The following is a 57,671-nucleotide window of genomic DNA, read 5'->3' on the forward strand; positions in this document are numbered from 1 at the left end:
CGGCCCCCCTCTCCCCGCTTTCCGCGGGGGGGGGGGCGGGGCCCGGGGCCCGCCCCCCACCGCCGGGTGCTCACTCCCGCGGGCCTGCCGTCGTGCAGGCCCGCACCAGTTCCGCCAGGGCCGCGAGCCAGTCCGCGGCGAAGGTCCGCACCCAGCTCTCCGCCAGGGCCTCGCGCGGCCAGACCATTCCGGTGTCGAGCACCGGCCCGTCCGGCCCGTCGGCCGCCGAGACCGTGATGTCGAGGAGATAGCCCACCGGCATGTCCAGGTCCCGCCCGCCGCTGAAGCCCCGCGTCTCGGGCGCCGTCGACCAGTCCCCCGCGCCGGCCGCTTCCGTGGCTGCCTCCGCGTCGATCGCCTCCGTGACCGCTTCCGTGGCCGCCGCTTCCGTGCCGGTCGCGGCGGCCTCGGCGGGAGCCGAAGAGGCGAACCGACCCAGGTAGTTGAACTGCACCTGCGGACTGCCCGCCGCCGCCAGCTCCGGCCCGGTGCGCGGGTTGAGATGGCGCAGCATGCCGTAACCGATGCCGTTGTCGGGGACGGCGGCGAGGTTCTCGGCGGCGCGGGCGACAAGGGCGGGCAGCGCCCCGGGATCGGCCGGGTCGATGTCCCGGCCGTCGAGCAGGACCGGGTAGACGGAGGTGAACCAGCCCGCCGTACGGGAGAGGTCCGCGCCCGGCACCACGTCCAGTTCCCGGCCGTGGCCCTCCATCGCCACCACCGTGCTCGCCGACCGGCCCTCCTCGCGGCACCGGCGGGCGAAGGCGTGGGTGAGCGCGCCGAGCAGGACCGCGTTGACGCTCGCCCCGGTGCGGGCGACCACCGCGGAGAGCAGCGGCCCGGTGACCTCGGGTGGGAGCTGCACGCGCAGGTGCTCCAGGGTGCGCACGGTGTCGGTCGCCGGATCCAGCGGGCGCAGGCCCAGTTCCCCGCGGTCGGCGGCCAAGGTCCGCCTCCAGTGCGGCAGTTCGGCCTCGCGGGCGGGATCGGTCGCGGCGCGGGCCAGTTCGGCCGCCCAGGTGGCGAACGAGGTGGGCACCGGGGCGAGTTCGGGCACCTGCCCGGCGTGCGCCTGCTCCCAGGCCGCCTTCAGATCCGGTTGCAGGATCCGCCAGGTGTAGCCGTCGACCACCAGGTGGTGCAGGAGCAGCAGCAGCCGCCCCGGCCGCCCGGGGCCCGCGTCGAACCAGACCGCGCGGACCATGTGGCCGCCGTCCGGGTCGAGTTCGCGGGTACGGGCGAGCAGGGTCTCGCCCATGACGCGGGCCAGTTCGCGCCCGGCGGGTACGGCGGTGACGTCCACCCGGGTGAGCAGCGAATCGGCGCGTACGGTGCCGGGTTCGGGGATCCGGAAGCTCCAGGGACCCCGCTCGGTACGGTCCAGGCGGGCGCGCAGTAGATGGTGACGGTCCATCAGGGCCTGGAGGGCGGCGGTCAGTTCGCCCTCGTCGAGGGCGGCGGGTACCTGGAGCACGGTGGCCTGGGAGTACTCGCCGATCGGGCCGCCCAGCTCGCGCAGCCACTCCACGATGGGGGTGACCGGTGCGCGTCCGGCGCGTCCGGCGGGGTCGTCGGCGCGCGCGGGGGCGTCCCGCTTCAGCTCGGCGGCGAGCGCGGCGGCGGTGCGCAGGGTGAACACCTGGCGCGGTGAGACCTGCCAGCCCGCCTGCCGCAGCCGTCCGACCAGCTGCATGGAGACGATGCTGTCCCCGCCCAGGGCGAAGAAGTCCGCGTCCGCGCCGATCCCGGGCAGGCCGAGCGCCTGGGCCATGGCCTCGGCGAGGGCGCGTTCCGCCTCGCTCTCGGGCCGTCGGCCCCCGGCGGCCTCGCCGAAGTCGGGGGCGGGCAGCCGCTCGCGGTCCAGCTTGCCGTTGGCGGTGACCGGCAGCGCGTCGAGCAGCACCACCGCGGCGGGCACCAGGTGTTCCGGCAGCCGGTCCGCGGCCAGTGCCCGCAGCTCCGCCGGGGTGGGCGCCTCGGCCCCGGGCCCCGGGACCGCGTAGCCGACCAGGCGGCGTACGCCGTTGTCCTCGCGGGCGACCACCACGGCCTGCGTGAGGCGGGGGTGGGCGGCGAGGACGCTCTCGATCTCGCCCAGCTCCACCCGGAAGCCGCGGATCTTGACCTGGTCGTCGGCGCGGCCCAGGAACTCCACCGCGCCCTCGGCGGTCCAGCGGGCCAGGTCGCCGGTGCGGTACAGCCGGGCGCCGGGCGGGCCGAAGGGGTCGGCGACGAAGCGTTCCGCGGTCAGCGCGGCCCGGCGCAGATAGCCGCGGGCCAGGCCCGCGCCCGCCACGTACATCTCCCCCGCGACCCCGGGCGGCACCGGACGCAGCCCGGCGTCCAGGAGGTGGACGCGGGCGTTGTCGACGGGGCGGCCGATCACCTGGCGCTCGCTGCCGGCGACGAAGGCCTGCAGTGAGTCGACGGTGCACTCGGTGGGCCCGTAGAGGTTGACCACCTCGGTGCCGGGCAGGGCCCGCAGCCGGGTCCACTGCGCGTCGGGCACCGCCTCGCCGCCGACGCCGAGCAGCGGCACCGGGCAGCGGCCGCCCTCGGTCAGGCCCGCCTGTTCGAGCTGGGCGAGCACCGAGGGCGCCAGCTCCACGAAGTCGATCGCCCGCTCGCGGAGATAGCCCGCGAGGGCCCCGGCGTCGCGCTGGAGGTCCTCGGGCAGGACGTGTACGCAGTGGCCGTCGAGGAGCCACAACTGCGGCTGCCAGGAGGCGTCGAAGGAGAACGACCAGGCGTGCCCGACCTGGAGGTGCGCGCGTCCGGTGCGGGCGGCGAGCGGCGCGTAGAGCGTTCTGCGGTGGCTGTGGAAGAGGTTGACCACTCCGGCGTGGCTGACCACCACGCCCTTGGGGGTGCCGGTGGAGCCCGAGGTGTAGATCACGTACGCCGGGTGGTCCGCGCGCAGCGGGCGCCGCCGCGTCCGGTCCCCGGGGTCGGTGTCCGGGCGGGCGGCGAGGCGCGCGGTCAGGTCCGGATCGTCGAGGACCAGGACCTGGCCCGGGTAGTGGCGCGGTACCCGCGCGCGCAGCGCGGCGGTGGTGAGCAGGAGGCCGGGGGCCGCGTCCGCGAGCATGAACGCCAGGCGTTCGTCCGGGTAGTCGGCGTCCAGCGGCAGATACGCGGCGCCCGCCTTGAGGACGCCGAAGACGGCGGCGAGGGTGTCCGCCGCGCGCGGCAGCATCAGCGCCACCAGGTCCTCGGGCCCGGCGCCCCGGTCGATCAGCTCGTGGCCCAACCGGGCGGAGCGGGCGGCCAGTTCGGCGAAGGTCCAGGTGACGGGGCCGCAGACGAGGGCGGCCCGGTGCGGGTCGCGGGCGGTCTGCGCGGCGAGCAGCCCGGGCAGGGTGCCCTCCTGGTGCGGGCCGGTCACCGTGCCCTGGTGGTGCAGGAGCCGGGCGGCCTCGGCGGGTTCGACGGCCTCGATCCGGTGGGCCGGGGCCCCGGGATCGGCCGCGAGCCGGCGCAGCACATGGACCAGGCGGGCCAGCAGGGCGCGGGCGGTGTCCTCGGTGAAGAGGTCCGGCCGGTACTCCAGGGTCAGGCGCCCGGCGCCGGGGACCACCGCCAGGGTCAGCGGGTAGTGGGTGGCGTCCGTGCTGTCGCCGCCGGTGACGGCGAGCGCCCCGGACTTCTCGGCGCGGCGCAGTCCCTCGGCGTCGACGGGGTAGTTCTCGAACACCAGGAGGGTGTCGAAGAGTTCACCGCGCCCGGCGATCCGCTGGATCTGCGCGAGGCCCAGGTGTTGGTGGGCGCTGAGCCGTGACTGCTCGTCCTGGAGCCGGGCCAGGGCCCGGCGGACGCTCTCGTGGCGGTCCTGGCGCACCCGTACCGGAAGGGTGTTGATGAACAGGCCGGTCATGGTCTCGGCGCCGTCCAGTTCCGGCGGGCGGCCCGAGACGGTCGCCCCGAAGACGACGTCCTCCCGGCCGGTGTGGCGGGCGAGCAGCACTCCCCAGGCGTACTGCAGGACGGTGTTGAGGGTGACGTCCGCCGAGCGGGCCAGCGCGTCGAGGTCCGCCCGCAGCTCCTCGTCGAGGACGGTGGGCAGGTGCCGGGCCAGGGCGGTGCCGCCGGTGGCCGGGGGTGCCATCAGGGTCGGTTCGCCGATGCCGTCCAGGGCCTGCCGCCAGGCCTGTTGCGAGGCGCCCTCCTCCTGTGCGGCGAGCCAGGACAGGAAGTCGCGGAAGGGGCGGCGCGGCGCCGGGGCCGGGGCGCCGGTGGTGCGGGCGGCGTAGAGCTGGAAGAGCTCCTGGACCAGGAGCGGTACCGACCAGCCGTCCAGGACGGCGTGGTGGTTGGTGACCGCGAGGGCCGCGCCGCCCTCCCCCAGGCGCAGCAGCCGCAGCCGCAGCAGCGGCGGGGCGTCGAGGGCGAAGCGGCGGGTGCGGTCCTCGGCCACCAGGGAGGCGAGGAGCTCCTCGCGTTCCCCGGCGGGCAGCCCGGACAGGTCGCTCTCGCTGAAGTCGGGGGCCACCGCCGCCGCGTCGAGGACGACCTGGACGACGGGTCCGCCGGGCACCGCGGTGAAGGCGGTCCGCAGATTCTCGTGCCGCTGGAGGAGGTCGGCGGCGGCCCCGCGCAGGGCCCCGGCGTCGATCCCGCCGTCCAGGCGGAGCACCAACTGCATGGTGTAGACGTCGAGTTCCTCGTCCGCGTAGGCGCTCAGGAAGTACAGGCCCTCCTGCAGCGGTGTCAGCGGCCACACCTCGCGCAGCGCGGGGAGCCGCTCCTGGAGGAGGTCGATCTGCGGCTGGGTCAGCGGGACGAGCGGGAAGTCGCTCGGGGTGTGCACGGGCCCGGCGCGGTGGGCGGCGAAGGCGGTGAGCGCCTCGGACCAGAGCGCGGCCAGGCGCCGGGCGTCCTCCTCCGCCAGCAGCCCGGCGGCGTAGGACCAGCGCGCGGTGAGCACCGGGCCGTCCTCGCCGTCCACGGTGGAGGCGATCACTTCGAGCGGGAAGAGCACCGGGGCGTCGCCGCGGCGGGCGGGCAGCTGCTCGGGGGCGGGCTGCCAGTCCCCCTCGCCGTCCTCGCCAAGGGTGCGGCCGCCGTCGAAGCGGCCGAGGTAGTTGAAGACCACCTCGGGGTCGTGGGCGCCCTCGGGCCGCCCGCCCGCCTGGCGCAGCAGGCCGTGGCCGATACCGGCGTCGGGGGTGGCGCGCAGGTGCTCCTTGGCGGCCATCATGATCCGCTGTGCGGCGAGCGGGTCGGTGAGCGCCTGCTCGGGGCTGATCCCGGCGGTGTCCAGGACCACCGGGTACCAGCTGGTGAACCAGCCGACGGTGGCGGAGAGGTCGCCACCCGGGAGCAGGGCCTGTTCGCGGCCGTGGCCCTCGACGGCGATGACATCGGGCGCCTGCCGCTCACCGCTTTCGGCCCGCCAGGCGGCGAAGGCCACCGCGAGGGCGGCGAGCAGGATCTCGTGGACGCCGCCGTGGACTTGGGCGGGCACCTCGGTGAGCAGCGCCCGGGTGGTGGCGGTGTCCAGGGTGAGCGCCAGATGGCGCACGGTGTCCTGGGTGTCGGTGGCCGCGTCGAAGGGGCGTGCGCCGAGCAGCGGGCGGGGGCGTTCGTCGCGCGCCCGCCACTCGGCCGCCTCGGGGCTCTCGGCGCGGGCGCGGGCGGCGTCGGCCAGGTGCAGGGCCCACTGCCGGTACGAGGTGCCCTCCGGGGCCCGGTCGAGTTCCGCCTCGGTGCCCTCGACGGCGGCCCGGTGGGCGGCGGCCAGTTGCGGCAGCAGGATGCGCCAGGAGACGCCGTCGACGGCGAGGTGGTGCACCGCGAGCAGCAGCCGCCCGGGACGCCTCGGCCCGCGCTCGCACCACAGGGCGCGCACCATCCGCCCCGCGGCGGGGTCGAGTCCCTTGATCGTACTGTCGGCCAACTCACCGAGGACAGCGGGCAGTTCGCTCTCCTCGCAGGCGGACAGGTCCGCGTGCTCCAGGAGGGCGGCGGCCTCGGTGTCGAGGTCGGCGGGGCCGGCCTCGGGGATCTCCAGGGCGCTGTCGGCGCCGGTGCCGGTCAGCCGGGCCCGCAGCACGGGGTGGCGGGCGAGGAGGTGGCGCAGGGCCGCGGTCAGGGTCTCGGCGCTCGCCTCGGCGGGGGTGGTCAGGAACTGGTACTGGTGCATCTCGCCCAGCGGGCCGCGCTCCAGGGCCCAGCGCATCAGCGGGGTCAGCGGGGCGCGTCCGGTGGCGGGCACCGGCGCCGGGACCAGGGCGGCGGCGCTGCCCGCGGCCCGGGCCAGCGCGGCGGGCGTCTTGTGCTCGAAGACCTCGCGCGGGGTGAGCAGCAGGCCCAGCTTGCGAGCCCTGGCCACCAGTTGGATGGAGAGGATGCTGTCGCCGCCCAGGGCGAAGAAGCTGTCGCCCGCCCCGGCTCCGGGCACCCCGAGGAGTTCGGCGAACAGTTCGGTGAGCAGCGCCTCGCGCATGCCGCGCGGGGCGGTGCCGCCCGCGGCGGCGGCCAGGTCGGGGGCGGGCAGCGCGGCCCGGTCCAGCTTGCCGCTGGCGGTCAGCGGCAGCGCCGCCAGGGTGACCAGGGCGGTGGGCACCATGTGCGCGGGCAGCTGCCCGGCCAGGTGCTCCCGTATCCGTTCGTGATCGGCACCGGCGGCGGCCGGGACCAGGTAGCCGACCAGATGGCGCACCCCCGGCTGGTCCTCGCGGACCACCACCGCGCAGGCGGCGATCTGCGGATGCGCGGCGAGGGCCGCCTCGATCTCGCCGGTCTCCACGCGCATGCCGCGCAGCTTGATCTGCCCGTCCGCGCGCCCGGCGAAGACCAGCGCCCCGTCGGGGCGGCGGCGCACCAGGTCGCCGGTGCGGTACATCCGCGTCCCGGGCTCACCGTAGGGGTCGGCGAGGAAGCGCTCGGCGGTCAGGGCGAGCCGCCGGTGGTAGCCCCGGGCGAGCTGCGCGCCCGTCAGGTACAGCTCGCCGGTGACGTTGTCGGGCACCGGCCGCAGCCAGGGGTCGAGGACCAGGGTGCCGGTGTTCCACACCGGGCGGCCGATGGGCACCCCGGCGGTGGCGGCCCCGGGCTCCGCGGTGTGCGCGGTGACGTCCACGGCGGCCTCGGTGGGCCCGTAGAGGTTGTGCAGGCGCACCCCCGGCAGGGCGGCGAGGAGGGTGTCGGCGAGCGCGCCGGGCAGTTCCTCGCCGCTGGCGAAGACGGTACGCAGGCTCGTGCAGCCGGTGGCGGGCCCGTCGGCGAAGGCGGCCAGCATCGAGGGGACGAAGTGGACGGTGCTGACCCGGTGGCGGCGGATCGCGGCGGCCACCTGGAGCGGGTCGTGGTGGGCCCGGTCGGCGAGGACCACCAGCGGCACCCCGGCGAGGAAGGGCCAGAAGAACTCCCACACCGACACGTCGAAGGTGGCCGGGGTCTTCTGCAGCACCCGGTCGTCCTCGGCGAGGGGGTGGGCGGCGTCCATCCACAGCAGCCGGTTGAGCAGGGCGGCGTGGCTGACGTCGACGCCCTTGGGGGTGCCGGTGGAGCCCGAGGTGTACAGGACGTACGCGGGGTCGGTGCCGCGCTGGGCGGGGTGCGGGCCCACCGGCCGGGCCGCGGCCAGTTCGGCGATGGTCGACTCGGCGTCCAGGACGAGGAGTTCGCAGTTCTCGGGCAGCGGCAGCGTGCTCGCCTGGGCGGCGGTGGTCAGCAGCAGGCGGGGGGCGCTGTCGGTGAGCAGCTGCCGCAGGCGGGCGGCCGGGTGGGCGGGGTCGACGGGGACGTAGGCGCCGCCCGCGCGGTGCACCGCGTGCAGGGCGGTGACCAGTTCCACCGAGCGCGGCAGGGCGACGGCGACCCGCACCCCGGGGCCGGTGCCGCGGGCGCGGAGCAGGGCGGCCAGGCGTCCGGTGTCCGCGGTGAACCGGGCCCGGTCCAGGGCCTGTTCGTCGTCGAGGAGGGCGGTGCGGTGCGGGTCCTCGGCCAGGCGCCCGGCGAGGAGCGCGGGCAGCGTGGTGGCGGGCAGGGTGTGCGCCTCGCCGGTGCCGAGGGCGCGGATCCGGTCCTGCTCCCGGTCGGTGAGCAGCGGCACCCGGTCCACCGGCACCTCCGGGGTCTCGGCCAGGCGGGCGAGCAACTGGGCGTAGCGGTCGGCCAGTTGCCGGGCGCTGTCCGGGTCGAAGAGAGCGGTGCGGTAGGTGAGCATGCCCGCCAGGCCGTCGGTGCCCGGGGCTTCGGCCAGGGTGAAGGAGAGGTCGAACTTGGCCACGCCCGGGTCGGCGCCGAGCGCGGACACCTCGACGCCGGGCAGGGTGAGGGCCTGCCCGGTGGCGTTCTGGAAGGCGAGGAGCACCTGGAAGAGGGGATGGCGGCCGAGGTCGCGTTCCGGGGAGAGGACCTCCACCAGGCGCTCGAAGGGCACATCGGCGTGGTCGAAGGCGGCCAGGTCGGTCGCGCGGACCCGGGCCAGGAGCTCCCGGAAGGTGGGGCGGCCGCTCACATCGGTGCGCAGGACCAGGGTGTTGACGAAGAAGCCGACCAGGTCGTCGAGGGCGGCGTCGGTACGCCCGGCGACCGGGGTGCCGATCGGCAGGTCGGTGCCCGCGCCGTGCCCGGCGAGGAGGACCCCGAGGGCGGCCTGCGCGGCCATGAAGACACTGGTGCCGCTGTCCGCGCACAGGGTCCGCAGCCGGCGGTGCGCGGCGGGCGGCACGCTGAACTCCACGGTGGCGCCCGCCGGGTCCTCGTGGGCGGGCCGGGGCCGGTCGGCGGGCAGGGCCAGTTCGGCGGGCGCGCCGTCCAGGGCGGTGCGCCAGTAGGCGACCTGGCGGGCGGCGAGGCTCTCCGGGTCGTCCTCCTCGCCGAGGACCTCGCGCTGCCAGAGGGCGTAGTCGCCGTAGGAGACGGGCAGTTCGGGCCAGTCGGGGGCACGGCCCTCGGCGCGGGCGGCGTAGGCGGTGCGCAGGTCGGCGGTGAGCGGCCGCATGGACCACTCGTCGCCCGCGATGTGGTGCAGCATCACCGTCAGGACGTGGTCGGCGCCGGTGCGCAGGAGCCGTACCCGCAGCGGGATCTCGCGGGTGAGGTCGACGGCGGCGGTCGCCTCGGCGCGCAGGGCCTGGGGCAGGCGCTCCGCGGGCAGCGTCACCGCCTCCAGGTCCAGGGCGCGTTCGGCGGTGCCGGTGTCCAGGACGTGCTGGTAGGGGGCGCCGTCCTCGTCGGGGAAGACGGTGCGCAGGCTCTCGTGGCGGGCCAACAGATCGCGCACGGCGGCGCGCAGCGCGGCCACGTCGAGGCCGGGCCCCAGACGCAGGGCGAAGAAGAGGTTGTACGTGGCGCTCGGGCCCTCCAGGCGGTGCAGGAACCACAGGCGGCGCTGAGCGAAGGAGAGCGGCAGCCGCTCGCCCTCGGCCGGGGCGCGCCGGGTGGGTGCCGGGCGGCTGGTGGTGTGGCCGAGGACGGCGGCGGCCAGCGCGGCCGGGGTGGGGTGCTCGAAGATGTCGCGCAGCGCGAGGTCGGTGCCGAGGCGGGAGCGGACGGTGTTGGCCAGGCGCATGGCGAGCAGGGAGTGGCCGCCGAGGGCGAAGAAGTCGTCGTCGGCGCCGACGGCGGGCAGGCCGAGCAGGTCGGCGAAGAGGCCGGCCATCACCTCCTCGCGGGAGTCGCGCGGGGCGCGGGCGGTGCCGGTGGCGTCGGGGGCGGGCAGGGCGGCCCGGTCGGTCTTGCCGTTGGCGGTCAGCGGCAGCGCGTCGAGGGGGACGATCACCGAGGGGATCAGGTACTCGGGCAGCCGCTCGGCCAGGTGCTCGCGCAGCCCTTCGGTGCCGCCGGTGACGTAGGCGACCAGGCGGACGCTGCCGCCCGGCTCGCCCTGCCCGGTGACCACCGCGTCGCCGGTGCCGGGGTGGGCGCGCAGCACGGCCTCGATCTCGCCGGGTTCGACGCGGTGGCCGCGGACCTTGAGCTGGTGGTCGGTGCGGCCGAGGACCCGCAGGGTGCCGTCCGGCTGCCACCGGGCGAGGTCGCCGGTGCGGTACAGGCGGGCGCCGGGCTCCCCGTAGGGGGCGGCGACGAAGCGGGCGGCGGTCAGGGCGGGCCGGTCGAGGTAGCCGCGGGCCACTCCGGCGCCGCCGATGTACAGCTCGCCGGGGATGCCCGCGCCGACCGGGCGCAGCCAGGGGTCGAGGAGGTGCAGGCTCGTGTTGCGCAGGGCGCGGCCGACGTGCGGGACGCTGTCCTGCCGGGTGAGGTCGGCGGCGGTGGACCAGACGGTGGTCTCGGTGGGGCCGTAGAGGTTGACCAGGCGGGCGCCGCGGGCGGCGAGCGTGGCGGCGAGGTCGGCGGGCAGCGGTTCGCCGCCGCTGAGCACGCACAGCCCGTCGATCAGCTCGGGGGCGCTCTCGGCGATGCCCCGCCACAGGGAGGGGGTGGCCTGGAGCGTTCCGGCGCCGCTCTCCGCGGCGAGCCGGGCGAGAAGGAGCGGGTCGCGGGCCTGGTCGCGGTCGGCGAGGACGACGGTGGCGCCGGTGAGCAGCGGGGTGAACAGCTCCAGTACGGCGATGTCGAAGCTGACCGTGGTGACCGCGAGCAGCCGGTCGCCGGGGGTGAGGGCGGTGACCTCGGCCATGGCGTCCAGGAGGTTGGCCAGGTTCCGGTGGGTGACGGTGACGCCCTTGGGCAGACCGGTGGAGCCGGAGGTGTGCAGCACGTAGGCGGCCGCCTGCGGGCCCGGGTCCACCGCCGTGAAGGAGGCGGTCTCCTCCCCCGGTGCCGGGGCGTCGAGGAGCGGGGAGCCGGGTTCGACCACGAGCAGCGGGCGGGCGTCGTCGAGGAGGAAGGCCAGGCGCTCGGCGGGGAAGTGCGGGTCGAGCGGCAGATAGGCGGCGCCGGTCGCGGAGACCGCGAGCAGCGCGGCGAGCAGTTCGGCGCCGCGCGGCAGGGCCACCGCGACGAGGGTCCCGGGCCCGGCGCCGCGGGCGGCCAGGCGGGCGGCCAACAGGCGGGTGCGGGCGGCCAGTTGGGCGTACGTCCAGGTGGTGCCGCCGGTGAGCAGAGCGGGGGCCTCGGGGGTGGCCGCGGCCTGGTCGAGGAAGCGGGTCGCCAGCGGGCGTCCGGTGACGGGGCGGGCGGGGCCGTCGAGGGCGTAGGGCAGCGGGCCCGCGGGGTGCACGGTGTGGACGGGGCGGTCGGGCTCGGTGACCAGCTGGGTCAGGACGGCGGTGAGCTGCCGGGCGATCTCCTCGGTCCGGGCGCGGTCGAGGAGTTCGGGCCGGTGGTCGAGGGCCAGGGCAAGGCTGTCCTTGCCGGGCAGGGCGACCAGGACCAGCGGGTAGTGGGTGGCGTCGTGGCCTTCGGCGCCGCGTACCGCGAGACCGGCGCGGGCCTCGCTGCGGCGCAGCTCCTCGGCGTCGACGGGGAAGTTCTCGAAGAGCATCAGGGTGTCGAAGAGGTCCCGGTGCCCGGCGGCGCGCTGGATCTCGCTCAGCGACTCGTACTGGTGGTCCATCAGGGCGGCCTGCTGGGCGGAGACCTCCGCGACCAGTTCGGCGAGGCGCATGCCGGGGCGGGCGGTCACCCGGGCCGGGACGGTGTTGATGAACAGGCCGATCATCGACTCGGCGCCGTCCAGGTCGGCGGGGCGGCCGGAGACGGTGACCCCGAAGACGACGTCGCCGCGGCCGGTGAGCCAGCCGAGCAGCAGTCCCCAGGCGCTCTGCAGGACGCTGTTGACGGTGACCTGCTGGGCGCGGGCGAACGCGGCGAGCCGCGCGGGCAGTTCACCGGGCAGCTCGACCTCGACGCGCTCGGGGACACCGGCGGGCATCTCGCGGGCGCCGGGCACCAGGTGGGTGGGTCCGTCGAGCCCGGCGAGGGCGGCGGCCCAGGCGGTGCGGGTGGCCGCCCGGTCGCGGGCGGCGAGCCGGCGCAGATGGTCGCGGTAGGGGCGGGCGGGCGCGGCGGGGGTGCCGTGGTAGAGGCCGAGGAGGTCCTGGACAAGCAGCGGGCCCGACCAGCCGTCGAGGAGGATGTGGTGGGAGGTGAGGGCGAGGAGCCGGCGGCTCTCGCCGAGGCGGGCCACGGTCATCCGCATCAGCGGGGGCCGGGCCAGGTCGAAGGGGCGGGCACGGTCGGCGGCGAGCAGGGCGCGGGCCGCGGCCTCGCCGTCGGGGTCCGCGGTGAAGTCGTGGACGGCGAGGGGCATTTCGGTGTCCCGGCCGATCACCGCGAGCGGGGCCTCGCCGCCGGGGCGGGCGTGGAAACCGGCGCGGAGATTGGGGTGGCGGGCGAGGAGCTGCCGGGCGGCCTCGCGCAGCCGGCCGGTGTCCAGGGCGCCGTCGATGTCCAGGACGAGCTGGGTGGTGTAGACGTCGGGGCCCTCGGTCTCGGCGCCCATGGTGGCCAGGAAGTACAGGCCCTCCTGGAGCGGGGACAGGGGCAGTACGTCGTCGAGCGGACCCCGCGCCTCCTCCAGGGCGTCGATCTCGTCCTGGGTGGCGGTGGCCAGGGGGAAGTCGGAGGGGGTGTGGCCGCCGCCCGCCGGGTCGTCCGCGAGGCGGGCGAGGTCGCCGAGGGCGGCGAGCCACCGGCGGGAGAGTTCCTCGACGCTGCCGGTGTCCAGGAGACGTTCGGGGAAGCTGAACGAGGCCTGGAGCACGAGCCCTTCGGGGGTGTCCAGGGCGGAGGCGTTGAGCTGGAGGGTGTGGGAGGCGGGCAGGCGCTCGTCGGCGCCGCCGCCGAGCGAACCGGTGACCGCCGCGCTCCAGGGCGCGCGCTCGCCGGTGCCCTCGGAGCCGGAGCCCGCGGTGAAGCGGCCGAGGTAGTTGTAGCCGATCTCGGGGCTCCCGAGCGCGGCCAGGCGCGGCCCGGTCCCGGGGTTGAGGTGGCGGAGCAGCCCGTGGCCGAGGCCGTCGCCGGTGCGCAGGCGCAGCTGCTCCTTGACCTGCTTCAGGGCTCCGGCGAGCGGGGCGCCCGCGGGCAGGTCGAGGCGTACGGGGTGGACGCTGGTGAACCAGCCGACCGTACGGGAGAGATCGGCGCCCGGGACGGCCTCCTCGGCGCGGCCGTGGCCCTCGATGTCGACGAGCAGCGGGGCGGGGCGGCCGCGCCAGGCCCGCACGGCGAGGGCGAGGGCGGTGAGCAGGACCTCGTCGGGCCCGGCGTGGAAGCGTTCGGGCAGCGGGCCGAGCAGGGCCCTGGCCTCGGGGCCGTCCAGGCGGACGGCGACGGTGCGGACCGTGGCCAGGGTGTCGCGGGCCGGGTCCAGCGGCGCGGCGAGCGGTGCGGGCCGCGGGGCGAGGACGGACTCCCAGTGCGGGAGTTCGGCGAGGCGTCCGGGTGCGGCGGCGGCTTCGGCGAGGCCCGCCGCCCAGGTCCGCAAGGGGGTCGCCACCGGCGGGAGTGCGGCGGGGGTGCCGGTGCGGGCGGCCTCCAGGGCGGTGGCCAGGTCCTCGGTGAGCACCCGCCAGGACACCCCGTCGACGACGGCGTGGTGGACGAGCACCGCGAGCAGGCCGTCCCGGTCGGGGCCCGCGTCCAGCCACACCGCGCGCAGCATGCTCCCCGCGAAGGGGTCGAGGAGCCGGGCGGCCTCGCCGGCGTGGGCGCGCAGGGCGGCGGGCAGCTCGGCCTCGGGGACGCTGACGGCGTCGACCCGGGTGAGCGGGACGGCCGCGGGGCCCTTCGCGGGCGGCGGGATGGTGAGGCCGCCGGTGCTCAGGACCGCGCGCAGGGCGCCGTGGTGGGCGAGGACCTGCGCGAGTCCCTTCTCCAGGTGGGCCGTTCGGGCACCGGCGGGGGTGTGCAGCACGGTGGACTGGTGGTAGTCGGCGATCGGCCCGCCGCGTTCGACGAGCCAGCGCAGGATCGGGGTGAGCGGGGCGGTGCCCTGGTCCTGGCCCGCGGCGGCGGTCGGGGCGGGGGCGCGGCGGGCCACCTGGGCGAGGGCCTCCACGGTGCGGGCCTCGAAGACGTCGCGTGGGCGCAGCAGCAGGCCCTTGCGGCGGGCGGCGCCGACCAGCTGGATGGAGGAGATGCTGTCCCCGCCGAGCGCGAAGAAGCTGTCGTGGGCGCCGACTCCGGGTACCCGCAGCACCTCGGTGAACAGCCCGGCCATCAGCTCCTCGGCCTCGGTGCGCGGCGCGGTGCCGCCGGCGGCGGGGGCCTCGGGCGCGGGCAGCGCCGTACGGTCGATCTTGTTGGCGGCGGTCAGCGGCAGCGCGTCCAGGACGACCAGCGCCGAGGGCACCATGTGCTCGGGCAGCCGCTCCCCGGCCCAGGCGCTCACCTCGGCCGGGTCGGGCTCTGCGCCCGGGGCGGCGACGAGGTGGGCGACCAGGCGCTTGACGCCGCGGTCGTCCTCGTGCGCGGTGACCACGGCCTGCGCCAGCCGGGGGTGCGCGGTGAGCACCGCCTCGACCTCGCCGGGCTCGATGCGGAAGCCGCGGATCTTCAGCTGGTGGTCGGTGCGGCCCGCGTACTCCAGTTCCCCGGTCTCGTTCCAGCGGGCCAGGTCGCCGGTGCGGTACATCCGGGTGCCCGCGGGGCCGAAGGGGCAGGCCACGAAGCGGTCCGCGGTGGTGGCGGGCCGCCCGAGGTAGCCGCGGGCGAGTCCGGTGCCGGCGAGGTAGAGCTCGCCCAGGACACCGGGGGCCACCGGGCGCAGCATCCGGTCCAGGACGTAGGCGCGCTTGTTGACGTCCGGCGGGCCGATCGGGACGGCGCCGCCGGTCCAGTCGCGCGGTACCGGCCAGGTCGCGGAGTTCACCACGGCCTCGGTGGGCCCGTAGGCGTTGTGCATCCGGTGGCGGGCGGCCCAGGCGCGCACGGTCTCCGGCGGCAGGGCCTCGGTGCCGACGATCAGCGCCATCCGCGCGGGCAGTTCGGCGTCCAGGGGCAGCGAGGCGACGACGCTGGGCGGGATGACCGCGAGGCTCAGGTCCGCCTCGCGCAGGAAGTCGGTGAGCGGCTGCCCGGCGCGGCGCTCCTCGGGGACGACGACCAGAGTGGCCCCGGCGAACAGGGAGTTGGCCAGCTCGCAGAAGGTGACGTCGAAGCTGGGCGAGGCGAACTGGGTCACCCGGTCCCCCGGCCCCGTACGGAAGCAGGCCCGGGCCCAGGCGACGAGGTCGGCCAGCGGCCGGTGGGGGATGATCACGCCCTTGGGCTCGCCGGTGGAGCCGGAGGTGAAGATGACGTACGCGCTGTTGTCCAGGCGCAGCGGGGCGCGGCGGTCGGCGTCGGTGGGGCGGTGTGCCGGGGTCCCCTCGGGCGGGGTGGGGGTGGTGACGGTGGCGGTGCCGGACCAGGCGCGGGCCGCCTCGGGGTCGCGGGCCACCACGACGCGGGCGTTCAGGGCGGCCGTCAGGCGGGCCAGACGCTCGGTCGGGTAGTCGGGGTCGAGAGGGGCGAAGACGCCGCCGGCCTTGGCGACGGCGAGCATGGCGATCTCCAGGTCAGCGCCGCGTTCCAGGGCCACGGCGACCGCGTCCTCGGGGCCGACGCCCAGCCGGATCAGGTGGTGGGCGAGGGCGTTGGCGCGGGTGTCGAGCGCGGCGTAGCCGAGGGTCTCGGCGCCGTCGACGACGGCGGGCAGGTCCGGGTGGGCGGCGGCCTGCTGCTCGAAGAGCGCGCCCAGGGTGGCCGGTCGGACCTCGGTGGTGTCGGAGTTGAAGGTGGTGAGGACCTGGGTGCGTTCGGCGGGGGTGAGCAGGTCGAGGCGGGCGAGCGGCTGCCCGGGGTCGCGGACCAGGGCGGCGGCCGCGGTGCGCAGATGTGCGGCGAGGCGGGCGGCCTCGCCCGTGGTGAGGGCGTCCTGGCGGTAGCGCAGCTTCAGCGCCAGTCCGCCGGGGGTGGGGGCGGCGACGAGGGTGAGCGGGTAGTGGGTGGCGTCCTGTCCGCTGACGGCGGCCACCCGCAGTCCGCCGAAGTCCGTCCCGCTCTCGCCCTGGCTGTTGCCGCTCTGGTCGACGAGGTAGTTCTCGAAGACGCACAGGGTGTCGAAGAGGGCGCCGTGTCCGGCCAGGCGCTGGATCTCGGAGAGGGCGATGTGGTGGTGGGCGAGGAGCGCGCCCTGCTCGCGGGCCACCCGTGCCACCAGCTCGGCCAGGCTCTCGGCGGGGCTGGTGCGGACCCGGACCGGGAGGGTGTTGATGAACAGGCCCACCATGTGTTCCACGCCGGTCAGTTCGGCGGGGCGGCCGGAGACGGTGGTGCCGCAGACGATGTCCTCGCGGCCGGTGGCCTCGCCGATCACCAGGGCCCACAGGGTCTGCACCACCACGGGCAGGGTGACGTCCAGGCGCCGTGCCAGGGCGGCAAGGTCGGCGCCGAGCCGGTCGTCCAGGGCGACGTCGAGGGTGGCGGGTTCGGCGGCCGGGCCCCCGGACAGGGCGGGCGCGAGGAGGGTCGGCCCCTCCAGGCCGGACAGCGCGGTGCGCCAGGCGGCCTCGTCGGCGTCCTTGTCGCGGGCGGCGGCCCAGGCCAGGTAGTCGCGGTAGGGGCGTACGGCGGGCAGCGAGGTGGTGGCGCCGTCCTCCCGGTAGAGGGTGAAGAGCTCCTGGACCAGGCGGGCGGTGGACCAGCCGTCCAGGAGGAGGTGGTGGTGGCTGAGGAGGAGCCGGTGGCGGTTTCCCCCGGTGCGGATCAGGGTGAAGCGGACCAGTGGCGGGGTGGCCAGGTCGAAGCGGGCCAGGCGGTCGCTCCCGGTGAGCGAGTCCAGGCGCCGGGCCGCCTCCTCCTCGTCCAGCGCGGTCAGGTCGACTTCGTGGAAGGGCAGCTCCACCTCGCGCGGGATCAGCGTGACGGCCTCGCCGTTCTTGCGCTGGCGGAAGGCGGCCCGCAGATTGGGGTGCCGCTCCAGCAGGGCCCCGGCGGCGCGGCGCAGCCGTCCCGTGTCCAGCTTCCCGTCGAGTTCCATGGCCAGCTGCACGGTGTAGACGTCCAGCGCGCCGTCGTCGTAGGACGACAGGAAGTACAGCCCCTGCTGAAGGGGGGACAGCGGGAGTATGTCCTGCAGTCCCGAGGGTGCGCCGGTCGTCACTGGGTCCTCCACTCGTCTTCGAATTCGTCGATCTCGTCCTGGCTCAGGGCCAGCAGGGACAGATCCGACGGGGTATGTCCGCCCGCGGCGCCGCGCGCGGCGGCCACCAGGGCGTCCAGCGCCTCCTGCCAGGTCGCGGCGAGGGCGGCGATCTCCTTCTTCGACACCAGGCGGTCGGCGTGGTGCCAGGTCACGGACAGCTCGGTGCCCGTGGGGCGGCGCAGGGCCGCGATGTTGAGGTCGACGGCGAGGTCGATGCCGAGGGCCGGGTCCTCGCGCCAGAGCGCCGAGGACTCGGGGGCGGGGGTCCAGCTCCCGTCCGTGCCGGAGGCGGTGGTGGCGCTGTCGGTGTCGGCGACCTCGAAGCGGCCCAGGTAGTTGAAGCCGATCCGCGGCTCCTCCAGGGCGGCGAGCCGGGGCCGGGACGCGGCGTCGAGGTGGCGCAGCTGCCCGTAGCCGAGGCCGCCGCCGGGGACCGACCGCAGCTGCTCCTTGACGTGCTTGAGCACCCGCCCGGCCTCGGCCGGGTCGGTGAGGGCCCGTGCCGCGTCCGCGCCGCCGAGGCCCAGGCGCACCGGGTGCACGCTGGTGAACCAGCCCACCGTCCGGGAGGGTTCGCGTCCGTCCAGGACTCCGGCGTCGCGGCCGTGTCCCTCCAGGCGCACCAGCGGCTCGGACAGCGCGTGCCGGCGGGCCGCCGCGAGGGTGAGCGCGGCGAGGAGCACGTCCTGCTCGGTGCAGTGGAAGGCGGCGGTGACCTCGCCGAGGACCGCCTCGGTGAGCGCGGCGGGCACCTGGTCCTCGTACCGGCCGAGGGTGTCGGGGGTGTCCCGGGCGGGGTCGGGTGCGGGCAGCGTTCCGGTCTCCGGCCGGGGGGCCAGGACCTGCTTCCAGTACGGGAGTTCCTCGCGGCGGGCCGCGGCGCCCTCGTGCAGGGCGCGGGCCCAGGTGCGGAAGGACACCTCGACGGGCGGCAGTACGCCGGTCTCCTCGGCGCACAGCTGCGCCAGGTCCGGCAGCAGGACCCGCCAGGACACCGCGTCCACGACCAGGTGGTGGGCGAGCAGCAGCAGCCGCCCGCCGCGGCCGGGGCCGCGGTCGAAGTGGACGGCGCGCAGCATCCGGCCCGCCGCCGGGTCGAGTTCGGCCACCGCCTCCCGCGAGTGCCGGGCGACGGCCTCCTCCAGGGTGGTGCCGTCCGGGGTGACGGTGCGCAGGACGCGGTCCGCGGGGGGCTGCTCGGGTACGTGCAGCAGCCAGCCGCCGTCGGGGCCGGTGCCGAGGCGGGCGCCGAGCACCGGGTGGTGGGCGCGTACCCGGTCCAGGGCGCGTTCCAGGCGGGCGGCGCTCAGTCCCGGGGGCAGGGTGACCAGGACGGACTGGCTGAAGTGCCGCCAGTCGCCGCCGCGTTCGCGCAGCGCGTGCATGACCGGGGTGGGCGGCACCTCGCCGCTGCCCGGGTCGTGGACGGCCTTGTCCTCCTGCGCGGGCCGGGCCACCTCGGCGAGGGCGGCGGGGGTGCGGTGCTCGAAGACCTGCCGGGGGGTGAGGACCAGGCCGCGCCTGCGGGCGGCGCTGACCAGCTGGATGGAGGAGATGCTGTCCCCGCCGAGCGCGAAGAAGCTGTCGTGGGCGCCGACGCTCTCCCGTCCGAGGAGGGCGGCGACCAGCTCGCAGAGCACCGTCTCGCTCTCCCCCACCGGCTCGGCTCCCGCGCCGTCGCCGGGGGCGGCGGGCTCGGGCAGGGCGGCGCGGTCCAGCTTGCCGCCCGCGGTGAGCGGGAACGCGGGCAGGACGAGGACGTCCGCGGGCACCATCGAGGCGGGCAGCAGCCCGGCGGCGTACCGGACCAGCTCGGGGCCGTCGACGCTGTCCGCGCCGGTGGTGGTGGCATAGCCGATGAGGCGGCCGCCGCGCTCGGGGTCGCGTACCAGGACGGCGGCGTCGCGCACCCCGGGGTGGGAGAGCAGGGCCGCGCGCACCTCGCCCGGTTCGACGCGCACCCCGGCCAGCTTGACCTGGTCGTCGGCGCGGCCGGTGAACTCCAGCTCCCCGTCCCGGTTCCAGCGCGCGAGGTCGCCGGTGCGGTACAGGCGCCCGCCCGGGGGGCCGAAGGGGTCGGCGACGAAGCGGGCGGCGGTGGCGGCGCTCTGCTGCCGGTAGCCGAGGGCGAGTTGGACGCCCGCCAGGTACAGCTCGCCGACCACGCCGGGCGGCAGCGGACGCAGCGCCGGGTCCAGTACGTAGGCGCGGGTTCCGGCGCCGGGGCGGCCGAGCGGCACCATGGGCCGCTCGCCGGGGCGGGCCGGGCGGGCGGTGACATCGACGGCGGCCTCGGCGGGCCCGTACTGGTTGACGAGTCGGCCGGGCAGGTGGGCGCAGTCGGCGGCCAGGCGGTCGCTGAGGGCCTCGCCGCCGCTGAAGATCCAGCGCAGGCCGGTGCAGCGGGCGGCCTCGGGCTCGGCGGCGAACAGGGCCAGCATCGAGGGGACGAAGTGGACGGCGGCCACCTCGTGGCGGCGGATCAGGGCGGCCAGACGCGCCGGGTCGAGGTGGCTGTCGCCGCCCGCCACCACCAGGGCGGCGCCTTCCAGGAGCGGGCCGAACAGCTCCCACACCGAGACGTCGAAGCCGGGGGCGGCCTTCAGGAGCATCCGCCCGCCGGGGCCGAGGGGGAAGCGGCGGCGGGTCCAGGCGAGCCGGTTGGCCAGCGCCCCGTGGCCGACGACCACGGCCTTGGGCTCGCCGGTGGAGCCGGAGGTGTGGATGACGTAGGCCGCCTCGGCGGGGTGGGTGGCGGGTGCGGGCAGGGTGCCGGTGGCGGGCAGGTCCTCGGCCGTCAGGAGCCGCCAGGGTCCTTGTGCGGGCAGCAGGTGGCGGTGGGCGCGGTCGGTGAGGACGGCCTGCGGCGGGTTCGCGGCGAGGATCCGGGCGAGCCGGTGCGGCGGGTGCGCCGGGTCGAGGGGCAGGTAGACGGCCCCGGCGTGGTGCGCCGCGTGCGCGGCCACCACCAGGTCGGCGCCGCGCGGCAGCAGCACCGCGACCGGTCCGCCCCGCTCCACCCCGGCGCCGGTGAGGGCCTCGGCGGCGCCGGTGACCCGGTCCAGGAGTGCGCCGTAGCTGAGCACGGTGTCCCCGTCGATGACCGCGGGCGCCTTCGGGGTACGTGCGGCCTGGGCCGCGAACGCCCGGGGCAGGCACGGCAGTTCGGCGTCGGCGACGGGGGGCTCGGCGGCGTTGAACTCTTCGAGGACGCGGTGGCGTTCGGCCTCGTCGAGCAGGTCCAGGGTGGCCGTCGTCTCGTCCGGGCGCAGGGCGAAGGCGGCGAGGACGCGCAGGAACCGCTCGGTGAGCGCCTGGGCGCCGGTCCGGTCGAAGAGGGCGGTGCGGTAGGTGAGTCCGCCGGACAGGGCGCCGCTCTCGCCGGGGTCCTGCACCAGCGTGAAGGTCAGGTCGAACTTGGCGGTGCGGGTGTGCACCGGCAGCGGGCTGCTGGCGAGCCGGCCGATCACGGGTCCGGACCCGGTGCGGCTCTGGTGGTTCAGCATCACCTGGAACAGGGGGTGCCGGGCGAGGGAGCGCTCCACCTCCAGCTCGTCCACCAGGCGCTCGAAGGGGACGTCGGCGTGGTCGAAGGCTTCCAGATCGCTCTCGGCCACCCGGGCCACCAGGGCGGCGGGTGTGGGGTCGCCGCTCACATCGGTGCGCAGGACCAGGGTGTTGACGAAGAAACCGGTCAGCTCGTGCAGGGCGGCCTCGCCGCGGCCCGCGATCAGGGTGCCCACCGGTACGTCGTCGCCCGCCCCGAGGCGCTGCAGCAGGACCGCGAGGGCGGCGTGGGCGACCAGGAAGGGGGTGGCGCCGGTGCGGGCGGCGAGCGCCGCGAGGCCCCGGCGGACCGGCTCGGGCACCTCGAACTCGACGACGTCGCCCTCGTATCCGGCCGCCGCGGTGCGCGGCCGGTCGAGCGGCAGGGGTGTCTCGGGCGGCAGTCCCGCCAGCCTCTCGCGCCAGTAGGCGAGCTGGCGGGCGAGTTCGCCGCCGGGGTCCTCCTCGCCGAGCAGCTCGCGCTGCCACAGCGTGTAGTCGGCGTACTGCACGGGCAGTTCGGCCCAGCCGGGCGCCGTGCCCGCCAGGCGGGCGGCGTAGGCGGCGGCGAGGTCGTCGAGCAGGGGGCGCACCGACCACTCGTCGCCCGCGATGTGGTGCAGCACGAGGAGCAGCACATCGCCCTGGCCGGTACGGGCGAGCAGGGCGCGCAGCGGCAGGTCCGTACCGAGGTCGAAGGGCCGGGTGGCCTCCCGCTCCAGGACCGCCGTCAGCTCCTCCTCCCCCGCCGCCTCGGCGGTGTCCAGGAGCAGCCGGGCGGTGGCGGTCGCCGGGTCCAGGACGAGCTGATGGGCCAGCCCCTCCAGGTCGGGGTAGCAGGTGCGCAGCACCTCGTGCCGGGTGAGCAGGTCGCCCAGCGCGGCGCGCAGCACCTCGGCGTCCAGGCCGCCGGTCAGGCGCAGCGCGATCGGCACGTTGTACGCGGCCGAGGGCTCGCCCGCCATCCGGTCCAGGAACCACAGCCGCTGCTGGGCCGCGGACAGCGGCAGCGGTACGGGGCGCTCGGCCTCCGGGTAGCGGCGCAGCGGCACTGTGGTGCGCCCGCCGGGGCGCAGCAGGCCCGCGAGCGCGGCGGGGGTGCGGGCCTCGAACAGCTCCCGCACGCTCAACTCGGCGTCCAGGGCGGCGCGTACGGATCCGACCAGGCGCATCGCGAGCAGCGAGTGCCCGCCGAGGGCGAAGAAGTCCTCCCCGGGGCCCACCTGTTCGCGGCCCAGGGCCTGGGCGAAGAGGCGGCACAGCACCTCCTCGCGGAGCCCGCCCGCCGGGGCCGCCGCGGTGGTGGTGGCGGTGGGGGCGGGCAGGGCGGCGCGGTCAGGCTTGCCGTTGGCGGTGAGCGCCAGGTCCTCGACCAGGACCACCTGGGCGGGCACCAGATAGGCGGGCAGTTCGGCGGCGAGCCGCTCGCGCAGGGCCTCGGGGGTGGGCGCGGCGCCGGGGGCGGGGACCGCGTAGCCGATCAGGGCGGGCCCGGCGGGCAGGTCCTCGCGCAGCACGACCGCGGCGCGGGCGACCTCCGCCAGGGCGGCGAGCGCGGCCTCGGCCTCGCCGGGCTCGATGCGGTAGCCGCGCAGCTTGACCTGGTCGTCGGCGCGGCCGAGGAAGTCCAGGGCCCCGTCCTGGCGGGTGCGGACCACGTCGCCGGTGCGGTACATCCGGGTCCCGGGCTCGCCGTAGGGGTCGGCGACGAAGCGTTCGGCGCTCGGCGCGGACCGGCCGAGGTAGCCGCGGGCGAGTCCGGCGCCGGATACGTACAGCTCTCCGGGCACCCCTTGGGCGACGGGCCGCAGGGCGGTGTCCAGGACGCGGACGGCCATGCCGTCCAGGGCGCGGCCGATGGGCAGGGGGCCGCCCGCGGCGAGGGCTTCGCCGTCGGGGCCGTACAGGGGCTGGGCGGTGGCGAAGGTGGTGGTCTCGGTGGGCCCGTAGCCGTTGACGATCCGCAGTCCGGGGGCGGCGTCGAGGGCGGCGCGCACTGCGCCGGGCGGGACGACGGCGCCGCCGGTCCACACCTCGCGCAGATGGGCGAAGGCGCCGGGGGCCTGTGCCGCGAGCAGGTCGAAGAGCCCGGCGGTGAACCAGGCCGCGTCCGCGGTGCCCCGGGCGAGCGACTCCTGCCAGCGGGCGGCGTCCAGCGGCTCGTCGGGCACCAGGACGGCCTCGCCGCCGCGGAGCAGGGGCACCCACAGCTCGTAGGTCGCCGCGTCGAAGGAGTGCGGGGAGTGCACCAGGACCCGCCGGTGGGCCGCGCCGTCGAAGCGGGAGTCGGCGGCCAGGGAGAGCAGGGCGTGCTGGGTGGCGGCGACGCCCTTGGGGCGGCCGGTGGAGCCGGAGGTGTACATCACGTACGCCAGCTGCTCCGGGTGCACGGCCGCCGGGGGCGGCGGTACGGAGCCCGCCCCGGCGACCGGTTCCATGCCGACCGGTTCCGCGCCGACCGGCACGGCGGTGACCTGCGCGGCGGTGACCGGTTCGGCGCCGACCGGCTGCCCGGTCTCCGCGGTGCCGACCGGTTCCCCGGTGTCCACCGTGAGGACGCGGCGGTCGCCGAAGTCCTCGTCCGCGTCGGCGGCGAGGGTCAGCACCAGCGGGGCACCGGCGGTGTCCAGGACCTGGTGGCGGCGGGCGGCGGGCCAGTCGGGGTGCAGCGGCAGATAGGCCGCGCCCACCCAGTTCACCGCGAGCAGCGCGGTGATCAGCTCGGGTGAGCGGGGCAGCGCGACGGCGACCGGGACCTCGGGGCCCGCGCCCGCGGCCCGCAGGCGCCCCGCCAAGTCGGCGGCGCGGTCGGCGAGTTGGCGGTAGCTGAGCAGCGGGTGCCCGGCGAGGGCGCGGACCGCGGTGGCCTCGGGAGTGGCGGCGGCGTGGTGGGCGACCGCCTGCGCGGGGCTCGACAGCCCGCCGGGCAGGGCGCGGGCGGGCCCCGGGACGGCCGGGGTGGTCGCGGGCAGGATGTCCAGCGCGCCCACGGGGGTGTCGAGGTCGGTGGCGAGGGCGTGCAGGGCGGTGGTGAGGGCGTCCAGGAGGCGAGCGGCGGACTCGGTGCCGTAGAGCTCGCCGCGGTGCTTGAGGACCAGGCGCAGCTGTCCGCGCTGGGCGGTGACGGCGAGGGTGAGCGGGTAGTGGGTGGCGTCCCGGCCGCCGACGCCGCGCACCGCGAGGCCCGCGGCGTCCTCGCTGGCGGCGAGGGCCTCCTCGTCGAAGGGGTAGTTCTCGAAGACGGTCATGGTGTCGAAGAGGGTGTCGACCCCGGCGGCGGCCTGGATGTCGGCCAGGCCCAGGTGCTGGTGGTCGAGGAGGGCTGCCTGGCCGCGGTGCAGGTCCAGGACACATCGGCGCAGGGTGCGGCCCGGCGGGGTGTGCACCCGTACCGGCAGGGTGTTGACGAAGAGGCCGAGCATGGACTCGGCGCCCGGCAGGTCGGCGGGGCGGCCGGAGACCGCGGCGCCGAAGACGAGGTCCTCGCGGCCGGTCAGCCGGGACAGCACCAGCGCCCAGGCGCTCTGCACCAGGGTGTTGAGGGTGGTGCCGCTCTCCCGGGCCGCCGCCTCCAGGGCCCGGCCGAGTTCGGGGCCGAGCACCCGGGTGCTCTCCAGTGAGGGCCCGGCCGGTGCGCCGGGGTCGGCGCCGGGGGCGACCAGGGTGGGTCCTTCGAGGCCGGCGAGCTCCTGCCGCCAGGCGGCGCGCGCGGCGGCGCGGTCGCGTCCGGCGAGGTGGGCCAGATGGTCGGCGTACGGGCGGCGGGTGAGCGGGGGCCGTCCGGCGTAGGCGGTGAACAGGTCGGTGAGCAGCAGCGGGGAGGACCAGCCGTCCAGGAGCAGATGATGGCTGGTGAGGAGCAGGCGCCAGGTGTCCTCGCCGGTGCGGGCCAGGGTGAAGCGGAGCAGCGGCGGGGCGTCGAGGGCGAAGCGGCGGGTGCGGTCCTCGTGCGCGAGCGCGGCGAGGTCCGCCTCCCGGCCGCGCAGGTCCTGTTCGCGCCAGTCCGGGGGCGGGCAGTCCGCGGGCAGGAACTGCACCAGGGTGCCGGTGGACAGCTGGCGGAAGCCCGCGTGCAGGATGTCGTGGCGCCGGACGACCTCCTGGGCGGCGGCGCGCAGCCGGGCCGGGTCGAGGGCGCCGGTGAGTTCGAGTTCGAGCTGGACGAGGTAGACGTCCTGGGCGTCCGGCCGGGACAGTGCGTGGAAGGCGAGGCCTTCCTGCAGCGGGCTGAGCGGCAGCACGGTGGCGGGCGCGGGGCGCAGCGCGTCGATCTCGGCGGCCTCGGCGCGGCTCAGGGCGAGCAGCGGGAAGTCGGCGGGGGTGCGTCCGGCGAAGCCGGGTTCGTGCGCGCGCTCGGCGAGTTCGGCCAGTGCGGCGGTGAACCGCTCGGCGAGCGTCTCGATCCGCGCCCGGTCGAGCGCGTCGCCGTCCCAGTTCCAGCGCACCGTCATGACCGGCCCGCCGGGGCCGTCCAGGGTGGAGGCGTGGACTTCGAGGAGGTGCCCGTCGAGGAGGGCGGGCAGGGTGGAGGTGTCCACGGCGTCGGATTCGGGTGCCGGGACCCATGCGCCGCCGGTGCGGGGGGTGAAGCGGCCGAGGTAGTTGAAGGCGATCTGGGCGCCGGTGGCGGCCTGCCCGTACAGGAGTCCGTAGCCGGTGCCGTGCCGGGGCACCGCGCGGGCGGCCTCCTTGGCGTTCTGCACGCTCCCGCCGCCGGGTCCTGCCTCGATCCGCAGCGGGTACTGGGTGGTGAACCAGCCGACGGTACGGGAGAGTTCGGCGCCCTGGACCAGGTCCTCGTGGCGGCCGTGGGACTCCACGTCGACCAGCACGCCGCCGGTGCCGGGTGCCAGGGCGTGGGCCAGGGCGCCGAGCAGGAGTTCGTCGGGGCGGGCGTGGAAGGCGGCCGCGACCCGGGTGAGCAGGTCGCCGGTGAGGGCGGCGGGCAGCTCGGTGCGCAGCTCACCGGCCGGGGCGGATCCCTCGGCGGGGGTGAACGGCGGCTGGGCGGCGGCGAGTTCGCCCTCCCAGTAGGCGCGCTCGTCCTCGTGGCGCTCGCGGGCGGACGCCAGCCCGCGGGCCCAGGCGCCGAAGGAGGTGCCCTCGGCGGGCAGGGCGGCCCCGGCGTGGGCCCGCTCCAGATCCGCCAGGAGGGTGCGCCAGGACACCGCGTCGACGACCAGGTGGTGCACCACGAGCAGCAGCCGTCCGGCGCGCCCCTCGCCGCGCGGGAAGTAGACCACCTCGGCCAGGCGTCCCTGCCGGGGGTCCAGGCTCTCGATCGCGGTACGGGAGTGGGCGGCGATCAGGGCGCGCAGCCGCGCCTCGTCGGCCGCCGTGGAGTCGGCGACGGTGAGCGGGACGGCGGCCTCGGGGTGGTGTTCGAGGAGGAGGGTGCCCTCGGGGGTGCCGGTGGCGCGGGTGCGGAGCGTGCCGTGGGCGGCGAGGAGCGCGTCCAGGGCGTGGCGCAGCCGCTGTTCGCCGCTGTCGGCGGGGACGGTGACCAGGAGGGCCTGGTGGAAGGTGCGCCAGTGCGCGGGCCGGTCGGCGAGCCAGCGCATCAGCGGGGTGAAGGGGACGGGCGCGAGGTCCGGGCCCGCCGCCTCGGGGGTGGTGCCGAGGCGGTCCACGGTCTCGGACAGGGCCTGGGGGGTGCGCAGTTCAAAGATCTGACGGGCACTCAGGTCCCAACCCGCGGCCCGGGCGCGGGCGACGAGCTGGATGGAGGAGATGCTGTCGCCGCCGAGCGCGAAGAAGGAGTCCTCGGCACCGGCCCGCTCCAGCCGCAGCACCTCGGCGAACAGGGCGGCCAGCTCGGCCGCCGGGCCCATTGCGGAATCGCCGCCGGCGGGCGCCTTCGGGGCGGGGGCGGGCAGGGCGGTGCGGTCGACCTTGCCGTTGGGGCTCAGTGGCAGGGCGTCCAGGACCGCGAGGCGGGAGGGCACCAGGTGGTCGGGCAGCCGGGCGGCCAGCGCGTCCAGGAGCGGCTTCTCGTGCAGGGCGGTGCCGGGCTCGGGCACCGGGTAGCCGACCAGCATCGGCCGGCCCGGGGTGTCCTCGCGCAGTACCGCGGCGGCCTGGCGGACCCCGTCCAGGGCGGCCAACGCGGCTTCCACCTCGCCGAGTTCGATCCGGAATCCGCGCAGCTTGACCTGGTCGTCGGCGCGGCCCAGGTACTCCAGGTCGCCGTCGGTGTTCCAGCGGGCGAGGTCCCCCGTGCGGTACATGCGCCTGCCCGCGGGGCCGTAGGGGTCGGCGAGGAAGCGGGTCGCGGACAGGGCGCTGCGGCCCAGGTAGCCGCGGGCCAGTCCGGTGCCGCTGACGTACAACTCGCCCTCGGTGCCGGGCGGAACCGGCTGGAGGCGGGCGTCCAGGAGGCGGAGGCCGGTGCCCTCGACGGCGCGGCCGATGGGCGCGGGGCCGCGCAGCCGGGCGGGGTCGCAGGCCCACAGGGTGGCGTCCACGGTGGTCTCGGTGGGGCCGTAGGAGTTGAACATCCGTACGCCGTGGGCGCGTTCGCGGATCAGCTCGGGCGGGCAGGCCTCCCCGGCGACGATCAGGGTGCTGCCCTCGGCGACCGCCTCGGCGGGCAGGGCGGCGAGCACGGCCGGGGGCACGGTGAGGTGGGTGACGCGGTGCGCGGCCAGGAAGGCGGCGAGGGGGGCGCCGAGGCGCTGCTCGGCGGGGACGATCTCCAGGGCGGCGCCCGCGCAGAGCGCCATCACGATCTCCCACACCGAGGTGTCGAAGCTGAGCGAGGCGAATTGCAGCACCCGCGCACCGGGCCCGGCGGCGAAGGCGCCCTGCACGGTGGCGGCCAGGTCCGGCAGCCCGCCGTGGGTGACCACGACGCCCTTGGGGCGCCCTGTGGAACCTGAGGTGTAGATGACGTACGCCGCCGAGTCGGGGCCGAGGGCCCGCCAGCCGCGGGCCTCCGGCGCCGGGGCCGCGGCGGTGAGCACGGCGGGCTCCAGGGGCAGGCAGTCGATGCCCTCCAGAGCGGTGCCGGGGGCGGTGACGGCGAGGCGGGGCGCGGCGTCGGTGAGCGTATGGGCGATCCGCTCGGCCGGGTAGCCGGGGTCGACCGGCAGATAGACCGCGCCCGCCTTCATGACGGCGAGCATCGCCACGACCGCCTCGACGGTACGGGGCAGGGCCACCGCGATCCGGTCCTCGCGGCGGGCGCCGCGCGCGGTCAGCTCGGCGGCCAACCGGTCGGCCGCCGCGTCGAGTTGACGGTACGTCAGCTCGGTACGGGAGCTGCCGTCCAGGCCGGGCCCGGCCAGTGCGGGCAGCTCGCCGTGGCGGCGCACCTGCTCCCCGAACAGGCCCGGCAGGGTGCCCGCCGCGCCGGGCAGGGCGGCCCTGGGGGTGAACGGGGGCAGCAGGGCGGCGCGTTCGGCCTCGTCCAGGAGGTCGAGGCGGTGCAGCGGGGTGCCGGGGTCCTCGGCGACGGCGCTCAGCAGGCGGACCAGGCGCCGGGCCAGGGCCTGGGCACCGGGCCGGCTGAACAGGTCCTCGGCGTACTCCAGGACGCCTTCCAGGCCCTCGGCGCCCTCGCGCTCCACCAGGGTGAAGGTGAAGTCGAACTTCGCGGAGCCGCCCCGGGCGGGCATCGTCGTGGTGGTCAGCCCGGGCAGCCCGATCTCACCGGCGGCGCGGTTCTCGTAGGCGAGCATCACCTGGAAGAGGGGGTGGCGGGCCAGCGAGCGGGTCGGGGCGAGTTCGTCGACGAGGGTCTCGAAGGGGACGTCGGCGTGGGCGTAGGCGGCCAGGTCGGTGGCGCGCACCCGCTCCAGGAGGGTACGGAAGTCGGGGTCGCCGGAGGTGTCGGTGCGCAGGACGAGGTTGTTGACGAAGAAGCCGACCAGCTCGTCCAGGGCGGCGTCGGTGCGTCCGGCGACGGGGCTGCCGATGACCACGTCGGTGCCCGCGCCGGTCCTGGTGAGCAGGGCGGCCAGCGCGGCGTGGGCGACCATGAACAGCGAGCTGGAGGTGGTGCGCGCCAGCTCCCGCAGCCGGGCGTGCACCTCGGCGGGCACCGTGAAGCGCGCGAAGCCGCCGCGGAAGCTGGGGACGGCCGGGCGCGGGTGGTCCGCGGGCAGCCGGGTCTCCTGCGGCGCATCCGCCAACTGCTCACGCCAGTAGGCCAGTTGCCCGGCGAGCAGACCGCCGTCCGCGGCCTCTCCCCCGTCCGCCGCGCCCTCCGGCGTCTCGGGATTCTCGCCGAGCTGTTCGCGCCGCCACAGGGTGAAGTCGGCGTACTGCACGGGCAGCGGGGGCTGTTGGGGCTCCTCGCCGCGGGCGCGGGCACCGTAGGCGGTGGCGAGGTCGTTCAGGAGGGGGCGGGCGGACCACTGGTCGGCGGCGATGTGGTGCACGACCAGGGCGATGACATGCTGCTCCGCGTCCAGGCGCAACAGGGTCGCGTGCAGCGGCACTTCATGTGCCACGTCGAAGGGCCGGGTGACCGCCTCGGTGAGCAGGGCGTCGAGGTCGCCGCCCGCCGCCTCGACCACCGTCAGCGCCTCGCCGAGCCGGTCGGGGGTGAGGATCTCCTGGCGCGGGGTGCCCTCCTCGGAGGGGAAGACGGTGCGCAGGCTCTCGTGGCGGAGCTGCACATCGCGCAGGGCCAGGCGCAGGGCGGTCACGTCGAGGGGTCCGGTCAGGCGGGCCACGAAGGGGATGTTGTAGTCCGCGCCGGGGCCGTGCAGCTGCTGGAGGAACCACAGGCGGCGCTGGGCGGCCGAGAGCGGGATGCGCGCGGGCCGGGGCCGGGGCACCAGCGGCGCACCGGCCGCGGCGGTGGCACCGGCGGCTCGGCGGGCGAGGGCGGCGACACTCGGCGCCTCGAAGACCTCGCGTACGGAGAGGTCGATACCGAAGGCGGCGCGCAGGCGCGAGGCGAGGCGGGTGGCGAGCAGGGAGTGGCCGCCGAGGGCGAAGAAGTCGTCGTCGGCGCCCGCCTTCTCGCGGCCGAGCAGTTCCGCGAAGAGACCGGCGACGATCTCCTCGTGCCAGGTGGCCGGGGCGCGGTGGGCGCCGCCGGTGATGTCCTCGGGCTCGGGCAGGGCGGCCCGGTCGAGCTTGCCGTTGCCGGTCAGCGGGAAGGCGTCGACCACCACGACGGCGGCGGGCACCAGATAGCCGGGCAGCCGCGTGGCGAGCTGCTCGCGCAGCCGGTCCCCGGGTACGGCGGTGGTGGTGAGCGCCCAGGCGACCAGGCGCACCGCGCCGTCGGGTCCGGGCCGGGCGAGGACGACGGCGTCGGTGACCCCGTCCAGGGCGGCGAGCGCGGCGCGGGCCTCGCCGGGTTCCACGCGGAAGCCGCGGATCTGCACCTGCTCGTCGGCGCGGCCGAGGTGGTCCAGGTCCCCGTCCTGCGTCCAGCGGGCCAGGTCGCCGCTGCGGTACATGCGGCTGCCGGGCGGCCCGTAGGGGTCGGCGACGAAGCGGGTGGCGGACAGGGCGCTCCGGCCCAGGTAGCCGTGGGCGAGGCCGGGGCCCGCGACGTAGATCTCGGCGGTGCGCTCGGCCCCGGCGGGCCGCAGCGCGCCGTCGAGGAGGCGGACCGAGAGGTCGTCCAGGGGGCGGCCGATGGGGCTGAGCGGGGCGGCCCCGGTGCCGTCGCCCTCGTCTGCGTTCCAGGTGCCTTCGGCGGATTCGGCAGATTCGGCGTCTGCGGCGTCTGCGGCTGATTCCAGGACGTGGTGGGTGACGTGCACGGTGGTCTCGGTGATGCCGTACATGTTGACCAGTTCGGGGCCCTCGGGCCCCGCGGCCCGCTGCCAGGCGGCCAGTCGCCCGGGCTCCAGGGCCTCGCCGCCGAAGACGACGGTGCGCAGGCTCAGGTCCGCGGGCCGGCCGTGGTCGAGGACGGCGTCGGTGAGCTGGTGGAAGGCCGAGGGGGTCTGGCTGAGTACGGTGACCCGCTCGCGGCGCAGCAGGGCGGCGAACTCCTCGGGGGCGCGGGTGGTCTCCCGGGGTACGACGACCAGGCGGGCGCCGTGCAGCAGGGCGCCGAAGATCTCCCAGACGGAGAAGTCGAAGGCGAAGGAGTGGAAGTAGCTCCACACGTCCTCGGCGCCGAAGGCGAAGAGTTCGTCGGTGGTGTCGAAGAGCCGCAGCACCTGGTGGTGTCCGATGACCACGCCCTTGGGGCGGCCGGTGGAGCCGGAGGTGTGGATGACATAGGCGGTGGCCGCCGGGTGCACCGGCACCGGGGCGAGGGGCTCGGCCCCGGCGAGTTCCCGCGCGGTGGCGGGCTCGTCCAGGACGCACCAGTCGGCCTCGGGCGGCAGCTCGGGCAGCAGGTCGGCGGTGGTCAGGGCGGCGACGGGGCGGGCGGCGGCGAGCTGGGCTCCGGCGCGGGCGGCGTGGGTGCCGGGCAGCAGCGGCAGATAACCGGCGCCGGTCTTCAACACCGCGAGGACGGCGCTGAGTTGGGTGAAGGAGGGCTCCAGGCAGAGCGCGACCAGGGTGCCGGGGCGGGCGCCGCGCTCGGCCAGCAGCCGGGCCAGGCGCCCGGAGTGGTCGTCCAGTTCGCGGTAGCTGTGGGCGCGTTCGCCGTCGGTGACGGCGAGGGCCTCGGGGCACGCGCGGACGGCCTCGGCGAAGCGGGCGGTGATGCTGTCCCCGGCGGCGGGGCCGGTGTCCTGCTCCAGGGCGGCGCCGTCGTCGAGGACGCGGCGGCGCTCGTGCGCGGAGAGCAGTTCGACCGCGCCGACCGCGGTGTCCGGGGCGGTGGCCAGGGCGGTCAGGACGCGCACATAGGCCTCGGCGAGGGACTGGGCGCGGGCGGCGGGCAGCAGGTCGGGGCGGTACCGCAGGGCGATACGGGGCTCGGGTCCGGGGTGGACGACGAGGGTGAGCGGGTAGTGGGTGGCGTCCTCGCCCACCGCGGAGGTGACGGTGAGTCCGCCCGCGGCCTGCGCCTCGTGCAGGGCGGCGGAGTCGACGCCGAAGTTCTCCACCACCAGGAGGGTGTCGAACAGCTCCCCGCCACCGGCGAGTTGCTGGATCTCGCCGAGGCCCAGGTGCTGGTGGTCGAGGAGAGCGGCCTGGGTGCGCTGCAGGGCGGTGGCGCTCTCGGCGAGGGTGCCCCACGGGGAGGCGGTGACGGGCACGGGCAGGGTGTTGATGAAGAGGCCGATCATCGACTCGGCGCCTTCGAGGTCGGCGGGCCGCCCGGAGACGGTGGTGCCGAAGACGGCTTCGCGGCGGCCGGTGAGCCGGATCAGGGTGATGCCCCAGGCGGCCTGGTAGGCGCTGGCGGCGGTCAGTTGGTGGCTGACCGCGAGTCCGGCGAGCGCGGCGCCCGCGCCCTGTGGCAGGCGCAGGTCGATCTGGTGCGGGGCCCGGGGGACGGCGGCGGTGGCGCCGGGCGCGGCCGGGCAGAGCAGGGTGGGCTCGGCCACCTCCCCCAGCGCGGCCCGCCAGGCCTCGGTGGCCGCCGCGCGGTCGCGCCCCGCCAGATGGGCGAGGAAGTCGCGGTAGGGGCGGACCTCGGCCAACTCCGTGGCGCCGTGGGCGTGATGGGCGTAGGCGGCGAAGAGCTCCTGACCGAACAGCGGCATCGACCAGCCGTCCAGGAGGATGTGGTGGGCGGTGACGATCAGGCGGTGCCGGTCCTCGCCCAGGCGCAGCAGGGTCAGCCGCAGCAGCGGCGGGCTCTGGAGGTCGAAGCGGTGGGCGCGCTCCTCGTCGAGGATCCGCTGTGCGCGGGCGCCGCGACCGCTCTCGTCCAGTCCGCGGAGGTCCTCCTCCCGGAAGGGGACCTCCCAGCTGGTGGGGATGACCTGGACGGGCCGGTCCAGGCCCTCGTCGACGAAGGCGGCCCGCAGATTGGCGTGGCGGGCGAGGACGGTGTCCACGGCCCGGCGCAGCACCGCGCTGTCGAGCTGTCCGCTCAGGCCGAGGACCAGGCGCAGGGTGTACACATCGGGGTTCGCGGTGTCGAAGCCCGAGTGGAACAGCAGCCCCTCCTGAAGAGGTGTCAGCGGAAGAATGTCCTCCAGGCCGTTGTCCACGCTCACCGGTTCCTCCATCGGGCTGCCAACTGTGCGGTCTGTTCGGGGGTCAGAGGCGACAGCGAGGCCGCCTTCTGCGTGGGCGCCGCGGGTGGTGCGGGCGCGGGTGGTGCGGGTGGTGCCGTGCCGGGGTTCCGGGCGGCGCGGGCGGCGGTGTGCAGCGCCTCGGTCCAGTGGCGGGCGAGGTCGGCGGCCGCCTCCTCGTCGAGGGCGCCGGGGGCCCAGGTCAGGCGGGTGTGCAGCCGGGGGCCCTCGGGGGTGTCCCGGGTGACGGCGTTGATCTCCACCGCGTGGGCCATCGGCAGGTCCTCGTCGAGGGAGCCGCCGAGCACCCCGGCCTCGGCGGCCGCGGTCCAGGGGGCCCGGCCGCCGGGGGCGGAGAAGCGGCCCAGGTAGTTGAAGGAGAGCGCCGGTGCCCCCTGCCGGGCGAGCGGGTTGCCCTCGGCGGGCAGCAGATGGCGCAGCAGTCCGTAGCCGATGCCGGAGTCGGGCAGGGCGAGCAGGTCCGCGCGCACCCGGGCCACGGCGGCGGCGAAGTCCTCGCCCCCGGCGGCTTCGAGCCGTACCGGGTAGAGGCTGGTGAACCAGCCGACGGTACGGGAGAGGTCCGCGCCCTCGCCGATCTGCTGCTCGCGGCCGTGGCCCTCGACATGGACGAGGAAGCGCGCCCCCTCCCCCGCGGTGTCCGGCGCGGGCCGGGCCCAGTCGCGTACGGCCAGGGCGAGGGCGGCGAGCAGGACGTGCTGGATCGAGGCGTCGTAGTGCCGCACCGCGCGGGTGAGCAGGGCGGTGGTGGGGGCGCTGTCCAGGACCAGGGTGTGGTGGCGGGCCCCGCCGACGGTGCCGTAGGCGGGTGCCGGGCGCAGCCGGGGCAGCCCGGTCCCGGTGGCCAGGACGTCCTGCCAGCGCGGCAGTTCGGCGCGGCGCTCCTCGGCCAGGGCGGGCAGCGAGCGGGCCCAGGCGGTGAAGGAGGTGGGCACCGGTGTCAGCCGGACCGGGGCGCCGGTGCGCACGGCCGCCCAGGCCTCGGCGAGGTCCTGGAGCAGGATCCGCCAGGAGACCCCGTCCACCACCAGGTGGTGCACCACGAGCAGCAGCCGGTCGCCGGTGCCGTCCTCGGTGCGGTAGCGGCGGGTGGCGAGCATCCGGCCGCGCTCGGGGTCGAGTCCGGCGGCCAGGGCGTCGACCTCGCGGGTGAGGCCCTCCTCGCCGGGCACCGTGGCGGTCTCGCCGCCGCCGGGCAGGTGGTGGCGCCCGCCCGTGCCGGGCGCGGGCACGGTCAGGGTGCCGGCGGCCCAGTCGACCCGGGCGCGCAGGAGCTGGTGGTGGGCGAGGACCGCGTCCAGGACGCGGGCGAGGGCCTCCTCGCCGATGTCCTCGGGCAGGGTGAGCAGCATCGACTGGCTGAACCGGCCGGTGGGGCCGCCCCGTTCGGCCAGCCAGTGCATGATCGGGGTCAGCGGCGCGCTGCCGTGCCCGGCGTCCGTGCCCCCGGCCGACGCGGCCGCGGTCGCCGGGGCGGTGGTGCCGCGGTCGGCGAGCAGCGCGGCCAGGCGGCGCACGGTGGGCCCTTCGAAGACCTCGCGCGGGCTCAGTGTCAGACCCGCGGCGCGGGCCTTCGCCACCAGCTGGAGGGAGAGGATGCTGTCCCCTCCGAGCGCGAAGAAGCTGTCCTGGGCGCCGACCCCGGGCAGCGAGAGGACCTCGGCGAACACGGCGGCCAGGGCCTCCTCGACCGGACCCTGGGGGGAGCTGTCCCCGATCGCCGCGTGGAAGTCGGGCGCGGGCAGGGCCGCCTGGTCGAGCTTGCCGTTGGCGGTCACCGGCAGCGCGTCGAGGGTGACGAAGGCGGTGGGCACCATGTGGTCGGGCAGGGTCCGCGCCAGCTCGGCGCGCAGGGCCTGGGTGTCCGGCTCGGCCCCCTGGTCCGCCACGAGGTAGCCGACCAGGCGCCGCGGCCCGCCGCCCGGTTCCTGACGTACCGTCACGGCGGCCGAGCGGATCTCCGGGCGGGCCTCCAACAGGGCGGTGATCTCGCCGGGTTCGACCCGGAAGCCGCGGATCTTGACCTGGTCGTCGGCCCGGCGGCGGTAGTGCAGCACGCCGTCCCCGTCGCGTACGACGATGTCGCCGGTGCGGTACATCCGCGAGCCGGGCCCTCCGAAGGGGTCGGCGGTGAAGCGCTCGGCGGTCAGGGCGTGGCGGCCCAGGTAGCCGCGGGCCAGACCCTCGCCCGCCGCGTACAGCTCGCCGGGGGTGCCGGGGGGCACCGGGCGCAGCATGCCGTCCAGGACGTACAGGCGGACGCCGGGCAGGGGGGTGCCGATCGGCGGTGGGGTCTTGCCGGACAGCGGGGCGCTCATGGTGACGCAGGCGGTGGCCTCGGTGGGGCCGTAGGCGTTGACCATGCGGCGGCCTGGTGCCCAGCGGGCGGCCAGCGCGGTGCTGCACGCCTCGCCGCCGACGACGAGGGTGGTGAAGCCGTCCAGGTCCTCCGGTTCCAGGCCGGTCAGCGCGGTCGGCGGGATCAGGGCGTGGCTGACGCGCCGGGTGCGCAGGACCTCGCCGAGGAGTTCCCCGGCCAGCGGACCCGGCTCGGGCAGCACGAGGGTGGCGCCGGTGGCCAGCGCCATCATCGTCTCCATCACGGAGGCGTCGAAGGACGGCGAGGCCAACTGCAGGACGCGGCTGGCGGGTTCGAGCTCCAGGCGCTCGGCCTGGGCGGTGGCGAGGGCGGCGAGCCCGGCGTGGGTCGTGAGCACGCCCTTGGGGCGGCCGGTGGAACCGGAGGTGTAGATGAGGTAGGCGGGGTGGGCGGGGGTGACCGGGACCGGGCCGGACAGCGCGGCCCGCGCAGCGTCCCCGGTGGCGTACGGCTCGGTACCGGTGCCGCCGGTGCCGGTGTCCGTGCCCGCGTCGGCGTCGGCGTCGGCGAGGAGGGCTTCCGGGAAGCGGTCGGCGAGGGCGCGGCAGCTGAGGACGAGGGCGGGGGCGGCGTCGTCCAGCATGTAGCGCACCCGCTCGGCGGGGTAGTCGGGGTCCACGGGCAGATGGGCGGCTCCGGCCTGCTGGACGGCGAGTTGGGCGACGACCAGGTCCACCGAGCGGGGCAGGGCGAGGGCGGCGAGGTCACCGGGGCGAAGACCCGCGGCGCGCAGCCGGGCGGCCAAGGAGCGGGCCCGGGCGTCGAGTTGGGCGTAGCTGAGGTGCTGGTCCGGCCCCTCGACGGCGGGTGCCCCGGGCCGTTCGGCGACCTGGCGGGCGACGAGCTGTGCCCAGGTCTCGGGGGCGGGGGCGGCCGGTGCCGGGTGTGCGGCGAGGGCGCTGTGCTCGGGTGCCAGGAGCATGTCCAGGGCGGCGACGGGGGTGCCCGGGGCCCGGGTGAGCAGGGCCAGGACGTGCAGGACCCGGTCGGCGAAGGCCCCGGCCCGGGCGGGGGTGAAGCAGCTGGGCTGGTACTTGACCCGCAGGGTGAGCCGGGGGCCGGGGACGGCGACCAGGGTGAGCGGGTAGTGGGTGGCGTCCCAGCCGCTGACCTCGCCGACCTCGAGACCGGCGGCCCGGCCGAGGGCGTCGAGGCCGTCGGCGGGGTAGTTCTCCAGGGCGGTGAGGGTGTCGAAGAGGCGGCTGTGGCCACTGGCCCGCTGGATGTCGGCCAGGCCGAGATGGTGGTGGGGCAGCAGGGTGGTGAAGTCCTCGCCGACCCGCCGGACCAGGTCCTCCAAGGGCTCCTCGGGCCGGATCCGTACCCGTACGGGCACGGTGTTGACGAAGAGCCCGATCATCTCGCCGACGGCGGGGACCTCGGCGGGCCGGCCGGAGACGACGGTGCCGAAGACGAGGTCGCGGCTGCCGGTGGCCGCCTGGAGGACCAGGGCCCAGGCGCTCTGCAGCAGGGCGGACAGGGTGAGTTCGCGGGAGCGGGCGAAGGCGGTGAGCGCGGCGGTCAGTTCGGTGTCCGCGGTGCGCAGGCACTCCTCGGGGATCTCGGTGGCGCCCGGTGCCTCCCCGGCGAGCAGGGTCGGGGCGCCGAGGCCGTCGAGGGCGGTGCGCCAGGCCTCCCGGGCGGCGCCGGTGTCCTGGGCGTGCAGCCAGCCGAGGTAGGTGGCGTAGTCGGGGCCCTGCGGGGCGGGCAGGTCGCCGCCGTGGCCGTGCAGGAGTTCGCGTACCAGCAGCGGCATCGACCAGCCGTCCAGGACGAGGTGGTGGCCGGTCAGGACGAGGTCGCTGGTGTCGGCGGTACGGCGGATCAGCAGGGCGCGCAGCAGGGGCGGGGCGGTGAGGTCGAAGCGGGCGAGGCGCTCGTCCTCGATACGGCGGCGGGCGCGGCGCTCGGTCTCGCGAGGGGTGCGGCGGGTGAGGTCGAGGGTCTCGACGTGGGCGCGGGCGGGGTGGGTCCGCTGGGTCCAGCCCTGGTCGGTGTGGGTGAAGGCGGTGCGCAGCGGGGCGTGGCGGTCGAGGAGGCGCTGCAGGGCGGCGGTCAGGCGCTCGTGGTCGACGGTGCCGGTCAGGGGCAGCACGGCCTGGACGTGGTAGACGTCCAGGGCGCCGGGGGCGGAGTGGTCGTAGTGCGAGAGGAAGAGCAGGCCCTCCTGCAAGGGGGTGGCCGGCCAGGGGCCTTCGGCGGAGGCGGCGGGGGCCGCGGCGGGCCGGGGCTCGCGGCGGGCGGCGGCGAGCAGGGCGCGGACGGTGCGGCGGCGGAAGACGTCCTGCGGGGTGAAGGCGAGCCCGGCCTCGCGGGCGGCGGCGACCAGCTGGATGGAGAGGATGCTGTCCCCGCCGAGCGCGAAGAAGCTGTCGTCGAGGCCGATGGTGTCCAGGTGCAGCAGGCGGGCGAAGAGGGCGGCGAGCAGGCGTTCCTCGTCGGTCTCCGGGGCGCTGAAGGCCTCCTGGGAGCCGAGCCGGGGGGCGGGCAGCGCGGCGCGGTCGAGCTTGCCGTTGGCGGTGACCGGCAGGGCGTCGAGGACGGTGAGGGAGGCGGGCACCAGGTGGGCGGGCAGCCGGGCGGAGAGGTAGGGGTCCAGGTCGGGGACGCTCCGGCCGGAGGCGGGGACGAGGTAGGCGGCGAGGTGGGCGGCGCCGGTGGCCGGGTCGGTGAAGACGGTGACCGCGCTGTGGGCGAGGGCCGGGTGGGCGTCGAGGACGGCCTGGATCTCGCCGGGTTCGATGCGCTGGCCGCGCAGTTTGATCTGGTCGTCGGCGCGGCCTAGGTGTTCCAGGGCGCCGTCGTGGCGCAGCCGGGCGAGGTCGCCGGTGCGGTAGAGGCGGGAGCCGGGCGGCCCGAAGGGGTCGGCGGTGAAGCGTTCCGCGGTCAGGGCGGGCCGGCCGAGGTAGCCGAGGGCGAGTTGGGGCCCGGCGAGGTAGAGCTCGCCGCCGACGCCGGGCGGCACCGGGCGCAGGGCGGCGTCCAGGACATGGGCGCGGGTGTTGGCGACGGGCCGGCCGATGGGGACGGCGGCGCGGGCGGCGTCGGCCCCGGTGGTGGCGTGGGCGGTGACGTCGACGGCGGCTTCGGTGGGTCCGTAGAGGTTGTGCAGGACGGCGGACGGGGCCAGCCGGGCGGCCCCCGCGACGGCGGCGGGCGGCAGGGTCTCGCCGCTGGCGAGGATCCGGGTCAGGTGGGCGCAGTCGGCCCGCTCGGCGACGGCGGTGAAGGCGGCCAGCATCGAGGGCACGAAGTGGACGGTGGTGATGCGCTCTTCCCGCAGGCGGCGGGCGAGGGCGGCGGGGTCGCGGTGGTCCTCGGGCCCGGCGGTGACCAGGGCGGCCCCGGCGAGCAGCGGCCAGAAGAGTTCCCAGACCGAGACGTCGAAGCTCGCCGGGGTCTTGAGCAGGACGCGGTCGGTGTCCGTGAGCCGGTAGGTGTCCTGGGCCCACAGCAGCCGGTTGACGATCGCGGTGTGGGTGATCACCACACCCTTGGGGGTGCCGGTGGAGCCGGAGGTGAACAGTACGTAGGCGGGGTCGCCCGGCAGCGGGGCCGTGGCGGTCGGGTGCGGTGCGGTGGCGTCGGTGAAGTCGGCGCGGGTGGGGTCCAGTTGGGGCAGGGCGGTCGGGTTGGTGTGCGCGGCGAGGGCGGTGGTGGTGACCACGGCGCGGGCGCCGGAGCGGGTGAGCAGGGTGCGGATCCGGGCGGCGGGCAGCTCCGGGTCCACCGGCAGGTAGGCGGCCCCGGCACGCTGGACGGCGTGCAGGGCGAGGACGAGTTCGGGTGAGCGGGACAGGGCGACGGCGACGATGTGGCCGCGCCGGGTGCCCAGCGCGGTGAGGGCGGCGGCGAGGTGGTCGGCCCCGGCGTCGAACTCGGCGTAGGTCCAGGAGCGTTCGCCGTCGGTGAGGGCCTGGTGGGCGGGGGTGCGGCGGGCCTGGGCGCGGACCAGGTCGGCCAGGGTCGCCGGGGGCAGGGCGCGGGCGGGCCCGGTGGCGGCGGCCAGGACCGCGCGGTGTTCGGCCTCGTCCAGTACGGGGGCGGCCGACAGCGGCGCCTCGGGGTGGGCGGTGCACCAGTGCAGCAGGGCGGTCAGGCGGCGGGCCAGGCCCTGGACGGTCTCGGGGTCGAACAGGGCGGTGCGGTAGTTGAACGCGGCCTTGAGGCCGTGCTCCGCGCGGGAGTCGGGGTCCTCGACGACGGCGAGGGTCAGATCGAACTTGGCGCCGCGCAGCTCCACGAGTTCGGCGGCGACGGGGGTCCCGCCGAAGTCGGTGGGCTCACCGGGGGCGCGCTGGTGGATCAGGGCGACCTGGAAGAGGGGGTGGCGGGACAGCGAGCGCTCGGGGTCGAGCGCGTCCACGAGCTGTTCGAAGGGCAGTTCGCCGTGGTCGAAGGCGTCCAGGTCCACGGACCTGACCCGCTGGAGGAGTTCGGCGAAGGAGGGGTCGCCGGAGGTGTCGGTGCGCAGTACGAGGGTGTTGGCGATGAGGCCGGGCACCTCGGCGAGGGCCGGGTCGGCGCGGTTGCTGAGGACGGTGCCGAGCGGCAGGTCGGTGCCCGCGCCGTGGGCGGTGAGCAGGGCGGCCAGGGCGGCGTGCAGGACCATGAAGAGGCTCGCGCCCGCCTGCTCGGCGAGGTCGGCCGCGGCCCGGTGCACGGCGGCGGGCAGGGTGAACTCCACGGAGTCGCCGTGCTGGTCGACCTCGCCGGGGCGGGGCCGGTCCAGCGGCAGCGGGATCTCGGCGGGCGCCCCGGCGAGGACGGTGCGCCAGTGGGCGAGGAGTGCCTCGGCGCGGGGGGCCAGGGTCTGTTGCTGCCACAGGGTGTAGTCGGCGTACTGGTGGCGCGGCCCGGGCGGCAGCGGGGTGCCCTCGCGGCGGGCGGTGTAGAGGCGGGCGAGGTCGGCGAGCAGGGGCCCGGTGGAGAACTCGTCGACGGCGATGTGGTGCAGCAGCAACAGCAGGTGCCGGCCGCCCTCCCGGTCGTGGAGGAGGTAGCTGCGCAACGGCGGCCGGGTGGTCAACTCGAAGGGCTCGGCGGCCAGTTCGCGGGCGGTGGCCACCGGGTCGGTGGTGGCCACGGTGCGCGGGGCGGGCACCTCGGCGGCGTCCAGGATGTGCTGGACGGGGACGCCGTCGGGTCCGGCGGGGTAGGCGGTGCGCAGGATCTCGTGGCGCTCGGCCAGATCCGCGAGGGCCTCGGTGAGCGCGGTCTCGTCGAGGGGGGCGGCGGGGTGCAGCAGCAGCGGCACGGTGTAGGCGTGCGCGGTGCCGCCGAGGCGGTGCAGGAACCAGAGCCGGGCCTGGGCGGGTGACAGCGGCAGCACGGCGGGGCGTGCGGCGCGGGTCAGCGGGGCGGGGCCCGCCGTGGCCCCGGCGTCGGCGTCGGTGGTGCCGGTGAGGTGGGCGGCGAGGGCGGCGACGGTGCGGGCCTCGAAGAGGGTGCGCACCGCCAGGTGGGTGCCGAGCTCGGCGCGGATGCGGCCGGCGAGCCGGGTGAGCAGCAGGGAGTGGCCGCCCGCGGCGAAGAAGTCGTCCTCGACGCCGACCGCCTCGGTGCCCAGGATCTCGGCGTACAGGGCGGCGAGTTGCTCCTCCAGGGGGGTGCGCGGGGCGCGGCCCGGTACCGCGGTCGGGGTGGTGGGGGCGGGCAGCGCGGCGCGGTCGAGCTTGCCGTTGGCGGTCAGCGGCAGCGCGGCGAGGGGGACGAAGGCGGCGGGCACCATGTGCTCGGGCAGCACCGCGGCGCAGGTCTCGCGCAGCTGGTCGGCGGTGGCGGTCCCGGTGGTGTAGGCGACCAGGCCGTCGCCGGTGGGCAGGTCGGTGCGCAGCACGACGGCGGCGGTGCCCGCGTCCGGGTGGCGGCCGAGGACTGCCTCGATCTCGCCGGTCTCGATACGGAAGCCGCGCAGCGAGACCTGGTTGTCGGCGCGGCCCAGGTAGCTCAACTCGCCCTGGCCGCTCCAGCGGGCGAGGTCGCCGCTGCGGTACATCCGGGTGCCGGGCTCCCCGAAGGGGTCGGCGGTGAAGCGTTCGGCGGTCAGCGCGTGCCGGCCCCGGTAGCCGCGGGCCAGTCCGGGTCCGGCGACGTACAACTCCCCCGCGACGCCCGCGGGTACGGGGCGCAGGGCGGCGTCCAGGACGTACAGGCGCAGGTCTTCGAGGGCGCGGCCGACGGGGCTCAGTCCGCGGTGGGCGGCGTCGGCGGCGCGGGCGGGGGTGAGTTCGTGGCCGGTGACGTGGACGGTGGTCTCGGTGATGCCGTACATGTTCAGCAGCCGCGGCGGGCGCGGGCCCCGGAGCCAGGGAAGGGTGCGGCCGGGTTCGAGGGCCTCGCCGCCGAAGACGATCCAGCGCAGGCTGCCGGGCACTCCCCCGCCCTGGGCCAGGGACTCGGTGAGGGCGGTGAAGGCGGTGGGGGTCTGGTTGAGGACGGTGACCCGCTCCTCGTGGAGCAGGCGCAGGAAGTCCTCGGGTGAGCGGGTGGTCTCGTGGTCGACGAGGACCAGGCGGCCGCCGGTGAGCAGAGCGCCCCACATCTCCCAGACCGAGAAGTCGAAGGCGTAGGAGTGGAAGAGGGTCCACACGTCCTCGGGGCCGAAGGCGAAGGGGTCGCGGGTGGCGTCGAAGAGGCGGGCCAGGTTGCGGTGGGTGACGACGACGCCCTTGGGGGCGCCGGTGGAGCCCGAGGTGTAGATGAGGTAGGCGGCGTGGTCCGGGTGCAGGGGAGCGCGGCGTTCGCCGCCGGTGATCCGGTGGCCGGGGGTGCGGTCGAGGAGGGCGCGCAGCTCGGGGTCGTCCAGGTCGACGACGGGCACACCGGTGCTCTCGCCGGTGTCCGTACCGGTGGTGGTGAGCAGGAGGGCGGGCCGCGCGTCCGCCAGGGTGTGGCGGATGCGGGCGGCGGGGTAGCGCGGGTCGACGGGTACGTAGGCGGCGCCGGTCTTGGCGACGGCCAGGACGGCTTCGATCAGGGCCGGACAGCGGGGCAGGAGCAGGGCGACGCGGTCCTCGGGGCCGATGCCCCGGCCGATCAGGTGCCGGGCGAGCCGGGTGCTGCGCCGGTCGAGGTCGGCGTAGGAGAGGTGGCCGCCGCGGTGGGTGAGGGCGGTGCGGGAGGCGGCGGCCTCGGCGGCGGCGGTGAAGCGGTCCACGACATGGCGGTGGCCGTCGTGGTGGGCGGTGGGGTTGAACTCCCGCAGCAGGGTGCGCTGTTCGGCGCCGCTGAGCAGCGGCAGCCGGCTGAGGCGGGTGTCCGGGGCGGTGACGGCCGCGGCGAGCAGCCGGAGCAGGCGCTCGGTGAGGAGGCGGGCGCTCTCCTCGTCGAAGAGGTCGGCGCTGTAGTTGACGGCGCCGTCCAGGCGGCCGGTGCCGGTGTGGTCGGTGAAGCCGACGACCAGGTCGAGCTTGGCGGTGTCCGTCTCGCGCAGCCCGAAGTCGGCGTCGAGGCCGGGGGCGGAGAAGGGCAGCGGTCCGCGCACCTGGTAGGTGAGCATCACCTGGAAGAGCGGGTTGTGGGCGCGGCGTTCGGGGTTGAGGGCCTCCACCACGCGTTCGAAGGGCACGCCCGCGTGGTCGAAGGCGTCCAGGGTGGTGCGGCGCACCCGCTCCAGGAGTTCGCCGAAGCCGGGGTCGCCGGACAGGTCGGTGCGCAGGACCAGGGTGTTGACGAAGAAGCCGACCAGGTCCTCGGTGTCCGGGTGCTCGCGTCCGGCGCTGGGCACGCCGAGCGGGATGTCCTCGCCCGCGCCGAGGGCGCCGAGCAGGGCGGCCAGCGCGGCCTGGAGGACCATGAAGGGGGTGGTGGCGGTCCTGCGGGACAGCTTCCGCAGGGCGTCCGCGGTGGGGGCGGGCACGGTGAAGGGGACGTAGCCGCCGCGGCCGGTGGGCTGGGCGGGGCGGGGCCGGTCGGTGGGCAGGTCGAGGACGGCGGGGGCACCGGCGAGGCGGGCGCGCCAGAAGTCGAGCTGCTCCTCGCCGGTCTGCTGGAGTTCCCGCTGCCACAGGGCGTAGTCGGCGTAGTCGACGGGCAGTTCGGGCCAGTCGGGGGCGCGGTGCTCGCGGCGGGCGGCGTAGGCGGTGGACAGGTCGGAGAGCAGCGGGGCGGTGGACCACTCGTCCCCTGCGATGTGGTGCACGAGCAGCAGCACGGTGAGCCGCTCGCGGCCCCGCTCGTCGTGCTCGCCGGTGAGGATGCTCAGGCGCAGCGGCGGCTGGGTGGTCAGGTCGAAGGGTTCGGCGGCCAGTTCGGCGAGCAGGCGCTCGCGTGCCGCGGCGTCGCGGACGGTGTGGCGGGTGCACTCGGGTGCCCGGTCGAGGATCTGCTGCCGGGGGCCGTCGCCGTCGTCGGGGAAGACGGTGCGCAGGACGGCGTGGCGCCGGACCACGTCGGCGAGGGCCCCGGTGAGGGCGTCCTGGTCGACGGTGCCGGTGAGGGTGAGGACGAAGGGCAGATGGTAGGCGGTGCCCGTCTCGCCCAGGCGGGCCAGGAACCAGAGCCGGGCCTGCGCGGGCGACAGCGGCAGGCGCGCGGGGCGTTCCCGGCGCACCAGTGCCGGGGCGGCCGGACCGTCCGCGGCGGCGGGGCGGCCCCGGGCGGCGAGGGCGGCGACGGTGGGCGCCTCGAAGAGGTGGCGTACCGTCAGGTCCTCGCCGAGCAGGGGCCGGGCGCGGGCGACCAGGCGGGCGGCGAGCAGGGAGTGCCCGCCGAGGGCGAAGAAGTCGTCCTCGGCGCCCACCTCGTCCAGGCCGAGGATGTCGGTGAACAGGGCGGCGAGCGCCTGTTCCCGGGGTCCGCTCGCCGGGCGTGAGCTGCCGGCGGCGGCCGGGGCGGGCGCGGGCAGGGCGGCGCGGTCGAGCTTGCCGTTGGGGGTCTGCGGGAGGGCGTCGAGGACCAGGCAGAGCGAGGGCACCAGGTAGGCGGGCAGCCGGGTGGCGGCCTCCCGGCGCACCTCCTGGGCCTCCCGCTCGTCGCGGGGGCCGACGAGGTAGGCGATCAGGCGGGGGGTGCTCTCGCCGCTCTCCTGGTGGGCCAGGACGGCGGCGTCGCGTACCCGCGGGTCGCGGCGCAGCACGGCGGCGACCTCGCCGGGTTCGACGCGGTGGCCGCGGATCTTCACCTGGTGGTCGGCGCGGCCGAGGATCTCCAGGCGGCCGTCGGCGCGGCGGCGGGCGAGGTCGCCGGTGCGGTACATCCGGGTGCCGGGCGGCCCGTAGGGATCGGCGGTGAAGCGCTCGGCGGTCAGGGCGCCCCGGTCGAGGTAGCCCTGGGCCAGCCCGTCACCGGCGAGGTAGAGCTCGCCGGTCAGTCCGTCGGGTACGGGGCGCAGCCGCCGGTCGAGGACGTGGGTGCGGGTGTTCCACAGCGGGCTGCCGACGTGCGGGGCGGCGAGGTCCCGGTCGGTCTCCAAGGTGGCGGCGGTGGACCAGATGGTGGTCTCGGTGGGGCCGTAGAGGTTGGTCAGGCCCCTGCCGAGTGCGGCGAGGCGGGCGGCGAGATCGGGGGCGAGGGCCTCCCCGCCGGCCAGGACCCGCAGGGGGCGGACGGCCTCGGGTGCCTGCTCGGCGAGGGCCCGCCACAGGGAGGGGGTGGCCTGCATGACGGTGGCGCCGGTGCGGGTGAGCAGGGCGGCGAGCAGGCGGGGGTCGCGGACCTCCTCGCGGTCGGCGAGGATCACGGTCGCCCCGCGGGTCAGCGGCAGGAAGAGTTCGAGGGCCGCGATGTCGAAGCCGACGGTGGTCACCGCGAGGAGGCGTTCCTCGCCGGTGAAGGCGAGTCGCTCGGCGGTGGCGAGCAGGAAGTTGGTGAGGGCCCGCTCGGGGACGACCACGCCCTTGGGGGTGCCGGTGGAGCCCGAGGTGTGGATGACGTAGGCCGGGTGCCCGCCGTGGCGGATCGGCGGCAGCGGCAGCGGCTCGGCGGCCTCGATGCGGGAGCGGGTGCCCGGGTCGGTGGGGTCGACCAGGGCGGCGGCGCCCGGGGGCGCGGCCTCGGGGCGGTCGGTGACCAGGAGGGCGGGGCGGGCGTCGTCGAGGAGGGTGGCCAGGCGGGCCGCCGGGAAGTCGGGGTCGAGCGGCAGGTAGGCGGCGCCGGTGCGCAGCACGGCGAGCAGGGCGGGCAGCAGCAGGGGGCCGCGGGGCAGGCTGACGCCGACGAGGGTGCCCGGGCGGGCGCCGTGCGCGGCGAGGACGGTGGCCAGGCGGGCGGCCCGCTCGTCGAGTTGGCGGTAGGTGAGCTGCTCGCCCTCGCTGTGCAGGGCGATCCGGTCGGGGGTGCGGGCGGCCTGGGCGGCGATCAGGTGCGCCGGGGAGGCAGCGGGCAGGGCCCGGGCGGTGGCGGCGGCCTCGGTGGCCGGGCGGGCGTGTTCGGCGGGGGTGAGGAGGTCCACGTCGGCGAGGGGCCGGTGCGGGTCGGCGGTCAGCTCGTCGAGGAGGCGGACGTAGGCGGCGGCGAAGCGCGCGGCGTCGGCCGCGTCCCACAGGGCGGTGCGGTACTCGAGGAGGGCTCCGGCCTCGCGCCCCGCGCCCTGTTCGCTGACGGTGAGCTGGAGGTCGAACTTGGCCTCCCCGGTGTGCACCAGCCACGGCCGCCCGCTCTGCCCGGGCAGCAGGGGCCGCTCGTCGAATTCCTCGCGTACGGCGAAGAGGATCTGGAAGAGCGGGGTCAGGCCGGTGCTGCGGGGCGGGTTGAGCGCCTCGACGATCCGCTCGAAGGGCACGTCCTGGTGGCTGAGGGCGCCCAGGTCGCTCTCCCGTACCCGGGCCAGGAGTTCGTGGAAGGTGGGGGTGCCGGAGGTGTCGGTGCGCAGGACGAGGGTGTTGATGAAGAAACCGGCGGCCTCCCGCAGCGCCTCGTCCTCGCGTCCGGCGACCGGGGCGCCGACGACGATGTCCTCACCGGCGCCCAGCCGGGTCAGGGTGGCGGCGAGCGCCGCGTGCAGGACCATGAACACCGTGGTGCCGGTGGTACGGGCGAGTTCGGCCACCCGGGTGTGCAGGGGGGCGTCGAGGGTGAAGCCGTGGGTGGCGGCCCCGCCGCCGGTGCGGCGGGGGCGGGGCCGGGCCCAGGGCAGCGTGATCTGTTCGGGCGCCTGGTCCAGAGCCCGGCGCCAGTAGGCGAGTTGGGCGTCCTCGGTGGCGGGGGCGGTGCGCCGCTGCCACAGGGTGTAGTCCGCGTACTGCACCGGCAGCGGGGGCAGGTCCGGCGCCTGGCCACCGGCGCGGGCGGCGTAGGCGGCGGCCAGGTCGCGCAGCAGGGGGGCGAGGGACCACTCGTCCCCGGCGATGTGGTGCACCACGAGGAGCAGCACCTGCGCGGCACCACCGGTGGTGTCGCGGGTGGTGAACAGGTGCGCGCGCAGCGGGAGTCGGTCCTCGATCCCCAGCGGGCGGGCGGCCGCCGCGCGCAGGGCGGACTCCTCCTCGGCGGGCGAGTCCAGGTGCCGCTGTTCCAGGGGGACGGTGAGGGCGGCGGCCTCGCGGATCTCCTGGCGGGGCTCGTCGCCGGTCGGCGGGAAGACGGTCCGCAGGACCTCGTGCCGCGCCAGTACGTCGCGCAGGGCGGCCCGCAGCGCGGCCGGGTCGAGCTCGCCGGTCAGGCGTACGGCGAGCGGGATGTGGTACGAGCCTCCGGCCGGGTCCGCCTGGTGCAGGAACCACAGGCGGCGCTGGCCGGGCGAGAGCGGCAGCCGCTCCGGGCGGGGCTCGGGGCGCAGCGGCGGGCGGGCCCCGGCGGCGTGCTCGCTCGGGGCGGCGAGGAGCGCGGGGGTGGGGTGGTCGAACAGGGTGCGCACCGGCAGTTCGACGCCCGCCGCCGCGCGCAGCGCGGTCATCAGGCGGGCGGCGCTGAGCGAGTGCCCGCCGAGGGCGAAGAAGTCGTCGTCGGCGCCGACCTCGTCGAGGCCGAGGACCTCGGCGAAGAGGCGGCACAGGAGTTCCTCCCGGCCGGTGGCCGGGGCCCGGCGGCCCGCGGCGGGGGCGGTGATCTCGGGCAGGGCGGCCACGTCCGTCTTGCCGTTGGGGGTGCGCGGCAGGCGGTCGAGGGCGCGGAAGTGGGCGGGGATCAGATGGGCGGGCAGCCGCTGGGCGAGGTGGGCGCGCAGCGCGGCCTCCTCGGCGGCGCCGACGTAGAAGGCTGCCAGGACCGCCTCGCCGCCTCCGGCGGGGGGCCGGGCGGTGACGGCCGCTTCCCGCACGGCGGGGTGCGCGTTGAGGGCGGCGGCGACCTCGCCGGGTTCGACGCGGTGGCCGCGGATCTTCACCTGGTGGTCGGCGCGGCCGACGATCTCCAGTCGGCCGCCGGTGGTCCAGCGGGCCAGGTCGCCGGTGCGGTACATCCGGGCGCCGGGCGGGCCGTAGGGGTCGGCGGTGAAGCGTTCGCCGGTCAGGGCCGGGCGGTTGAGGTAGCCGTCGGCGACGCCGTCACCGGCGAGGTAGAGCTCGCCGGTGGTCCCGGCGGGCAGCGCGTTCAGGCGGTGGCCCAGTACGTAGGCGCGGGTGCGGCGCAGCGGGGAGCCCGCGTGCGGGAGGGTGCCGGGCTCCAGGGCGGCGGCGGTGGACCAGATGGTGGTCTCGGTGGGGCCGTAGAGGTTGGTCAGGCCCGCGCCGAGACCGGACAGGCGCTCGGCGAGGTCGGGCGCGAGGGCCTCGCCGCCGCTGAGCAGGCGCACCCCCGCGAGGGCCCCCGGATCGGCCTCGGCGAGGAGCCGCCACAGCGAGGGCGTGGCCTGGACGACGGCGGGCCGCTCGGCGCGGATCAGGGCGGTGAGGGCGAAGGGGTCGCGCACCGTCTCCGCGTCGGCCAGGACCACGGTCGCGCCGCAGATCAGCGGCAGGAAGAGTTCGAGGGCGGCGATGTCGAAGGAGACCGTGGTCACCGCGAGCAGCCGCTCGCCCTCGGCCGGACGCGGCCCGGCTGGCAGCGCCGCCAGGAGATTGGCCAGCGCCCCGTGGGAGACGACCACGCCCTTGGGGGTGCCGGTCGAACCGGAGGTGTAGATGACGTAGGCGGTGTCCCTCTCCCCCACCGCCGCGCCCGCACCGACATCGTCGCCGGGGGCGGTGTCGAGGGCGGTGCCGTGCTGGTCCACGGTGACCTCGGGCACGGTGGCGTCCGCGGTGCCGGGGCGGTCGGTGACCAGGAGGGCGGGGGCGCTGTCGGTGAGCATCTGCCGCAGGCGCCCGGCGGGGTAGGCGGGGTCGAGCGGCACGTATCCGGCGCCGGTGCGCAGCACCGCGAGCAGGGTCACCAGGAGAGCGGGCGCCCGGTCCAGGCTGACGGCGACCAGGGTGCCGCGGCGGGCGCCGCGCGCGGCCAGGACACCCGCGAGCGCGCGGGCGCGGGCGTCGAGGGCTTCGTAGGTCAGGGTGTCCGCGCCGCTGCGCAGGGCCGGGGCCCCGGGGGTGGTGCGGACCTGGGCGCCGAAGGCCTCGGTGAGCAGGGGTGCCCGGTCGGGGGTGCCGGATCCGGTGGCCCAGGTGCGGGTCAGCTCGCGGTGTTCGGCGGGGCCGGTCAGCGGCAGTCGGGCCACCGGGGTGTCCAGGCGGTGGGCGGGCAGCTGGGCGAGCAGGGCGGTGAACCGGTCGGCGTGGGCGGCGAGTTCGGCCTCCTCGTAGCGGCCGGGGTGGGCGTCGAAGAAGAGCTGGAGGGCGCCGTTCGCGTCCTGGGTGGCGGTGACGGTGAGGTCGTCGACGGCACCGGCGGCCAGGTAGTGGGTGGTGGCCGCGCACCGCCCGAAGGACAGCTCGGGGGCGAAGGGCTTGATGTTGACGTGCGGGCCGACCAGGGTGCGCCCCTGGCCGAACTGGCGCAGATCGCGGCGGAGTTGCTCGCCCCGGTAGCGCTGGTGGCGGCGCTGGGCGCGCAGGGCGTCCTTCACCCGGCCGAGGAGCCCGGCCAGGGTGTCACCGGCGGTGACCGCGAGCCGCAGGGGGACCACGTTGACGGCGGTGGTCGGCACCCGCAGCTGGCTCCCGCTGCGCCCGGTCACCGGCAGGCCCACCACGGCCTCCGCCGCGCCGCCGAGGCCGGTCAGATACAGCGCCCAGGCGGCGAGCACGGCCTCGGGCCAGGTCGCCTTGGCCAGACCCGCGGTGGCGGCCAACTCCCGTACGGCGGCGGGGTCCAGGCCCCGGCGGACCCGCAGGAAGGTGGAGGCCGGGGGCGTGTCGCCCTGGTGGCGGCTGAGGGAGACCGGGCGCGGCCGGTCGGCGAGGTGCTCCTGCCAGAAGGCGGCGTCGCGGCCGCGCTGTGCGGAACGGGCGTACTCCCGGTCGACGGCGACGGCCTCCCGCAACGGCAGGGTCCCGGCCTCCGGCAGGGGCTCGCCCGCGTCCAGGGCGCGGTAGAGCGCGGCGACGCGTTCGGCGACACGCGCGAACCCGTAGCCGTCCAGGAGGATGTGGTGGCAGCGGTGGTACCAGAGCCAGCGCTCCTCGCCCGTGCGCAGCAGCGCGTGGCGGTAGAGGCGGCCGCCGACCAGGTCGACGGGGCGGCTCCGGTCCCCGTCCATCCAGGCCAGCGCCGCGGCCTCCGGATCGGCCTCGTCCCGCAGATCGACCGTCTCCGGCGCCTGGGGGGTGTGTGCGCCGACCAGCTGCCGGACGGCCTCGGCACCGTTCTCCTCGGGGTCGGTGTCACCGGTCGCGTCGCCGGTGACGGAACCCGCGGCGCCGCCCTCGCAGCCGGTGCCGTGGTTGTCGGTGGTGGCGTCGTAGTCAGAGGTGTCGTCGTCGCCGGTGGTGAAGCGGACGGTCAGGGCGTCGGTCTCCGCCAGGGTGTGCCGGATCGCCTCGGCGAGCAGCTCCGGCCGGAGCGGTCCGGTCAACTCCACGTACTCGGCGGCCAGATGGGCGCATCCGGCCGGGTCGAGCCGCTGAGCGGTCCAGAGGCCCTGCTGTGCCGAGGTGAGCGGCAGGCGGTCGCGGTGGGGGCTCATGCGCGTGTTCTCCCGGCAGGCTGACGCACCGGTCATCGGCCGGTGGGGGGCTGTGGTCCTGGACGGCACCCGGCCGCGGGCAGCACCCGGCTCCCGCTCGCGCCCTTAGGAGGGTGCGAGCGGGTGGCGGGGGCGCTGGCGGGGGGTGGTGAGGGGCGGGCGGTCAGTGGTGGGCGGGGCCCGCCGACGGTGACCCGCCGTGGGCGCCGTGGGGGGCCAGGTCGATGACCGCCTTCGGCTGCACGACGAAGGGACGCATCATCATCATGTCCTCGTGCTCGTAGATGTGGCAGTGGTGCAGGAACCGCCCCGGCGTGTGGTGGAACCGGGCCGCCACGGTGACCAGTTCGGCCGGGTTGAGCGCGATGGTGTCCTTGGGGCCCTTCTCCGCCGCGCTCAGCTCTCCGGCGCGGACCCGCTTGAGGGGTTTGGAGGTACCCGCGCCGTAGCCGCCGCCGTCCAGCTCGAAGAAGGTGAAGGCGCTGACGTCGTAGACCTCGCGGGAGAGCGCCGAGAACGCGGTGGCGTGCAGATGCATGGGGTGCGGGTAGGAGCCCTCGGACTTCTCCAGGCTCAGAAAGCTCCACCGCTCGGTGCTGCCCGCGGCGACCGTGAAGGCCACCGGGTCCTGGTACGAGGAGGCGACGCGCTTGAAGGTGCGTACCCGCCCGTCGGCGTCCTCCAGTTGGACGATGCCGTCCTGGGGGAGCTTCCCGGTGGGCGCCTCGGTCTCCGCCATCTCCCAGAGTTCGGGGTCCTTCGGGTAGACCGGCGTGAGCACCACCATCCGCTCGGGTGCCTTCGCGGCCTTCTCCGGGGCCACGGGCGTGAAGGCGGCGCCGAGCACGGCGGGCGGCCGGAAGCCGGTGTCCTCGGCGCGGCCGTGGACGCGGAACTGCATCACGTCCTCGCGGATGCCGGGCTCGGGCAACGCGTTGACCAGCCGCAGCCGCCGGCCGCGGAAGGCGGAGAAGTCGACCAGGACATCGGCGCGTTCGGCCGGCGCCAGCGCGATCCCGTCCGCGAGCGGTGCGGGCTTCGGCAGCAGTCCGGCGTCGGTGCCGATCTGCACGAACCTCTTCGCGTCCACCGCGGTGCCGTCCTCGGTGACCAGCTTCAGGAGATAGGGCCGGTTGTTGGAGGCGTTGAGCAGCCGCAGCCGGTACCAGCCGCCCGCCACCTCCGCGTAGGGCCAGATGCGCCCGTTGACGAGGGTGAAGGGGCCGGTGAAGGGCCGCACCAGTTCGTAGGGGTCGTCGGCGACGACGATGCCCTTGTAGAGCAGGTCGCCGGTGAAACGGCCCTCGGCGTCCAGATCGAGGTTGCGGTCGAAGAGGACCAGCGGCAACTCCCGCTCCCCGGCGGGCAGATCGAGGCCGTCCTCCTCGGCGTCGCGGATCAGATAGGCACCGGCGGCGAGCCCGCTCATCACGTTCAGATGCGTGATGTGCATGGCGTGGTCGTGGTACCAGAGCCCGGTCGCGGCCTGCTGGTTCGGGTACTCGCTCAGCTGGGCGTGCCCGGGCAGCACCGCGTTCTCGGCCCAGCCGTCGTTGCCGCCGCCGGTGACCGCGCCGTGCAGATGGACCGCGGTCCACGGCGGCAGCGCGGCGACGTCCCCGCGCGGGTCGGCGCCCTCGCGGCCGGGCCGGTCCCACATCAGAGGCTGGCCCTCCTCGAAGGCGAAGGGCACCCGGACCGCGGCGAGGGGGAAGGCGCCGGTGAGGTCGTTCTCCCAGGCGATCCGCAGCCGCTGTCCGCTGCGCGCCTCGATCGTCGGCCCCAGATGCCCGCCCTCGTACGTCCACAGCCGGGTGGCCGGCAGGTCCCGGTGCAACCGTACGGAGGCCGTACGCATCGACACCGTGAGCCGTCCGCCGCGCCCGCGCAGCACCGGCGGGACCGGCAACCGGTCCGCGAACGGCGCCAGTTCCCTCGCCGCCCGGGCCGCCCGCGCGGCGGCCGTCAGCCCGCCCCGGGAGGGGGCGGCGGTGGCACGGGCCTGGGTGAGCGCACCGGGCACCCGCTCCAGGCCGCTGCCCAGCGCCGCGGTCATCAGCTCGGGGCGAGCGGCCACCGCGCGAGCCGCACCGGCACCGCCGGCACCGGGGTGGGTGAGGAGGGCGGCGCTCGCCCAGGCGGCACCACCGCCCACGGCACCCGCCCCGATGAGGAACCCGCGTCTGCCCAGGGCGTCCCGCGTGAACAGGGAAGAAAGGTTCATGACGGGTCGGCGGCCATGCTCTCTATCAGGCTCTTGGGACGCAGATCCGTCCAGTTCTTCTCCACGTACTCCAGGCATGCCGCACGGCTGTCCTCACCGTGCGCCACCGTCCACCCCGCCGGGACCTCGGCGAACGACGGCCACAGGGAGTGCTGTCCCTCGTCGTTGACGAGCACCAGGTACACCCCGTCCTCGTCCTCGAATGGGTTCGTCACGAATCCTCCTCCGTACAATCAACTTAGGTAAGCCTAACCTTAATACGGAGACAGAGGCAAGCCCTCGCCCCTCCGGCCACCTCACACCCCGCGTCCCCCACCACCTGTGAACACCGGCCCCTGCCGGGCCTGTTGACGAGCCCGGGGCACCGGGAACGGACGCGCCGGGTGAACGGCGCCTCCCCGATGGTGAGTTGGACCCCGGCGCGACCGGGAACCGTGCCTCCGGGGGCCGTTGAGGGGCGCCGGTCAGACCGTGGTGCGGCGCCTGCGGAAGAGGACCCAGGCGAGGTAGACACCGCCGAGGACCGCGGTGGTCACCCCGACCGGCAACTGGCTGTCCTGCTGGGTGTCGTCGACCAACTGGAGCCGGGCGAACAGATGCAGCACCTGGTTGGAGACCAGATGCGCCGCCGAGAGGAGCAGCGCCCCGCTCGCCCCGGCCGCCATCAGACTCACCCCCGGACTGCGGGCGACCAGCATCGCGATCTGCGGAGCGGCCAGGGCCACGAAGGGCACCGGTCCCGCACTGGCCACCGCGACCGCGCACAGCCCGACGCCCAGCACCGTCAGCACCAGCCGGCTGCGCCCCACGCCGACCCCGAGCCCCCGGGCCAGGTCGTCGCCCATCTCCAGCATCCGCAGCCGCCGCCCCATCACCACGCTCACCGGAAGCAGCACCGCGAGCGCCACGGCCATGACCTGGACCGCCCCCCAGGAGCGGCCGCTCAAGGTGCCGATGAGCCAGATGTGCGCGTTCTGCGCGTTGTGCAGCGTGGAACGGGTCAGCAGATACGAGTTGACCGACCCCAGCATCGCCGTCACCCCCAGACCGATCAGCACGAGCCGCACACCGTGCAGCCCGCCCCTGCTCGCCAGCAGGAACACCACGGCCGCGGTCGCCAGCCCCCCGCCGATCGCCCCGACCGCGACCTGGGCACTGCTGCCGCCCACCACCAGGACCGCGATCGCGCCCGTCGCCGCCCCGCTGTTGAAGCCGATCACATCAGGACTGGCCAGCGGATTGCGCGAGAGGTTCTGGAACACCGCGCCGCTGACCCCCAGCGCGCACCCCACCAGCAGCGCGAGCAGCGCCTGCGGCAACCGCTCCTGCGTCACGAAGAACACCGCGAGCCGATCACCCGTACCGAAGAACAGGGCGCGCGCCACCTGCGCGGGAGCCACCGCGTACGCCCCCGTGCACAGGCTCACCACGAGGAGCACACCCGCGAACGCCAGGCACCAGGCACACACCCACGCCGTACGCCGATGCACCCGCATCGAGACACCCCGCCACCGCAGCGACCACATCCCCCCGGCCGCCTTCACACCCCCGGCGGCAGAACCGGCGGGCCCGGCGGTGGACGCGGACTCGGGCTCGGTCGGTGCGGACACCCGGGCGGCCGTCACAGCGACACCTCCTTGCGGCGGCGGACCATCGCGATGAAGACCGGGGCACCGATCAGCGCGGTCACCGCACCGACCTCCAACTCCCCCTCCGGCAGCACAAGACGCCCCACGATGTCCGCGCCCAGCAGCAGCACCGGCGCGAGCAGGATGCAGTACGGCAGGCTCCATCGCAGATCGGGCCCGGCCAGCCAACGCGCCACCAGCGGAATCACCAGGCCCACGAAGCCGATCGGGCCCGCCGCCGCGGTCGCCGCCCCGCACAGCAGCGTCACCGCGACGACCGTCCCCAGCCGCGTCCGGGCCACATGCACCCCGAGCCCTCTTCCCAACTCCTCCCCCAGCGCAAGGGAGTTCAGCGACCGCGCCAGCAGCAGGGCCAACACCAGTCCCACTCCCACGAAGGGCGCCAACTCCCCCACCAGCTCGGGCCGCCGCCCCGCCAACGACCCCACCATCCAGAACCGCAGATAGTCGTAGGTCGCCGCGTCGAAGACCGTCAGCCCCGCGATCAGCCCGCCCAGGGACGCGCTCACCGCCGCCCCCGCCAAGGCCAGCCGCACCGGAGTCGGCCCGCCGCGTCCCGAGGCCCCCAGCACATACACGACCACACTCGCCAACGCCGCCCCCGCGAACGAGAACCACACCAGCGACAGAAAACTCCCCACGCCCAGGAAACCGATGGCGAAAACCACCGCCGCCGAGGCTCCCGCATTCACTCCCAACAATCCCGGATCCGCCAGAGGATTACGCGTCAACGTCTGCATCAGCGCCCCCGCGACCCCCAGCGCGGCACCCGCCAACAGCCCCACCATGGTCCGCGGCACCCGCAGCTCACGCACCACACCCGCCGCATACGAACCGTCGTCACCCCACAAGGCCCGCCAGACCTCGCCCCAGGAAACCCCCTTCACCCCCACCCCCACGCTCAGCACCACCAACACCAGCAACACCCCGCCCACGACCACCAGCCCACCGCCCCGCAACAACACCCGCACCACACCACCGCCGGACCCGGGAACAGACCCAGCAGAGGCAGAAAGAGATCCCGGAACCGAGACCGATTCCGACCCCGAGAGCGAATGCGGAGCGGAATCCGAAGGGGAATCAGAAACTGAATGGTCATGAGGAAAAGAACCCTTGGTACGCACTACTTCACTCACCCGCCCGCAGAAACCAACGACACAAAAACCCGCCTGCACAAGAAGCCCGTCAACAAAGTCCCCCGCCGGTACGGGAAGCCGGTTACACGGCAGCCCCGTTCACGGCATCGCTTCTTCCTCCCCACGTCACCCGGGACCGCGTTCGGCTCCGTCCAGACCCACGACAAGGCGTCCGTCCAGACGTCCGTCCGGCCAAGGGCCCGGACACGTCAGGACACACAACCCCGCATCGTAAAGTAAGGCTAACCTTACTCACCAGAGCGAAGGCAGCCGAGATTCACCTCCACCTCCCAGCAGGCAGCAGGCGCCGCGGACACCTCCATGACCAAGGGATCGACGGCGCAGGGAAGTTCACGCCCGGAAGCGTGAACCCGACGTCAGGGCAGGGCAGTTGGCGCTCACGGCCGGGGGCCGGAACCCTGACGCGGAGAAGCCTCCGGACCGGTCAGGAGGGCAGTGGACCGCTGTGCGTCCGATGCTGCTCCACCAGCTCCGCCCGCGTGGTACCCAACCGCTCCGCGAGCACCTCCGCGACACCGCGCAGCAGCACGACCCCCAACGCCGGTCGCATATCGCAGAGTTGCCGTACCGAGGCACCGTCGAACTCGTAGGCGCGTACCTGCGTGAACGCCTCCGCCCCGAAGTCCCACTCAAACGGCGGAAACAGCCAGGACCATCCCAGCAGGTCGCCCGGCCCCAGGGAATCCACCACCAGTCTTCCCCGCCCCGGCACCCACACATCCAGGGAGACCACCCCCGACCGCACCACCCAGAACCGGTCCGCCACGCCACCCGCCTCGCAGACCCGCGCGTCGGCGGGGAAGCCCACCTCCCGCGCCAGGGACATCAAGGGCGCCCGGAAGTCACGCGGCACCACATTCAGCAACCGCACCGAACCCACGACACACCACCTCCCGCGCCCGCCCCACCTGGTCAGGCATCTCCCCCAACCAGCCTAAAACCGGACACCGGAACCAGCCTGACGAGGCGCCCCGCCGTCACGACACCGGACAGCGCCCCGGCCACGGTCCGTACTCGTCGATGACGTGCGGTGAGTCCGCCGGAGGTCTCCGCGAGGACCGTGAGGCCCTCAGGAATCCCGGCGGATGGCGACCAGGGCGACGTCGTCCTCCAGGCGGGGGTGGGCGAAGGAGCGCAGGTCCTCGCGGATCGTCGCCAGCAGGCGCTCGGGGTCGCGGTCGGTCCAGCGGGCGACGCGTTCGGCAAGCGGGTAGAAGGACCCCGCCGCGTCACGGCACTCGATCACCCCGTCCGTGTAGAGGAGCAGGGTGTCACCGGGAGCGAAGTCGAAGGCGTCGACCCGGACCGGCTCGGCGGCCAGATCGCCCAGCCCCAGGGGCACCGCGGGCCGGCTCGCGGCCAGCTCGGTCACCCGTCCGTCCCGCAGCAGCAGCGGCGAGGGATGCCCGCAGTTCAGCGCCCGGATACGGTGCTCGCCCTCCGGCAGGTCGACCACCACGGCCGTCACGAACCCCTCCAGCTGGCGGCGCTTCACCCCGCGCCCCTCGGCCCCGGCCCCCTCCTTCTCCTCGCTTCCCCGCTCCTCCAGGTCCTCCCACAGACTGCTCTCCAGCGAAGGGGCCAGCTCGGGCAGCGGCGTACGGCTGCGGGCCGACCGGCGGAAGGCGCCCAGCAGATCCGAGACCGTCGCCACCGCCGACAGCCCCTTGCCCTGCACGTCGCCCACCAGTACCCGGGCGGTCGTCCCCATCGACGCGGCGGCGAACAGGTCCCCGCCGATCGCGGCCTCCTCCTCCGCCGCCAGATAGCAGGACGCCACCGCCAGCGGCCCCACCCGCTGGGGCAGGGGTCGCAGCAGGACACGCTGTGTCACCTCCGCCACCCGCCGTACGCGCGTCAGCTCACGCTCGCGCCGTCGCCGGATCGCGCTCGCCATGGTCGAGGCCGCGCAGATCAGTACCGCCGTCGCGACGACCACCGGAAAGTTCGCCACCCCCACCAGACCGTTGAACCAGGACGCCACCACCACGGAACCCAGCGTCGCCAGGCCGATGACCAGCACCGCACCCGGTCCGCAGAACACCGCCGCCAGCGGCGGGGCGGCGACCATCAGCCCGCTGATCCGGATCGTCCTGCCGCCGGCCAGATCTATCAGCAGCAACAGCAGCGGCACCCCGAGAACCACCCAGAACATCAACCGCTCGTACCGCCCCACCCCTGACCCGGTGCCCGCACCGGGGTGCGCACCAAACTCGCCAAACCCCACGAAACTCATACAAACAAAGTACCGACAGAACCCCACCAGCCGCCTGCCCACACCGCCCCGACCATGGGCGCGGAGGGCCGACACGAAGAACTACGCGCGCAGAACCGGCGGCCCGGAGCGACCGGCACTTGGGAGAAGCGGACGACGGTACGCGAGGGGCACAGGGCAGGAGGGGTCAGCGCGCGTAGTTCCTCCATCGGCCAGGCCGGGCCGATGGAGGAAGACTGACACAGCAGCCACACCATTACACAGAGTGATCAAACATCAGGGTCCTCGGAGAGCCGGGGGCCACCTCACCCCTCCGCCTGAGGCACGAGCGCGCTCCACGCCGGGCCCGCCACCGCCGCCTCCACCTCGAACTCGACGCGCACGGTGGGCGGAGAACCGATCAGCTCAGCGGCCCGGTTCGCGGGCAGGGACCCCACGGGG

The 57,671-nt window shown here is 76.0% G+C and carries 10 protein-coding genes (1 of these 10 running past the window's edge); all 10 read right to left on the reverse strand.

Features of this window, described 5'->3' with window-relative positions:
* Positions 1 to 70: 70 nt before the first annotated feature.
* A complete protein-coding gene (locus HFV08_RS21705; protein WP_210430629.1) occupies positions 71 to 17,002 on the reverse strand; it encodes a non-ribosomal peptide synthetase in 16,932 nt (5,643 codons plus the stop codon).
* Entirely contained in the window at positions 16,999 to 32,625 is a 15,627-nt protein-coding gene (locus HFV08_RS21710) for a non-ribosomal peptide synthetase (RefSeq protein WP_168541578.1), read from the reverse strand. Before HFV08_RS21710 ends, HFV08_RS21705 begins: the two co-directional genes overlap by 4 nt.
* Positions 32,622 to 49,985 (reverse strand): non-ribosomal peptide synthetase, encoded by a 17,364-nt coding sequence (locus tag HFV08_RS21715; RefSeq protein ID WP_168541580.1) that lies wholly within the window; start codon positions 49,983 to 49,985, stop codon positions 32,622 to 32,624. Before HFV08_RS21715 ends, HFV08_RS21710 begins: the two co-directional genes overlap by 4 nt.
* 163 nt (positions 49,986 to 50,148) lie before the next feature.
* Positions 50,149 to 52,209, reverse strand: a complete 2,061-nt coding sequence (locus HFV08_RS21720) for a multicopper oxidase family protein (protein WP_168541582.1) — start codon at positions 52,207 to 52,209, stop codon at positions 50,149 to 50,151.
* Positions 52,206 to 52,424, reverse strand: coding sequence for an MbtH family protein (locus HFV08_RS21725; RefSeq protein ID WP_040245994.1), 219 nt, complete (start codon positions 52,422 to 52,424; stop codon positions 52,206 to 52,208). Before HFV08_RS21725 ends, HFV08_RS21720 begins: the two co-directional genes overlap by 4 nt.
* 249 nt (positions 52,425 to 52,673) lie before the next feature.
* Complete coding sequence (locus HFV08_RS21730) at positions 52,674 to 53,735, reverse strand: FecCD family ABC transporter permease (RefSeq protein WP_168541692.1); 1,062 nt, start codon at positions 53,733 to 53,735, stop codon at positions 52,674 to 52,676.
* A 95-nt stretch (positions 53,736 to 53,830) separates the two neighbouring features.
* Entirely contained in the window at positions 53,831 to 54,832 is a 1,002-nt protein-coding gene (locus HFV08_RS21735) for a FecCD family ABC transporter permease (protein WP_168541584.1), read from the reverse strand.
* Positions 54,833 to 55,439: 607 nt separating this feature from the next.
* Positions 55,440 to 55,841: a Crp/Fnr family transcriptional regulator gene (locus tag HFV08_RS21740; protein WP_168541694.1), complete on the reverse strand. Its 402-nt coding sequence runs from the start codon at positions 55,839 to 55,841 to the stop codon at positions 55,440 to 55,442.
* A 243-nt stretch (positions 55,842 to 56,084) separates the two neighbouring features.
* Positions 56,085 to 57,170: a PP2C family protein-serine/threonine phosphatase gene (locus HFV08_RS21745; RefSeq protein WP_168541586.1), complete on the reverse strand. Its 1,086-nt coding sequence runs from the start codon at positions 57,168 to 57,170 to the stop codon at positions 56,085 to 56,087.
* 365 nt (positions 57,171 to 57,535) lie between these two features.
* Positions 57,536 to 57,671: the 3' end of a hypothetical protein gene (locus HFV08_RS21750; protein ID WP_168541588.1), read on the reverse strand. The gene runs 188 nt beyond the window's last position; the window shows 136 of its 324 coding nt (coding positions 189-324); its start codon lies off the right edge, out of view; it ends in the stop codon at positions 57,536 to 57,538.

It is taken from the genome of Streptomyces physcomitrii, assembly GCF_012273655.1.
Lineage (GTDB): Bacteria > Actinomycetota > Actinomycetes > Streptomycetales > Streptomycetaceae > Streptomyces > Streptomyces physcomitrii.

What these genes read in the sequence shown, in the direction of transcription:
- HFV08_RS21745 (WP_168541586.1), bottom strand. Translation starts at nt 57,170, where the DNA reads ATGTTCTGGGTGGTTCTCGGGGTGCCGCTGCTGTTGCTGCTGATAGAT.
- HFV08_RS21740 (WP_168541694.1), bottom strand. Translation starts at nt 55,841, where the DNA reads ATGTCCCTGGCGCGGGAGGTGGGCTTCCCCGCCGACGCGCGGGTCTGC.
- HFV08_RS21730 (WP_168541692.1), bottom strand. Translation starts at nt 53,735, where the DNA reads ATGTGGTCGCTGCGGTGGCGGGGTGTCTCGATGCGGGTGCATCGGCGT.
- HFV08_RS21720 (WP_168541582.1), bottom strand. Translation starts at nt 52,209, where the DNA reads ATGAACCTTTCTTCCCTGTTCACGCGGGACGCCCTGGGCAGACGCGGG.
- HFV08_RS21715 (WP_168541580.1), bottom strand. Translation starts at nt 49,985, where the DNA reads ATGAGCCCCCACCGCGACCGCCTGCCGCTCACCTCGGCACAGCAGGGC.